Annotated in this window: 40 protein-coding genes and 1 pseudogene; 19 read left to right on the top strand and 22 right to left on the bottom strand. The window is 68.7% G+C overall.

What is annotated here, in order from left to right; translation table 11 throughout:
* Positions 1 to 97, bottom strand: a pseudogene (locus Q8Q88_RS15050) (PadR family transcriptional regulator); the annotation flags it as partial.
* A 124-nt stretch (positions 98 to 221) separates the two neighbouring features.
* Between Q8Q88_RS15050 and Q8Q88_RS15045 the strand changes: the two are divergent.
* Complete coding sequence (locus Q8Q88_RS15045) at positions 222 to 1,019, top strand: peptidylprolyl isomerase (RefSeq protein ID WP_305676004.1); 798 nt, start codon at positions 222 to 224, stop codon at positions 1,017 to 1,019.
* Positions 1,020 to 1,108: 89 nt separating this feature from the next.
* Positions 1,109 to 1,741 (top strand): LysE family translocator, encoded by a 633-nt coding sequence (locus Q8Q88_RS15040; RefSeq protein ID WP_305676003.1) that lies wholly within the window; start codon positions 1,109 to 1,111, stop codon positions 1,739 to 1,741.
* Here Q8Q88_RS15040 and Q8Q88_RS15035 read toward each other — a convergent pair.
* Positions 1,738 to 3,006 carry an MFS transporter gene (locus Q8Q88_RS15035; RefSeq protein ID WP_305676002.1) on the bottom strand — a complete coding sequence of 423 codons (1,269 nt, stop codon included), beginning with the start codon at positions 3,004 to 3,006 and terminating at the stop codon, positions 1,738 to 1,740. The two genes, Q8Q88_RS15040 and Q8Q88_RS15035, sit on opposite strands and share 4 nt — an antisense overlap.
* A gap of 77 nt (positions 3,007 to 3,083) precedes the next feature.
* Positions 3,084 to 5,180, bottom strand: coding sequence for a winged helix-turn-helix domain-containing protein (locus tag Q8Q88_RS15030; RefSeq protein ID WP_305676001.1), 2,097 nt, complete (start codon positions 5,178 to 5,180; stop codon positions 3,084 to 3,086).
* Between the two features lie 105 nt (positions 5,181 to 5,285).
* On the opposite strand from Q8Q88_RS15030, the gene Q8Q88_RS15025 reads away from it, so the two are divergent.
* Entirely contained in the window at positions 5,286 to 7,190 is a 1,905-nt protein-coding gene (locus Q8Q88_RS15025) for a TonB-dependent siderophore receptor (RefSeq protein WP_305676000.1), read from the top strand.
* Here Q8Q88_RS15025 and Q8Q88_RS15020 read toward each other — a convergent pair.
* Positions 7,187 to 8,833, bottom strand: coding sequence for an amidohydrolase (locus tag Q8Q88_RS15020; RefSeq protein ID WP_305675999.1), 1,647 nt, complete (start codon positions 8,831 to 8,833; stop codon positions 7,187 to 7,189). The two genes, Q8Q88_RS15025 and Q8Q88_RS15020, sit on opposite strands and share 4 nt — an antisense overlap.
* Positions 8,834 to 8,937: 104 nt before the next feature.
* Between Q8Q88_RS15020 and Q8Q88_RS15015 the strand changes: the two genes are divergently transcribed.
* The 4 genes from Q8Q88_RS15015 to Q8Q88_RS15000 are packed head-to-tail and all read left to right on the top strand — an operon-like array spanning position 8,938 to position 13,616.
* Entirely contained in the window at positions 8,938 to 10,713 is a 1,776-nt protein-coding gene (locus Q8Q88_RS15015) for a hypothetical protein (RefSeq protein ID WP_305675998.1), read from the top strand.
* Between the two features lie 57 nt (positions 10,714 to 10,770).
* The gene (locus Q8Q88_RS15010; RefSeq protein WP_305675997.1) at positions 10,771 to 11,415 is read left to right on the top strand and encodes a DUF47 domain-containing protein; all 645 of its coding nucleotides are present in this window, start codon (positions 10,771 to 10,773) and stop codon (positions 11,413 to 11,415) included.
* Between the two features lie 10 nt (positions 11,416 to 11,425).
* Entirely contained in the window at positions 11,426 to 12,439 is a 1,014-nt protein-coding gene (locus Q8Q88_RS15005; RefSeq protein ID WP_305675996.1) for an inorganic phosphate transporter, read from the top strand.
* A gap of 4 nt (positions 12,440 to 12,443) precedes the next feature.
* Complete coding sequence (locus Q8Q88_RS15000) at positions 12,444 to 13,616, top strand: glycosyltransferase (RefSeq protein ID WP_305675995.1); 1,173 nt, start codon at positions 12,444 to 12,446, stop codon at positions 13,614 to 13,616.
* Here the strand turns inward: Q8Q88_RS15000 and Q8Q88_RS14995 are convergent.
* The 8 genes from Q8Q88_RS14995 to Q8Q88_RS14960 form a co-directional block, all read right to left on the bottom strand.
* Positions 13,600 to 14,307 (bottom strand): NTP transferase domain-containing protein, encoded by a 708-nt coding sequence (locus tag Q8Q88_RS14995; protein WP_305675994.1) that lies wholly within the window; start codon positions 14,305 to 14,307, stop codon positions 13,600 to 13,602. The two genes, Q8Q88_RS15000 and Q8Q88_RS14995, sit on opposite strands and share 17 nt — an antisense overlap.
* Entirely contained in the window at positions 14,304 to 15,902 is a 1,599-nt protein-coding gene (locus tag Q8Q88_RS14990) for a hypothetical protein (protein WP_305675993.1), read from the bottom strand. The genes Q8Q88_RS14995 and Q8Q88_RS14990 overlap by 4 nt, the downstream gene beginning before the upstream one ends.
* The gene (locus tag Q8Q88_RS14985; protein WP_305675992.1) at positions 15,899 to 16,273 is read right to left on the bottom strand and encodes a capsular biosynthesis protein; all 375 of its coding nucleotides are present in this window, start codon (positions 16,271 to 16,273) and stop codon (positions 15,899 to 15,901) included. The genes Q8Q88_RS14990 and Q8Q88_RS14985 overlap by 4 nt, the downstream gene beginning before the upstream one ends.
* 112 nt (positions 16,274 to 16,385) lie before the next feature.
* A complete protein-coding gene (locus Q8Q88_RS14980) occupies positions 16,386 to 17,507 on the bottom strand; it encodes a dipeptidase (protein ID WP_305675991.1) in 1,122 nt (373 codons plus the stop codon).
* Positions 17,504 to 18,844, bottom strand: a complete 1,341-nt coding sequence (locus Q8Q88_RS14975) for an amidohydrolase family protein (RefSeq protein ID WP_305675990.1) — start codon at positions 18,842 to 18,844, stop codon at positions 17,504 to 17,506. The genes Q8Q88_RS14980 and Q8Q88_RS14975 overlap by 4 nt, the downstream gene beginning before the upstream one ends.
* A 65-nt stretch (positions 18,845 to 18,909) precedes the next feature.
* Complete coding sequence (locus tag Q8Q88_RS14970) at positions 18,910 to 20,361, bottom strand: glutamate synthase subunit beta (protein WP_305675989.1); 1,452 nt, start codon at positions 20,359 to 20,361, stop codon at positions 18,910 to 18,912.
* Positions 20,362 to 20,386: 25 nt separating this feature from the next.
* Positions 20,387 to 25,018 (bottom strand): glutamate synthase large subunit, encoded by a 4,632-nt coding sequence (gene gltB / locus Q8Q88_RS14965; protein WP_305675988.1) that lies wholly within the window; start codon positions 25,016 to 25,018, stop codon positions 20,387 to 20,389.
* Between the two features lie 140 nt (positions 25,019 to 25,158).
* Complete coding sequence (locus tag Q8Q88_RS14960) at positions 25,159 to 26,304, bottom strand: L-lactate dehydrogenase (protein ID WP_305675987.1); 1,146 nt, start codon at positions 26,302 to 26,304, stop codon at positions 25,159 to 25,161.
* Between the two features lie 86 nt (positions 26,305 to 26,390).
* Here Q8Q88_RS14960 and nth point away from each other — a divergent pair, with 86 nt between their 5' ends.
* Positions 26,391 to 27,146: an endonuclease III gene (gene nth / locus Q8Q88_RS14955; protein WP_305675986.1), complete on the top strand. Its 756-nt coding sequence runs from the start codon at positions 26,391 to 26,393 to the stop codon at positions 27,144 to 27,146.
* Positions 27,147 to 27,212: 66 nt separating this feature from the next.
* Positions 27,213 to 27,545 carry a hypothetical protein gene (locus Q8Q88_RS14950; protein WP_305675985.1) on the top strand — a complete coding sequence of 111 codons (333 nt, stop codon included), beginning with the start codon at positions 27,213 to 27,215 and terminating at the stop codon, positions 27,543 to 27,545.
* Here the strand turns inward: Q8Q88_RS14950 and Q8Q88_RS14945 are convergent.
* From Q8Q88_RS14945 to Q8Q88_RS14920, 6 genes are all read right to left on the bottom strand, one after another.
* Entirely contained in the window at positions 27,542 to 28,216 is a 675-nt protein-coding gene (locus tag Q8Q88_RS14945) for a cytochrome b/b6 domain-containing protein (RefSeq protein WP_305675984.1), read from the bottom strand. The genes Q8Q88_RS14950 and Q8Q88_RS14945 overlap by 4 nt on opposite strands.
* On the bottom strand, positions 28,213 to 28,677 hold the full coding sequence (locus Q8Q88_RS14940) for a cytochrome c (RefSeq protein WP_305675983.1): 465 nt from the start codon (positions 28,675 to 28,677) through the stop codon (positions 28,213 to 28,215). Before Q8Q88_RS14940 ends, Q8Q88_RS14945 begins: the two co-directional genes overlap by 4 nt.
* A 71-nt stretch (positions 28,678 to 28,748) precedes the next feature.
* Complete coding sequence (locus Q8Q88_RS14935) at positions 28,749 to 30,758, bottom strand: AsmA family protein (protein WP_305675982.1); 2,010 nt, start codon at positions 30,756 to 30,758, stop codon at positions 28,749 to 28,751.
* Between the two features lie 54 nt (positions 30,759 to 30,812).
* On the bottom strand, positions 30,813 to 31,376 hold the full coding sequence (locus Q8Q88_RS14930; RefSeq protein ID WP_305675981.1) for a sugar transferase: 564 nt from the start codon (positions 31,374 to 31,376) through the stop codon (positions 30,813 to 30,815).
* A 65-nt stretch (positions 31,377 to 31,441) separates the two neighbouring features.
* Entirely contained in the window at positions 31,442 to 31,891 is a 450-nt protein-coding gene (locus tag Q8Q88_RS14925) for a hypothetical protein (RefSeq protein ID WP_305675980.1), read from the bottom strand.
* A gap of 76 nt (positions 31,892 to 31,967) precedes the next feature.
* Positions 31,968 to 32,783 carry a 23S rRNA (adenine(2030)-N(6))-methyltransferase RlmJ gene (locus Q8Q88_RS14920; RefSeq protein WP_305675979.1) on the bottom strand — a complete coding sequence of 272 codons (816 nt, stop codon included), beginning with the start codon at positions 32,781 to 32,783 and terminating at the stop codon, positions 31,968 to 31,970.
* A 189-nt stretch (positions 32,784 to 32,972) separates the two neighbouring features.
* Here Q8Q88_RS14920 and Q8Q88_RS14915 point away from each other — a divergent pair, with 189 nt between their 5' ends.
* The 5 genes from Q8Q88_RS14915 (at position 32,973) to Q8Q88_RS14895 (ending at position 37,241) form a co-directional block, all read left to right on the top strand.
* Entirely contained in the window at positions 32,973 to 34,187 is a 1,215-nt protein-coding gene (locus Q8Q88_RS14915; RefSeq protein WP_305675978.1) for an LLM class flavin-dependent oxidoreductase, read from the top strand.
* 257 nt (positions 34,188 to 34,444) lie between these two features.
* Positions 34,445 to 35,758, top strand: coding sequence for a S8 family serine peptidase (locus Q8Q88_RS14910; RefSeq protein ID WP_305675977.1), 1,314 nt, complete (start codon positions 34,445 to 34,447; stop codon positions 35,756 to 35,758).
* Between the two features lie 58 nt (positions 35,759 to 35,816).
* Positions 35,817 to 36,056, top strand: a complete 240-nt coding sequence (locus Q8Q88_RS14905) for a hypothetical protein (RefSeq protein ID WP_305675976.1) — start codon at positions 35,817 to 35,819, stop codon at positions 36,054 to 36,056.
* Positions 36,057 to 36,115: 59 nt separating this feature from the next.
* A complete protein-coding gene (locus Q8Q88_RS14900) occupies positions 36,116 to 36,931 on the top strand; it encodes an arylamine N-acetyltransferase (RefSeq protein WP_305675975.1) in 816 nt (271 codons plus the stop codon).
* Between the two features lie 100 nt (positions 36,932 to 37,031).
* Entirely contained in the window at positions 37,032 to 37,241 is a 210-nt protein-coding gene (locus Q8Q88_RS14895; RefSeq protein ID WP_305675974.1) for a hypothetical protein, read from the top strand.
* Here Q8Q88_RS14895 and Q8Q88_RS14890 read toward each other — a convergent pair.
* On the bottom strand, positions 37,238 to 38,218 hold the full coding sequence (locus Q8Q88_RS14890) for an aldo/keto reductase (protein WP_305675973.1): 981 nt from the start codon (positions 38,216 to 38,218) through the stop codon (positions 37,238 to 37,240). The genes Q8Q88_RS14895 and Q8Q88_RS14890 overlap by 4 nt on opposite strands.
* Positions 38,219 to 38,286: 68 nt before the next feature.
* Complete coding sequence (locus tag Q8Q88_RS14885) at positions 38,287 to 38,568, bottom strand: hypothetical protein (protein WP_305675972.1); 282 nt, start codon at positions 38,566 to 38,568, stop codon at positions 38,287 to 38,289.
* Positions 38,569 to 38,881: 313 nt separating this feature from the next.
* Between Q8Q88_RS14885 and Q8Q88_RS14880 the strand changes: the two genes are divergently transcribed.
* The 3 genes from Q8Q88_RS14880 (at position 38,882) to Q8Q88_RS14870 (ending at position 40,915) form a co-directional block, all read left to right on the top strand.
* A complete protein-coding gene (locus Q8Q88_RS14880) occupies positions 38,882 to 39,163 on the top strand; it encodes a hypothetical protein (protein ID WP_305675971.1) in 282 nt (93 codons plus the stop codon).
* A 586-nt stretch (positions 39,164 to 39,749) separates the two neighbouring features.
* Positions 39,750 to 40,454, top strand: coding sequence for an esterase family protein (locus Q8Q88_RS14875; protein WP_305675970.1), 705 nt, complete (start codon positions 39,750 to 39,752; stop codon positions 40,452 to 40,454).
* Positions 40,451 to 40,915 (top strand): hypothetical protein, encoded by a 465-nt coding sequence (locus Q8Q88_RS14870; protein WP_305675969.1) that lies wholly within the window; start codon positions 40,451 to 40,453, stop codon positions 40,913 to 40,915. Before Q8Q88_RS14875 ends, Q8Q88_RS14870 begins: the two co-directional genes overlap by 4 nt.
* Here the strand turns inward: Q8Q88_RS14870 and Q8Q88_RS14865 are convergent.
* Both Q8Q88_RS14865 and Q8Q88_RS14860 read right to left on the bottom strand, forming a co-directional pair.
* Positions 40,912 to 41,727, bottom strand: a complete 816-nt coding sequence (locus Q8Q88_RS14865) for an acyl-CoA thioesterase II (RefSeq protein ID WP_305675968.1) — start codon at positions 41,725 to 41,727, stop codon at positions 40,912 to 40,914. The genes Q8Q88_RS14870 and Q8Q88_RS14865 overlap by 4 nt on opposite strands.
* Positions 41,728 to 41,729: 2 nt before the next feature.
* The gene (locus Q8Q88_RS14860) at positions 41,730 to 42,200 is read right to left on the bottom strand and encodes a hypothetical protein (RefSeq protein WP_305675967.1); all 471 of its coding nucleotides are present in this window, start codon (positions 42,198 to 42,200) and stop codon (positions 41,730 to 41,732) included.
* 152 nt (positions 42,201 to 42,352) lie between these two features.
* On the opposite strand from Q8Q88_RS14860, the gene Q8Q88_RS14855 reads away from it, so the two are divergent.
* Both Q8Q88_RS14855 and Q8Q88_RS14850 read left to right on the top strand, forming a co-directional pair.
* Positions 42,353 to 43,756 (top strand): aldehyde dehydrogenase family protein, encoded by a 1,404-nt coding sequence (locus Q8Q88_RS14855; RefSeq protein ID WP_305675966.1) that lies wholly within the window; start codon positions 42,353 to 42,355, stop codon positions 43,754 to 43,756.
* 19 nt (positions 43,757 to 43,775) lie between these two features.
* Positions 43,776 to 44,549 (top strand): alpha/beta fold hydrolase, encoded by a 774-nt coding sequence (locus Q8Q88_RS14850; protein ID WP_305675965.1) that lies wholly within the window; start codon positions 43,776 to 43,778, stop codon positions 44,547 to 44,549.
* Positions 44,550 to 45,105 lie beyond the last annotated feature (556 nt).

Here is a 45,105-nt window from a genome sequence, read left to right as displayed (position 1 = left end):
CGATCTCATAGGCGTAGCTGTCCTGTCGGGAGAGCAGCGCGAGCACGCAGAGCTCGAGCACCCCCTTCTTCAGCTGGACTTGAACGGCTTCCGCCACGACGCGCACCTCCACTTCGAGCTAACGTGTATCGCACGGTAGTGGTCAGTGCAAGGTAGCATGCATTACAAGTTAGTAAGCTCGGCCCGTTGCGAAAGGCGACGGTTTGTCGATAGTCGAAAACATGCTCCGTCTATTCACTTTCTGCATGGCCGCCCTGTCGATTTCGGCGCCCGCCCAGGCCGCCGACTGGCGGGCCCTGGACCCCGAGCAGACCCTGGTCATCGAGACCTCCAATGGAACGATCCTCGTGGAAATGCGACCCGACCTGGCGCCCAGGGCGGTGGAGCGGATCAAGCTGCTAGCCCGAGAGGGGGTCTATGACGGCCTGCTGTTCCACCGGGTCATCGAGAACTTCGTCGACCAGACCGGCAACCCGAACAACGAGGACGGCGGGGTCTCCAAGCACCCCGACCTGGCGCCGGAGTTCACCTTCCGCCTGAAGCCCGACCAGCCCCATGTCATCGTCCGCAACACCAGCGACGCGGTGGAGGGCTTCGTCGGATCGACGCCATTCATCGGCGCCCAGGACCTGCTGGACACCAACCCGCTGGGCCGCCGCGCGAGCGGCGCCTACTGCCCCGGCGTCGCCGGCATGGGGCGGCAGGAGGCCATCACCACCGCCAACAGCGAGATCTTCTTCATGCGCGAAGCCAGCCGCCGGCTGGACGGCGACTACACGGTCTGGGGGCGGGCGGTGAAGGGCCTCGAGGTGATCCGCGCCATGGCGGTCGGCGAGCCGCCAGCCAAGCCCGACCGGATGATCAAGCTCCGCGTCGCCGCAGACATCCCGGCCGCCGAACGGCCCAGGGTCGAGGTGCTGGACGAGCGAGGGCCGGCCTTCAAGGCCCTGGTCGACAAGGTCCGCGCCGCCAAGGGCGCCGACTTCACCGTCTGCGACATCGAGATTCCCGCCCGTTGAGAGGCCGCCTAACGATCCGCGCGGGATTTCTGGCGCGCGGGACTCAGAGGCTGCCGCTATAGCCGGGCTCCAAGCAGAGGAGCCGACGCATGGTCGCCTGGACGGACTGGATCGCTTTCGGACTGATCGCGCTGGGCATGGCCATGACGCCCGGCCCCAACATGATCTACCTGATCTCGCGCTCCATCAGCCAGGGTCGCCGCGCGGGATTCATGTCCCTGGCCGGGGTGGCGGCGGGCTTCATCTTCTACATGGTCTCGGCGGTGATCGGCCTGACCGCGATCGTCATGGCCGTGCCGATCGCCTACGACGTCCTGCGGATCACCGGCGCCTGTTACCTGGCGTGGCTGGCCTGGCAAGCGCTGAAGCCCGGCGCCGCCTCCCCCTTTGCGGTGCGCGAGCTGGAGCCGCACGGCGACGCCCGGCTCTTCGCCATGGGCCTGTTCACCAACCTGCTGAACCCCAAGGCCGCGGTGCTCTACCTGTCCCTGCTGCCGCAATTCATGCATCCGGAGCGCGGCGACATCCTGGCCCAGGGCATGATCCTGGGCGCCACCCAGATCGCCGCCAGCGTCGCCTGCAACAGCGTGATGATCCTGGCCGCCGGCTCGGTGGCCACGTTCCTGGCCACCCGGCCGACCTGGGCCATGGTCCAGCGCTGGCTGATGGGCACGGTGCTGGGCGCCCTGGCCGTGCGGATGGCGCTCGACTCGCGCCGCTAGGCGAGCGCCGGCTTCACCTGCCGGCGGATCATGATCGAGGCGACCGCCGCCACTAGGGCCGCGACGCCGGCCAGGACGAAGGCTTCCAGATAGCGGCCCTGCGACGCGCGCAGCACCCCCGCCATCACCGCCGCTGTGGCCGCGCCCGCCTGGTGCCCAGCGGCGATCCAGCCGAACACGATGGGCCCGTCCCGATCGCCGAACGCCTCGGTGGCCAGGCGCACGGTGGGCGGCACGGTGGCGATCCAGTCCAGGCCGTAGAACACCGCGAAGATCCCGAGGGCGACGATGGAGAAATCCGTATAGGGCAGGACCATCAGGGAGAGCCCGCGCAGGCCGTAATAGACGAACAGCAGCTTGCGCGGGTCATAGCGGTCGGTGAGCCAGCCCGAGAGGGTCGTGCCCACTAGGTCGAACAGCCCCATCAGGGCCAGCAGGGTCGCCGCTCGGGTTTCCGGCAGGCCCTGGTCGGCGCACATGGCGATCATGTGGACGCCCACCAGGCCGTTGGTGGTCAGGCCACAGACGAAGAAGCCGGCGAACAGCAGCCAGAAGGTCCGGGTCCGCGCCGCGCGGAACAGGGCGCCGAAGGCCACGGCCAGGGCTCCACCCGCCGCAGGCGGCGGGATGGGGACATAGTCGTCGGAGGCGCCGTAGGGCTTCTGGCCGATCGCCTGCGGGCTCTCGGGCAGGAGAAGCCAGACGACAGGCGCCAGCAGCGCCATGACCCCGGCGATGATCAGCACCACCGGCCGCCAGCCGCCCTGCTCGGCCACCATCGCCATGCCCGGCAGGAAGATCAGCGAGCCGGTCGCCGTGGACGCCGTCAGCAGGCCCATCATCAGCCCGCGCCGCGCCACGAACCAGCGGTTCACCACCGTGGCTCCCAGCACCATGGCCACCGCCCCGGAACCCAGGCCCGCCATCACACCCCAGGTCGCCACATACTGCCAGGGCTCGGTCATCAGGGACGAGAGGCCGGTCGAGACCGCCATCAGCAGCAAGGCCAGGGCCACCGTGCGCCGGATCCCGAACGACTGCATCAGGGCCGCGGCGAAGGGGCCGGTCAGGCCGTAGAGGAAGATGCCCACCGCCGCGGCGGCCGACACCGTGCCGCGGTCCCAGCCGAAGGCGCGCTCCAGCGGCAGCATCAGCACGCCGGGCGCGGCCCGCAGGCCAGCGGCGGCCATGAGGGCGATGAACACGGCGCCGGCGGCGACGAAGGCATAGTTTCGCCCGAACGGGCGCGGAATCGGGCGGGTCATGCCGGTGAACCTAGTCGGGGCCGCACGATCCGTTCAACCAGACTTCCTGAAACCGGCCGCAGTTTGCCTCGCCGCGCCTAATTCGCCGCCAGGTCCACCAGGCCCAGATCGACCTGGTCGTCCTGGCTCTGCGAGAACAGCACGGCGCCGGTGGACGACACGCCCACCGAGCCGCAGCAGTTGGGGATGTCCACCAGCTTGCGGGGGGCGCCCGTCCACGGGTGCAGCCAGACGGTCGAGGGCGAGGCGCGATAGCCGCGCATCACCACCAGGCCATCGGGGCCGACGGCCCACTCGTCGTAGCCGCCGAGCTCGACCGGGGGGACCGGGCGCCCGGGAGACAGGGCGCGCAACCTCGTCTCGCCCACGCGCATGCCGTAGAGACGCCCGTCTTCGCCGCCGCGCAGCACGCGCCAGCCCTCGCCGCCGGGCAGGGGCCGGGGCTCGGCGCCGGGGGTGAGCGCGATCCGCATGACCCGGTAGCCGGCCGCCGTGCGTTCCACATAGCTCAGGCTGCGCCCGTCGGCGGCGTAGACGGGGTCCAGCTTGTCGAGACCGTCGTGGGTCACCGGCCGCAGCCGCGAGCCGTCGCGGGCCACGGTGTAGATCTCCGCCCGGCGTCCCTTCACGGCTATGAAAGCGATGGTCTGGCCGTCAGGCGACCAGGCCGGCTGGTGGACATAGCTGCCCACGATGGAGGTCAGGCGCACCGAACGGCCGTCCTGCGTGGTGATCCAGAGCTCCGAGGAGCCGCTGCGGTCGGAGGTGTAGGCCACGGTCCCGTCAGCCGCGCCATCCGGGTCCCAGTCATTGCCGTCGTCGGTGGTGAGCGGTCGCACCCGTCCATCGGGCGCGACGACGGCCAGGTTGTTGCGGCCGCTCGGCAGTTCCACCGCCACGCGGTTCCGGCGATCGGCGGACATGCGGCTGAAGCTGATCTGGCCCAGGCCCAGGCTCACCTGCCGCGGCGGACCGTCGATCTTGGTGTCGACCGTCCACAGGCCAAAGGCCCCGCCGCGGTTCGAGGCGAAGAACACATGGCGGCCGTCGGCGGACCAGACATAGCCCGGCGCCTTCCAGCCGTCGGTGGTCAGGGCCCGCTCCCGGCCGGTCTTCACGTCCAGCAGGAACAGGTCGTCGGCCCCGTGCATCAGGGTCCGGCGGAAGAGGACATGGCGGCCGTCCGGCGACGCCATCGGATCACCGTCGCCCAGGGTCGAGGCCGGCGGATCGGTCAGGTCGCGCACCGCGCCAGTCTCGATGTTCACCGCCCGGATGCGCCAGATCGAGGCGGCGTCCCGCCGGTCGCCGAACACCAGGGTGTTCTCGTCCAGCCAACTCACCCGCGCGTAGGTCGCGGACTGGCAGCGGGCGACGATGCGTTCGGGACCGAGCGGGATCGGCGTCACTACGATGCTGCATTCGCCGGTCGCCGGGGTTCGCACGAAGGCTATCCGGTCGCCCTTCGGAGACCAGGCGGCGCTGTGGTCGTCGGCCGGGTCGGTGGTGATCCGCACCGGCGTCCCCTGCCCCACGCTGCGCAGGTAGAGATCGCGGCGCGAAAGCAGGTCGGCGCGCTGGGCGTAGACCAGCTGACCGCCATCTGGCGACAGGGCCGGATGGGTCTCCAGGCCGCGCTCCGAGGTGAGGGGTTGGAAGGCCCGCGCCGTCCAGTTGACCGGGCGCGGCAGGGTGATCAGCAGTACGGCGACGGCCGCCACCGCGACGCCGATGAAACCGGCGGCCATCACGAGGGTCTGGCGCGAGACCTTGGGCCGCACGCGCTCCGCCGTCGCCGGCTCGGTCGCCGGGGCCACGCGATGGACGTCGGCGCTGGCCTGCAGGCGATAGCCCACCGTGGCGATGGTATCGACGCTGATGCGCGGATTGTCGCCGAGCGCCTTGCGAAGCTGGGCCACGCAACGGTTTAGCGCGCCCTCGGTGACGATGCGCCCGCCCCAGCAGAGGTCGATCAGCTCGTCGCGGCTCACCGGCTGGCCGCGAGAGCGGTGCAGGGCCACCAGCACCTTCATCACCCGTGGCTCCAGTGTGACGACCTTGCCGTCGTGCTCGAGCTCCAGGGCGGCGGGACGCACCTGGGTCCCCGCCAGGCTGAACGGGAGTTCCCGCGCCAGGTTGAGCTCAGGCCATCGGATGGCCACGTGTTCGTTCATCGCGAAACCATCACGAATTAATCACGCCCACAGCCACGCCGTCCCGGCCGCACTGTCCGACAAACCCCGGTCTCTGAACAGTCCAGTTCACCCGGGATTACAATAATGAAATGTTCGGCCGCGCCCTTCGTGCTCGTGCTCTTCGCCTCGACCTCCGCCCTCGCCCAGGAAAGCGCGGTGAAATCGGCCGCCGACGCTTTCGGTGAGCGCGTGGGCATCGAACAACTCGGCCTCTACGGGGAGGGGCAGGTCCGCGGCTTCGACCTGCAGGCCAGCGGCAACTACCGCGTCGAGGACGCCTATTTCGCGCGGATGGCGCCACTGAACGATCCGGTGGTCGGCGGCGTCAGCGTGAAGGTGGGGGTGAACGCCTCGCGCCTCGCCTATCCCGCGCCCTCGGGCGTGGTGAACTATCGCCTGCGCTCGCCCAGTCCAACCAACCGGCTGACGGTCGGCGGCGGCCGCCGCGACTTCGGGACCACGGTGGCGCAGGCCGAGGGATCCTGGACCGCGCCCTCCAAGGAGGTCTGGATCGCCGGAGCCACCTTCTACCGCCCGAATGTCACCTGGGGGTCAGGCGGCAACGGCGAGGCCTTCGACATCGGCGCGGTCGCCGGCTGGAACCCCGCCGAGAACCACAGCCTCCGGGTCTTCGCCTCTTGGTACGCCCGCGAGTATGACGGCGATTGGTCCGTGCTGGCGCAGGACAGCGCCCTGCCTCCGTCGGCGAAGGCGTTGCGCCAGTTCTCGCCCACCTGGGCCAATGTCCGCGCGCAGAACACCAATCTCGGCGCCCTCTACAAGGGCGAGGCCGGCGGCTGGACGCTCGACGCCTCAGCGTTCCGATCGATCTACAGCAACGACGCATCCGACTTCACGGTTCTCGCCACCCTCCGCGACGGGAGCGCGACGTCGACCACCTTCGTGGGGCCCGGCCGCACCAACCTGTCGGACTCCTATGAAGCCAGGGTCTCGCGGGTGATCGACGGCGGGGCGATCGACCACCTGGTCAGCGCCTCCCTGCGCTATCGGCGCGCCGAGGTGGACCTTTCCTCGTCGGTAAGCGTCGCCAACGGCGCGTTCAACCTGCGCGACCCCGCCCCCTCCGCCCCTGCCCGCCCGGCCTGGAGCGGGTCGCGCGGCGAGGACCGGACCGACCAGCTCACTGCGAGCCTGATCTACGGCCTGGTCTGGGAGGACCGGCTGCAGGTCCGGCTCGGCGCCCATCGCAGCCGCTACGAGAAGGAAGTTCTGGCCTATGACGGCTCGACCGCGCGGGGCGAGGACCAGGCCTGGTACTACAACGCCTCGGCCGTCTGGAGCCTGACCCCCTCGACCAGCCTGTTCGGGAGCTATGTCACCGGCCTGGAGGAGTCTGGCTTCGCGCCGCAGAACGCCACCAACAGCAACCAGGTGCTGCCACCGGTGAAGGCCAAGCAGAAGGAGATCGGCGTGCGCCACGCGCTCACCGACAATCTGACCCTGCTGGCGGCCGCCTTCGAGGTGTCCAAGCCGACCACCGGCTTCCGCGCCGACGGCTCCTATGGCCTGGTCGGCCAGGTGTCGCACAAGGGGTTGGAGGCATCCCTGGCCGGGCAGCTGGACGAGAAGACCAGCATCGTCGTGGGCGCGGTCTCCTACGAGGCCGAGATCACTGGGCCCCTGGTGACGTCCGGGGTCGTGGGCGCCCACCCGGCCGGCATCTCGGAGCTGATCGCCAACGCCAGCGTCGAACGCCAGATCACCCCCGTCTGGTCGCTCGACGCCCAGGTGAACTATCTGGGCGAGGCCTATGCCGACAGCCGCAACACCTTCAAGGCGCCAGCGCTGACGACCTTCGGCCTTGGCGCCCGCGCCCGCTTCAACGTCGCCGAGCGTCCGGCTCAGCTCCGCCTGCTGGTGTCCAACCTGACCGACGAGCGCGGTTGGTACGCCTCCACCAGCGACCTCCTCTGGCCCATCGCCCCGCGCACCGCCCGCGCCATCTTCACGATGACGTTCGGGGGTTAGCGCCCGTCGTAGACGATCCGACCGGCCACCACGGTCATCACAGCGCGGGCCTTGGCGATCTCGGGGAACGGCGCGGTCATCAGGTCGACGGAGAAGACCGAGATGTCGGCCAGGGCGCCGACCTTCAGCAGGCCGAGTTCGGTCTCGCGGCCGGCGGCGTAGGCCGGGCCCCGAGTGAGCAGGGCCAAGGCCTGCTGGCGGGTCAGGGCCTCGTCGAGGCCCCAGTCCGGCCCGGCGAAGCCCTTCAGGTCGTGGCGATAGGCGGCGGCGTAGAACTCCACCAGCGGATCACCCTTCTCCACCGGGGCGTCAGAGCCGCCGGCCACCACCGCCCCGCTCCTGACCAGGCTCTCCCAGGCATAGGCGCCCTTCAGCCGTTCGGGGCCCAGGCGGGCGGGGGCGAAATAGAGGTCGCCGATGGCGTGCGAGGCCTGCATCGAGGCGATCACCCCAAGCTCGGAGAAGCGCGGCAGGTCCTCCGGCGACAGCACCTGGGCATGCTCCACCCGCCAGCGGGCCTTGCGCAGGGCGGCCGGGTCGTCGGCGAAGGCCTGCTGGAAGGCGTCCAAGGCCAGGCGGTTGCCGCGATCGCCGATGGCGTGGATGGCGATCTGGGCGCCCGACGCGCGGCCCCGCTTGAGGAAGGTGTCGATGGTCTCGCGCGGAGTGAGGATCAGACCCGTCCCCTCCGCGTCGGCATAGGGCGCCAGCAGGGCCGCGCCCCGCGAGCCCAGGGCGCCGTCCATGTAGAGCTTCACCCCGCGCACCCGCACCAGGCCGCTCGGGTCCCGCGTGGGGCCAGAAGCCAGGACGGCGTCGGCGTCCTGCGGCGACATGTAATTGTCGAGGCGGATCGGCATCTCGCCCCTGGCGGCCAGGGCCTGCTGGTAGCCCACCTCCTCGCTCGAGGCGCCCATGTCGTGCAGGCCGGTCCAGCCGCGCGAGGCGTAGAGGTCGACCCCGCGCTTCACCGCCTCAGCCTTGGCCGCGGCGCTGGGCGGCGGGATCTTGCCGCGCACCAGGGCCATGGCGTTGTCGATCAGCATGCCGGTGGGCTCACCCGCCGCGTCCTTGAGGATCTGGCCACCTGCCGGGGTCGCCGTGTCGCGGGTGACACTCGCCAGGGCCAGCATGGCGCTGTTGGCGACGATGGCGTGGCCGTCGGCGCGGCCCAGCACCACCGGACGGTCCGGGATCGCCCGATCCAGATCCTGGCGGCTGGGGAAGCGCTTCTCGGGCCAATGGGTCTCGATCCAGCCCCGGCCGGAGACGGCGCCGGCCCCCGGATTTGCCACATTCCAGGCTTTCAACCGGGCCACCAGGTCCTCGACCGACTCCGTCCCCTCCAGGCTCAGCGTCATCTCGCGGAAGCCGATCCCCGACAGGTGGGCGTGGGCGTCGACGAAACCCGGAAAGGCCGCCGCGCCCTTCAGGTCGATGTCCCTGGCGCCTGGGACCGCCCGGCGCGCCCGGGCCAGGGGACCCGCGAAGGCCACCTTGCCGTCCTTGACCGCCAGGGCCTCGACCGAGGCCTCCCCCGTGTTGATCGGCCCGCCATGGATCAGCAGATCCTGGGCCCGGGCGGCAGGCGCGACGGCCAGCATCGTGGCGGCGATCGCCAATCGGAGAAGTTCGATGCGCATGGGGCCTCCCGCGGACTCGTTGGGGCCACAGCTAGGCGGGCCTCGAATTCGAAAGCAAGGCTCCGGGCCTAGTCACGCTCGCCGCGAACCGCCAGATTGCCGGCATGAGTTCGGGGGACGATGGTTCGGAGGACGGGTTCGGCGCGCGCCTGGGCATGGGGCTGCTCGTGCTGGCGGGTCTGGCCGTGGTGCTGGCCTATGTCGACCGCATCTTCCTCGACCTGCCGCTCTATCCCGGCGACGAGGGCGCCTACCTGATCCACGGACTCTACGGCAAGGCGGTGGCCGCCGATCCGAAGCTGAGTCCCGATCTGCAAGGCCTGAACAACACCGCGTTCCTGCTGATCATCCGCGCCGTCACCTACGGCACGCACAACCTGATCGAATGGCTGCGGGCCTTGGGAGCGACCGCCTATTTCGCGGGGATCCTGCTGGTCTGGCTGGGCGTGCGTGGACGGCTCAGCAGCCGAGAGGCGCTGGGTTTCCTGCTACTGGCCGCGGCCTTCCCCTATTACCGCTTCGTCTTCGCCATCATGCCGGAGGGATGGTATGTCGGGTTGTTGGGCCTGATCATCCTGGCGACGATCAAGCTCTACCTGTCGCACCCCGTCACCCATGCCCTGGTCGCCGGGGCGCTGGCCGGGGTGCTGGTGCTATTGAAGCCGCACGGCCTGGCGGTGATCGCCGCCTTCCCGATTCTGGCCCTGCTCGATCTCGCCTGGGGGCGGCGCGAACTCACGTCCTTCGTCGCGCGCGTCGTGATCTTCGCCCTGGCCTTCGTCGCGGCGGGAAACCTTGTCGCCCTGCTCGCCGGAGAGCCGATAACACGGCCGTTCACATTTTTTGTCGGCGACCACTATGCGAAGGCCCTCACCAGCGAGACCACGCCCGCCTCCCTGATAGTCGCCCTGCGCGCCCTGGCGCTGCTGGTCGCATCGAGCCTGCTCCTGGCCGGCGTCCCGATCCTGACCGGACTTCTCAGGCTCGGAATGCGGTGGAATTGGAGTCGGGGCCGTGGGCGCTTCGACCTCGAGCCGCAGGAGATCGCCTTCCTCCTCGTCCTGCTCTCGTTCGGCGCGACCCTGGCCATGACCGCGATCTTCACGATGAAGGCGCTTGTTTACGGTCCCACCGAGGCCAACCGCCTCTGGGGTCGCTATTTCGAATTCTTCATTCCGATGATCTGGCTGACCGCCGCCCCCTTCGTCCTGGAGTTCGAGCGGGGTGGCGGTCGCTGGTGGCGGATCGTGGCGGGCGTGGTTCCCCTGGCCGGCCTCGCGGGGCTGATCGTCTTCGTGCGCGGCGGGATATTTCTATTCCCGTGGGACGCGACGGCGCTCACCGCCTTCTTCCGCCCGGACCCGGCGAAGTTCGGCATGATCCCGCTGGTTCCATACTTCGCCATCGCGGTCGGCGCGACCCTGGCGGCCTGCGCCGCCACAGGCTCGACGAACTGGCGGGCGCACAGGATCTGGCTCGCCTATTTCGTGCTGCTGGGCGTGCTCTCGACAGCCCTGGACCGGGCCTGGGAACGTGATGGTTGGCCTGCTCGCGAGGCCTTGAACACGGAATTGCATGTCGCCGAATTGCTCGTGAGCCAGGAATCCGGCCTCTTGGCGGCCATCGTCGACGATCTCAACGCCGGCCACACCACCTTCTGGCGGTTGCAGGCCAGGCCGCACATGATCCTCGTCGCGCCAGACGCCGATGTGGCCGATCAGGCCCTGGCCGCCTACGACACCGTGATCGTCGTCGGCCCCCACGATCTGGTCGGCGACGGATGGAAACCGCTGTTCCTGGGACAGCGACTCGCGGTCTTCCGGCGCGAGGCGGCCCTCGCCACTAGGGCGCGCCTTGGGCTTGAGACCGGAACACGCTAAGAGCCGCCCCGGGGGGCCAGCTCGAAGCGCGGCCGACAATCTGAAGACGGATCGAAGATGCTGAGCTGGTTCCAGGCGATGATGCCGAAGGAGGAGAAGTTCTTCCATCTGTTCCGGGCCCATGCGGAAACCCTGGTCGAGGGCGCCGTCGCCCTGCGCGACGTCCTGAAGGGCGGCGACGGGGTACCCGCCGCCTGCGCCCGGGTGTTCGCCCATGAGACCGCCGCCGACGACATCACCCGCGAGGTGCTGACCGCCGTCCGCCGCACCTTCATCACCCCCTTCGACCGCAGCGACATCAAGGACCTGACCACCTCGCTCGACGACGCCATCGACCAGATGCAGAAGACCGCCAAGGTCATCACCCTGTTCGAGCTGCGCGAGTTCGAAGACCCCATGCGCGAGATGGCCGACATCATCGTCGAAGCCGCGCTGCTGACCCGCGAGGCGGTGGGCCTGCTGGACAAGATGCGCCAGAACGCCCACCGGCTGAACGAGCTGACCGAGCACATCACCCAGATCGAGGACCGCTCCGACGCGATCTACGACGCCGGGCGCAAGGCGCTGTTCCTCGCTCACCGCAAGGACGACCCCATGGCCTTCGTGGTCGGCGTCGACATCTACAGTCACCTGGAGAAGGTGATGGACCGCTTCGAGGATGTGGCGAACCGCATCAGCGGCATCGTGATCGAGCAGGTCTAGGGAACGCCACGTGGACCTTTTCGGCTTCACGCCGCTCCTGATCTTTCTGATCATCGTCGCCTTGGCGTTCGACTTCCTGAACGGCCTGCACGACGCGGCCAACTCCATCGCCACCATCGTGGCCACCCGCGTGCTGCCGCCCTTCGCGGCGGTGGCCTGGGCGGCCTTCTTCAACTTCATCGCCTTCCTGTTCTTCGGCCTGCACGTGGCCAAGACGGTAGGCGCGGGGCTCGTCGAGCCCAACCTGATCACAGACGGCCTGATCTTCTCGGCCCTGATGGGCGCCATCGGGTGGAACCTGCTCACCTGGTGGGCGGCGATTCCGTCGTCGTCCTCCCACGCCCTGATCGGCGGGCTGGTGGGCGCGGGCCTGGCCAAGGCGGGCGCCGACGCGGTGATCTGGACCGGCCTCAACAAGACCTTGGCGGCCATCGTGCTGTCGCCGGGTACGGGCTTCGTCCTGGCCCTGCTGCTGACCCTGATCGTCTCGTGGGCCTTCATCCGCTTTACGCCGTTCGCGGTGGACGGTGTGTTCCGCAAGCTGCAGTTCGTCTCGGCCTCGCTCTATTCGCTGGGCCATGGCGGCAACGACGCTCAGAAGACCATGGGAATCATCGCCGCCCTGCTGATGGCCCACGGCATGGGCCCGGCGTCCGGCGAGTTCCATGTACCGCTGTGGGTGGTGCTGTCCTGTCAGGCGGCCATGGGCCTGGGGACGCTGTTTGGCGGCTGGCGGATCGTGCACACCATGGGTTCGAAGATCACCAGGCTGACCCCCATGCAGGGCTTCTGCGCCGAGACCGGCGGGGCCATCACCCTGTTCGCGGCCACCAGCCTTGGGGTGCCGGTCTCCACCACCCACACCATCACCGGCGCGATCGTCGGCGTCGGCGCGGCGCGGCGGGTCTCGGCGGTGCGTTGGGGCGTGGCGCGGCGGATCGTGGTCGCCTGGGTGATCACCATCCCGGCGGCCGCGGCGATCGCGGCGGTGACCTACTGGCTGGCCGGGCGGTTGATGGGGTAGACCGATGCGGTTCGTTCTCTTCAAAGGTCAGTCGCAATACGGTTCGCTGCGCCTGCATATCGATCAGATCGCCGTGGCCTTGGGCGGCCTGGGCCACGAGGCCGAGATCGTCGACCTGGCCACGCCCGACGCGTGGACCCGGCTGGCCGAGAGCCTGGAGGCCCAGGCCGACTGCTATCTGGGCGTTGGCGGAGTGGGTTCGGAGGTCCAGCCCGACGGAATCTCGATCTTCGACAGCATCGGCGCGGCCTATGTGGCGATCCATGTCGACCACCCCGTGCACATGCTGCAGCGGGTGACCCTGCCGATCAAGCGCGGGGCCTTCTTCTTCCTCGACCGGACCCACGTGCAGTTCGTGGAAGCCTGGCCCCAGTCCCGCGGGATCGGCAAGCTGGGCTTCCTGCCGCCCGGCGCCAACGAACTGCCCGAGCAGCCCGACACCTCCGACGAGGCCTTCGCCCGGCGTGACATCCCGCTGCTGTTCACCGGCACCTATCGCGGCGAACCGCAGACTCCGTGGCGCGACGAGCCGGAGAGCCCCGCCCGCACCATACTGGAGGATGTAGCCCGGCGCATGGCCGCCGACGCCACCCTCCCCGTCGTCAAGGCGCTGCGCGCGGCCCTCGCCCAGGCGTTCAAGGCCGAGCTCACACCGGAGCTGTTCAACGACTTCGCCCCCTTGCTCCAGGCCCCCCAGGCCTATGCCGAGACCGTTCACCGCGACGCCGTCCTCAGGACCCTGGGCGAGGCCGGCGCCCCGCTTCATGTCTACGGCCTGGGCTGGGAGCCGCTGATCGAACGCTATCCCAGCTTCCGCTACGGCGGGGTCGGCAGTTTCGAGGAGACGCTCACCCTGCTGCGCCGAGCCAAGCTGGTGCTCAACATCAACAACGGTTTCGTTGAGGGCGGTCATGAGCGCGTGTTCACAGCCATGGCCGGCGGCGCGGCCGTGATCAGCGACGAGAGCCGCTACTATGTCGAGGCCTTCCGCGAGACCGAGCTGGCCACCTACTACTGGAAGGCGTTGAAGGGCCTGCCCCGCAAGATCGAGGCCCTGCTGGCCGACGATCGCAAGCTGGCCGCCCAGGCCCGCGCCGGCGCCGCGCGCGTGGCCGCCGACCACACCTGGCAAACCCGGGTGAAGACCATCGTCGAGGCCGTCAGCGCCCTGCCTTGAGGGCGGCGTATTCGGCCGGCGTCCCGCAGAAGATCACCTCCGCCGGTTCGATCAGGCTATAGCCGATCCGCGCGCCCTTCCCGATCAGGTGGTTGTAGATCGGCGCCACATAAAGCTCGGCGGCCTGCGGCGCGCGACGCTCGGCGTCCAGGGCCATCCGGAAGTCCCCGGCGCGGGCGAAGTGGTAAAGCCCGGTGCAGCAGAGGTCCGAGATCGGCCGCTTCTCCGCCGTCTCCAGCGCCCGCGGCTCAGGACCATCGGCAGGCCTGACGTAGGACCAGTTGGCGCCCTCACCGCGGAACACCTCCAACCAGCCGTCCAGGTCGTCGAACCAGCCCCCGGGAAAGGTGAAGCCCGGCCGGAAGGTGTCGATGTTGAAGATGGTCAGCGGCGTCGCATCCGCAACGTCCACCAGCCCCTGCTCCACCGTCTCGGCCTGGCCGGCGGTTGGTCGGTCCAGGACGCGGACGTCGAACGTCGCGATCCCCAGCCGCTCGGCCTCGGCGGCCACGAACGCCTCGGCGCCCGACGCCACCACGAAGCGGAAGGCCATGGTGTCGAACAGGGCGCTGAAGCTTCCCACCGCATGGGCGAACACGCTTTGGCCGGCCAGTGGCAGACGATACTTCGGCTCTTCGTATCCCGCCTCGAAGAAACGCCGTGACGCGCCCGCCATGGGAATGACGATCATGCCGCCTCCAGCTCCCGGTAGAGCCGCAGGGCGTTGGCGATGAAGGCCGCCTGTCGGTCGGGCCGATCGGCGTGCAGCGGCAGCATCGACAGGAATAGCCCGGTGGTCACGGCGCGCACCTCGCTCGACAGCCCGCCGACCCCGTCGACCTCCAGGTCGCCCAGGGCGGCCTCGAGCCAGGGTTGGGCGGCGATCGGCTCGAAGGCGATGGCGTAGTCGTCGCCGTCCACCCGTGGCCGGCAACGGCCGGCGACGATCTGGTCGTAGCGGCCCACCACCGAATGGCCCAGCTTGGCCAGGTCGTAGCGCAGGTCGCCATAGATGGTCGGCTTGTCGCCCACCAGGCCGCGCGGATCGATGGCCTTGATCCGACGCACGCGGGAATCATAGAGGATGTTCGAGAAGCAGAAGTCGCCGTGGACCACGGTGTCCCCCCGCCCCGCGTCCAGGCCGTAGGCGGGCGTCAACCGTTCGGCGATCCCCACCAGGGAGGGACAGGGTCGGCCCTCGAAGCGCAACGGACGGTCGATTGGAAACCCGGTGGACCGCCCGAAGTCCTGCAGCCGCGCCAAGGTCTTGTCGGCGGCAATGGAGCGCAGCGCCGCATCGCCCGATCCGCCGCCGCGATGGGCCGCGCACGCCCGTAGGAAATCCTCGCACGAGGCCAGGATGCGCAGCCACGGCTTGCGCCCCAGGGCGCCATGCACGAACAGCTCCGACAGCACGGGCAGGTACTCGTATTCCGTCTCGTAGAATACCTTGCCGTCCTCGGCGCCGAAGCCCAGCAGCCGTCCGCAATAGACCTGCACCGAGGGCGGCGCCTCCTGCAGCCAGTGGGTCTCGGCCCAGATCTTGGCCTCGTCCAGGCTGGACTTGCGCGCCGTCAGCCCGTCGATCCGCACGGTGTTGAAGGCCCGCGCCGTGGTCGCCGCCAGGCGGGAGCGGAAAAAGGTCTGCAGGTGGCCGAAATCGAGCCAGGCCTGGGCCGGGACCACCTGCGCGGCGTGGCCCTGAAGATAGTGGTTCACCCCACCCACGAAGTCGCCACGCATCCGGGTCAAGGAGCGCAACAGGTCCAGCGCCGAGGTGAAGGCGAAATAGCCCGCCGCCACCGGCCAGCCCTCGTGGCCATCTTCCCCGGCCGGCGTGTCGACAAGCCGCGCGATCCGGCCGTCGCGCCCGACCTCCATCTCGGCCCAGGCGTATTCGCTGCTGCGCTGGCCGCCCACCACGACGTCCAACCGATCCAACGGCGGGTCGAGGATCAGGGTGTCGCCGTGCAGCAGGCGCACCGGCCCCTCCCCGGCCCCGATGGCGTTGAGCGCGTAGACCACCGCCTCGCCCAGCCTCAAGCCCTCCGGGATCGGGATGATCTCGACATTCAGAGCCGCCAGCCGCTCGCTGTCGAAATCGGAGACGGCATAGGTCTCGGGCAGCACCAGGTGGTGGCGCTCGGCCGAGCCTAGGGCCTCGATCTGCAGTTCGTAGAGCTTGCGCACGCCCACCGGCAGCATCGACGGCGGCAAGGGCCCGAACTCGGCGGCCAGTTCCTGGCCGACCACCGCACCGGACATGATCAGCCGCACGCCGTTCATGGCTCCAGCCCCAGCAGGGCGCGGACTTCCTCCAGGCTCAGGGCGACGAATTCGCTCGGCCGGATCGCCTTGTCGTCGACATAGAAGCCCTCGGTCCCGCACCAGGGCTTGCCCACGTGCAGCTCGTCAAATGGCACGTCGTGGCGCTTCAGCCATTCGACGATGACCGGCAGGGTGTTGGCGTTGATCTTGCCGATATCGCCGGCATAGGTGCGCATGTTGCGCGCCGAGGCCACCACGATCGTGAAGCCCTGCGCCCTGTATTCCCGAAGCCGCCCGATCAACGGCAGGTTCGGCTCGCGGTCGGCATAGGCGCGTGCCGGATCGTCCAACGCGATGGTGCCGTCGAGATCGAAGACAAGCCGCTTCATGGTCGCAGGCTCCGGCGGGCTCACCCCGTCGTCTTAAACGATTCTGGGCCGCCGACCTCGGCAGCTTGCCGACGCTCATCAGATTGGCGTCGGCGGCCAGGCGACTGAAGGGCTAGCCCCAGACGCGCTCGGCGTAGCTGATGAAATTCCGGCCCAGCACCTTGTCGATCACCCGTTGGCTGTGGCCCCGGGCCGCGAGCAGCCCCGCCAGCTTGTGGAACTGGTCGGGCCCCCGCAGATCCAGGACGAAGGGCTGGGTGTCGGCCCGTTCCCCCTTGGCGGCGATGCCGGCGGCCTTGCGCTCGGCGTGTTCCTGGGCGAGCGCGGCCTTGTAGGTCTCCATGTCGTCGATGGTGGCCACCGAGCCGTCGGTGCCGATCCCCACATGGTCCTCGCCGCAGACCTTCAGGGCGTGCTCGATATGGGCCACCACGTCGGCGGCGCTGGCCTGGCTGGTCGGGTTCAGGAACGGCATGAAGTAGATGCCGACGAAGCCGCCTTTCTCCGCCACCCCGCGCAGCTCGGCGTCGGTCTTGTTGCGCGGCAGGTCGGTGAGCGCCCGGCAGCCGGTGTGGTTGATCGAGATGGGCGCCTTGGACACGGCGATGGCGTCCAGGCAGGTCCGCTCGCCCGAGTGCGACAGTTCGACCATCAGCCGGGCGCGGTTCAGGCCGGCCACCAGCTCACGCCCCAGCGGGGTCAGGCCGCGGTTCTCCGGCGCCATGGAGCCGTCGCCCATCATGGTCGGGAGGTTGTACGTGACCTGGACGATCCGCACCCCGCGCGCGGCGAACTCGTCGATGCGCTCCAGGTTCTCGCCGATCTGCACAGAGTTCTGGAAGCCGTAGATCACCCCGATCTTGCCGTCGGCCCCGGCCTTGGCGATGTCGGCCGCCCTGCGCACCAGCGTCAGGTCGGCGGCGATGTCGGCGATGATCCTGTCCCAGACGTCGAGGGTCTTCAGCGTATAGGCGTAAGGCTCCTGGGGCCCGGCCACATAGCCGAGCGTGATGTTCACCGCCGTCAGGCCGGACGCCTTGGCCTCTCGCAGGCCCCGCGCGTCGAAGTCGACGGAGGCGGCGTCGGCCGCCGGTCCCGCCGGCCGTCCGATCTGCAGGTTTGGATTCGAAAGTCCGCCCAAGGCGTTGACGATGATCGCTTTTTCGGTGCGGGCGAAGGCCGGGCCCGCGGCGAGGGCGGCGGCGAAGCCCAGGGTCTCGCGGCGGGAGATCATGGCTGGCTCCTTCGTGCGGCCAGGTCGGCTTGGGGATCGTAGTCGGCGCGGGAATAGGCCACGCCCCGCTTCACGGTGGTGACCACCGTGCGCAGGTTGCGGATGTCGGCGGTGGGGTCCTTGGCGACGAACACCAGGTTGGCCAGCTTCCCGGCCTCGATGGTCCCGAAGTCCGGGTCCTTGCGCACCGAGAGCGCGCCATTGCGGGTGGCGGCCACGATGGCCTGCATGGCGGTGAAGCCCGCCTTGTCGACCAGCAGCTCCAACTCCTCGTGCAGCGACGGATAGGCGGCCTCCGGCGCCGAGGCGCCATCGGTGCCGGCGGAGATGGTGACGCCCGCCTCCAGCGCCTCGTGGGTGAGTCGCGCGGCCAACTCCGTCGAACAGTAGGGCTTGGTCGGCCGGCCCTTCATGGCCTCATAGATGCTCACGGTGGCGTCCAGAACGACGCCATCGGCCTTCATCCTGGCGTAGAGCCCGGCCATTGCGGGATGGACGTCCTTGCCGAACCGGCCTTCCTCGACGGCGGCGCGATTGTGGTACTGGCCGGGGACCGGGTCTGACACCTGGTAGGCCAGCATGCAGACATGGCTGACCACGTCGGCCTTGGCGTCCAGCACCTGCTCGGGGGTGGCGGGAAACACCGCCGCGTGGGCCCAGATCGGCACGCCCTGGCGGTGGGCCTCGGCGGCGATCGCGGCCACCGTTTCGCCTGGCAGGTTCGCATAGACCTTGATCGCCGAGGCCCCAAGACCGCGCGCCTGGGCCACGGCCAGGGGCAGATCGGTCCGCGGCCCGATGGCCTGCATCCAGCCGACCTCGCCGGCCTTGGCGCCACGGGAGGCCGCATGCACCCGCTTGTCCTCGAAGAAGGAGGGGCCAGCCATCAGGGCGGCGTAGTAGATATCGGGCCCGGCGATCTCGCCGATCCGCTCGGCGCGGGACAGGTCGGCCACGTTACGCAGGTCGTCGGCCATGTCGCGGATCGAGGTGATCCCGCCATAGAGGCTGCGCTTCAGCTCCGCCTCGGCCCAGGCCCGAGCGGGCGGCGTGGCCAGGTGCTGGTGGCTGTCGGTGAGGCCCGGCAAGACATACTGGCCGGCGACGTCCACCACCTTGGTTTGCGGCGGCAGCTTGAAGGCGACCTCGCCGTCGCGCCAGACCCGCTCGATCCGCTCACCCTTGACCAGGATCGACATGCCGGGCTTGGGCGGCGCGCCGGTCCCGTCGATCAGGGTCGCGCCCTTATAGACGGTGAGCGATTCGGGCTGCGCGCTGGCGAGGCTGGGAACCAGGACGATGACGGCGGCGAACACCGCGGCGCGGAAAGCGATCATACCTCCGGTTTAGCGCGGCTCATCGCGTCCCCGAAAGGCCAAGCTCACCTACCGGTGGTCGGCGACTATCTCGGCAGCTTGCTGACGCCCATCAGGTAGGCGTCGACGGCCTGGGCGCACTGGCGGCCCTCGCGGATCGCCCAGACCACCAGGGACTGGCCGCGCCGCATGTCGCCGCAGGAGAAGATGTTCGGCGTCGAGGTCTTGTAGTCCGTGACCGGGGCCTTGACGGCGCCGCGCGGGTCCAACTCGACGCCGGCCTGCTCCACGAACGCATTGTGGCGCGGGCCCACGAAGCCCATGGCCAGCAGGACCAGGTCGGCTGGCAGCTTGAACGCGCTGCCCGGGACTTCCTGCGGACTCAGACGACCGTCCGCGCCCGCCACCCATTCGATGCGCGCGCACTCGATGGCCTCGACCTTGCCGTTGGAGCCCAGCACCTGCTTGGTGGTCACGGCGAAGTCGCGCTCGCATCCCTCTTCCTGGCTGGACGACGTGCGCAGCTTCAGCGGCCAGTCCGGCCAGGTCATGAACTTGTTCTCGCGGGCCGGCGGCTGCGGCATGATCTCGAGCTGGGCGACCGAGGCCGCGCCATGGCGGTTCGAGGTGCCGATGCAGTCGCTGCCGGTGTCGCCGCCACCGATCACGATCACATGCTTTCCGGTGGCCGAGATCGCCCCGGTCGGCGCGGCGCGCAGTTCGTCGTCGCCGGCGTTGCGCTTGTTCTGCTGGGTGAGGAAGTCCATGGCGTAGTGGACACCCTGAAGCTCGCGGCCCGGAATCTCCAGGTCGCGCGGGTTCTCCGCCCCACCGGCCATGACCAGCACGTCGTAGTCGTCCAGCAGGCGCTGGACCGAGACCGTGACCCCGACTTCGAAATTGGTGCGGAAGATCACGCCTTCCTGCTCCATCTGGGCGATCCGGCGATCGATCAGATGCTTCTCCATCTTGAAGTCCGGGATGCCGTAGCGCAGCAGGCCACCAATCCGGTCGCTCTTCTCGAACACGGTGGGCGCATGGCCGGCGCGGGCCAGTTGCTGCGCGCAGGCCAGGCCTGCCGGGCCCGAACCCACCACCGCGACTCGCTTCCCGGTGCCGCGCGGCGAGCCCTGCGGCTTGATCCAGCCCTCGTCCCAACCGCGATCGACGATCTGGCATTCGATGGTCTTGATGGTCACGGGGCTGTCGACGATGTTCAGCGTGCAGGCGGCCTCGCACGGCGCGGGGCAGACCCGGCCGGTGAACTCCGGGAAGTTGTTGGTCGACTGCAGGTTCTCCAGCGCCGCCATCCACTGGTCGCGATAGACCAGATTGTTGAAGTCGGGGATCTGGTTATTGACCGGACAGCCGGTGTGGCAGAACGGAATCCCGCAATCCATGCAGCGCGCGGCCTGACCGGCCACGGCCGGCGGCGCCAGCGGCTGGGTGAATTCCTTCCAGGTCTTCAGGCGCTCGGACGGCGCATCATAGACGCGATCCTGGCGCTCGATCTCAAGAAAGCCGGTGGGCTTGCCCATGCTCTTAACTCCCCGACTTTGAAAGCTATTCGGCCGCGACGGCCGCGGCCGCCTGGCGTTCGGCGGCCATGTCGACCAGGGCGCGCCGATAGTCCTTGGGCATGACCTTGACGAAGGCCCCCAGCGAGCTCTCCCAGGATTCCAGGATCTCACGGGCGCGCCGCGACCCCGTATAGAGGTGGTGGCGCTCGATCAGGATGCGCAGGCGCTCAGCGTCGAAGGACAGCATGTCGCCCATGCCGCTGTTCTCGACCGACACGGCTTTCTGGCTGGGCGCGTTGTCGTGGCCCGGGCCGGTCACGCTCACGCGGTCCAGGTCGACCATGGCCTTGTTGCACAGGGCGTCGAACCGGCCCTTCGGGTCGTAGACATAGGCCACGCCGCCCGACATCCCGGCGGCGAAGTTCCGTCCCGTGTCGCCCAGCACCACCACCACGCCACCAGTCATGTATTCGCAGCCGTGGTCGCCCAGGCCTTCCACCACCGTCACCGCGCCGGAGTTGCGCACGGCGAAGCGTTCACCGGCCACGCCCTCGAAATAGGCCTCCCCGGCGATGGCGCCATAAAGGACCGTATTGCCGACAATGATGTTCTCGGTCGGGTCACGGTTGGCCTCGGGCGGCTGGCGCACGACCACACGGCCGCCGGACAGGCCCTTGCCCACATAGTCATTGCCGTCGCCGGTCAGCTCCAGGCTGATCCCACGCGCGGCGAAGGCGCCGAAGCTCTGGCCGGCCTGGCCGCGGAACTTCAAGCTGATGGTGTCGTCCGGGAGGCCGGCATGGCCGTAGCGGCGCGCAACCTCGCCCGACAGCATGGCGCCGACGGTGCGGTTGATGTTCTTGATCGGGTATTCGCGCAGGACAGGCTTGCCCTCCTCCAGCGCCGCCTGGGCGTCGGCGATCAGGGTGTTGTCCAGCGCCTTCTCCAGGCCGTGGTCCTGGCGGTCCATGTTCCAGAGGCCGGTCGGGCTCTCGGACGGGATAGCGTAGAGGAGCTTGGAGAGATCGACGCCGCCGGCCTTCCAGTGGTCCACCGCGTGGCGCATCTCCAGCCGGTCGACCCGGCCGATCATCTCGTTGACCGTGGCGAAACCCAGCTCCGCCATGATCTCGCGCAGCTCTTCGGCGACGAAGAAGAAGTAGTTGATCACGTGCTCTGGCTGGCCGGTGAAGCGAGCGCGCAGCACGGGGTCCTGGGTGGCCACGCCCACCGGGCAGGTGTTGAGGTGGCACTTCCTCATCATGATGCAGCCGGCCGCGATCAGCGGCGCGGTGGCGAAGCCGAACTCATCGGCCCCCAGCAGGGCGGCCACCGCCACGTCGCGCCCAGTGCGCAGGCCGCCGTCGGCCTGGACCGCCACGCGGGTGCGGAGTCCGTTGAGCAGCAGGGTCTGCTGGGTCTCGGCCAGGCCGATTTCCCAGGGCGAGCCCGCATGGGTCAGGGAGGTCAACGGCGAGGCGCCGGTGCCGCCCTCGTAGCCCGAGATGGTGATGTGGTCGGCGCGGGCCTTGGCCACGCCAGCCGCGACCGTCCCCACGCCGACTTCCGAGACCAGCTTCACCGAGATGCGGGCCTTGGAGTTCACGTTCTTCAGGTCGTGGATGAGCTGGGCCAGGTCCTCGATCGAATAGATGTCGTGGTGCGGCGGCGGGCTGATCAGGCCCACGCCCGGCGTCGAGTGCCGGACCCGGGCGATATTCTTGTCCACCTTGTGGCCGGGCAGCTGACCGCCCTCCCCGGGCTTGGCGCCCTGGGCCATCTTGATCTGGATGTCGTCGGCGTTGACCAGGTATTCGGCGGTGACGCCGAACCGGCCAGAGGCCACCTGCTTGATCGCCGAGCGCATGGAGTCGCCGTTCGGCAGCGGAACGAAGCGATCCGCCTCCTCCCCGCCCTCGCCGGTGTTCGACCGGCCGCCGATGCGGTTCATGGCCATGGCCAGGGTGGTGTGGGCCTCGCGACTGATCGAGCCGAAGCTCATCGCTCCGGTGGCGAAACGCTTGACGATCTCGGCCGCGGGTTCGACCTCGTCGAGAACGATCGGGGTCTCGGCGGTCTTGAAGCGCATCAGGCCGCGGATGGTCAGCAGGCGCTCAGACTGTTCATTAATCCCCGCCGCGAAGACCTTGTATTCATCCGGCAAATTGCCGCGCACCGCGTGTTGAAGTTTGCTGACCGTCTCGGGTGTCCAGGCGTGCTCCTCGCCGCGCAGGCGGAAGGCGTACGTCCCACCGACGTCCAGCATCGAGGCGTAGATCGGGTTGTCGCCAAAGGCGTCGCGGTGACGGCGCACCGTTTCCTCGGCGATCTCGCGCAGGCCGACACCCTCGATGGTGGTGGCGGTGCCGGTGAAGTACTGCTCGATAAGCTCGCTCGACAGGCCGACGCCGTCGAAGATCTGCGCGCCGCAATAGGACTGGTAGGTGGAGATGCCCATCTTGGACATCACCTTCAGGACGCCCTTGCCGACGGCCTTGATGTAGTTCTTGCGCACGTCGTAGGCGGACAAGGTCGAACCGGTGGAGACGCGGATCTGCTCCAGGGTCTCGAAGGCCAGGTAGGGGTTCACGGCTTCCGCGCCATATCCCGCCAGCACGCAGAAATGGTGCACCTCGCGAGCTTCGCCGGTCTCGATCACCAGGCCGGTCTGCATGCGCAGGCCCTGGCGGATCAGGTGGTGGTGCACGGCCGCGGTGGCCAGCGCCGCCGGGATCGGGATGCGGTCGGACGAGACCTCCCGGTCCGACAGGATCAGGATGTTCTTGTCGGCCAGGACATTGTCGGTGGCCTCGCGGCAGACGCGGTCCAGGGCGCGTTCGAGCCCCGCCACGCCCTCCTCGGCCGCCCAGGTGGCGTCGATGGTGGCGGTGCGGAACGAGCCGTCCACCAGCTCGCTGATCGAGCGGATCTTCGACAGGTCCTCATTGGTGAGGATCGGTTGCGAGACTTCCAGCCGCTTGTGGGTGCCGGCGTGGCGACCGAGCAGGTTCGGCCGCGGCCCGATCATCGAGACCAGGCTCATGACCAGCTCCTCGCGGATCGGGTCGATGGGCGGATTGGTGACCTGGGCGAAGTTCTGCTTGAAATACTCGTAGAGCAGCTTCGGGCGCTTTGAGAGCACGGCGATGGGGGTGTCGGCGCCCATGGAACCGATCGGGTCCTCCCCCGTCCGGGCCATCGGCTCGAGGAAGAACTGGACGTCCTCCTGGGTGTAGCCGAACGCCTGCTGGCGATCGAGGAGCTGGGCGCCGTCGTTGGCGTGGGCCTCGTTGAAGGCGATCTCGGGCAGCTCTTCCAGCTTGAACTGGGTCTGGGAGAGCCATTCGGCGTAGGGCTCGGCCTGGGAGAGGGTCGCCTTGATCTCCTCGTCCTCGATGATCCGACCTTCCTCCATGTCGATCAGCAGCATCTTGCCGGGTTGCAACCGCCACTTGCGGACGATCCGCTCCTCCGGAACGGTCAGGACCCCGATCTCCGAGGCCATGATCACATGGTCCTGGTCGGTGACCACGAAGCGGGCCGGACGCAGGCCATTGCGGTCCAGGGTCGCGCCGATCTGGCGGCCGTCGGTGAAGGCCACGGCGGCCGGGCCGTCCCACGGCTCCATCAGGGCGGCGTGGTACTCGTAGAACGCCTTGCGCTCGGCGTTCATCAGCGGATTGCCGGCCCAGGCCTCCGGGATCAGCATCATCACCGCGTGCGCCAGCGGGTAGCCGCCGGCCAGCAGCAGCTCGAGCGCATTGTCCAGACAGGCGGTGTCCGACTGGCCGTGCGGGATCAGCGGCCACATCTTGTTGAGGTCGGGCCCCAGCAGGTCGCTCTCGAGCGTGCGCCGGCGGGCGTTCATCCAGTTCACGTTGCCGCGCACCGTGTTGATCTCGCCGTTGTGGGCGATGAACCGGTAGGGGTGGGCGAGCTTCCAGGACGGGAAGGTGTTGGTCGAGAACCGCTGGTGGACCAGGGCCAGGGCCGATTCCGTGATCGGGTTGGCGAGATCCTCGTAGAAGGTTCCCACCTGGCCGGCCAGCAGCAAGCCCTTATAGACCACCGTCCGGGTCGAGAAGGACGGCAGGTAGAGCTGGGTCAGGCCCGGCAGGTTCATCCGCGTGGCCATCTCGGCCAGGGGGTTCTGGAGCTGCTTGCGCACGGTCAGCAGCTTCCGCTCGAAGGCGTCCTGGTCCTTGGTGTTGGGGCCGCGGCCGACGATGGCCTGGCGGATCACCGGCATCTGGGCCAGCACCGCCGCGCCCAGGCCCTCGGTGTTGATGGGCACGTCGCGCCAGGCGATGAAGGTCTGGCCTTCCTCCTTCAGGAAGTGCTCGGACTGGTGGACGGCCACCTCGCGGGCGGCGGCGTCCTGCGGCAGGAAGCACATGGCCACGGCGTAGTCGCCGGGCGGGGGCAGATCGACGCCCTCCTTGCCGGCCCAGTCGCGCAGCAGGCCGTCCGGAATCTGGATCAGAATCCCGGCGCCATCGCCCACCAGCGGATCGGCGCCCACGGCGCCGCGATGGTCCAGATTGACCAGGATCTCCAGGCCGCAGGCCACGACCTCATGCGATTTGCGGCCCTTGATATTGGCCACAAACCCCACGCCGCACGCATCGTGTTCGTTGCGCGGGTCGTACAGACCTTGACGTTCCGGAGCTCCCATCGGCGTCCCTCACTCGTAAGCTCGCAGGCGTGCACGGACGCGGCCAAACCCGACCGTTCCGCACGCCAATTCGGCGCGCATCTACACGGCAAGATCAACCCTTGTCGATGGGTCAGAACCTGCGGAATTGAAAAGATTTTCTAAGGTGCGACGTCTAGTAGCGATTTATCGGCGCTTCGCGCGGCGTTGCATCCGGTGAGGATCATGGCCGTAGCGAGCTCGCTGCGCAGGGTCCCCAGCATCTTCTCGACCATCGGCTGGCCCCCGGCGCCCAGGGCGTAGGCCCAGGCCCGGCCGACGAAACAGGCCCGGGCGCCCAAGGCCAGCGCCTTCAGCACGTCCAGCCCGGAGCGCACCCCGCCATCCATGAAGATCTCCAAATCGCCGCCGACCGCGTCCACCACCGCCGGCAGCGCCGAGATCGAGGACCGCACTCCGTCCAGCTGCCGCCCGCCGTGGTTGGAGACCACCAGGCCCTGCGCGCCCGCCTTGACCGCCTCGCGGGCGTCTTCCGGATCCAGCACCCCCTTGATGACGATGGGCCCGTCCCAGGTCTTCCGCACCCAGTCGATGTCGGACCAAGTGACGGTGCGGTCGAAGTTCCTGGCGATCCAGCTGAGGAAATCGGTGACCCGCCGGCCTTCGGTGACGGCGCTCTGCACGCAGCCCAGGGTGTGCGGCCGGCCATGCAGCCAGACGTCCCACAGCCACTCCGGATGGGTCGCCCCCTGCCAGGCGGTGTTCAGCGCCCCCGACAGGCCGTTCGCCCCGGTGAACCCCGAGCGGATGTCGCGATAGCGCGAACCCGGCAGCGGCAGGTCGACCGTGAAGACCAGGACCTTGCAGCCGGCCGCCTTGGCGCGCGCCAGCAGCTCGGCCATGTAGCCGCGGTCCTTCAGCATGTAGAGCTGGAACCAGGGCGCCGCGCCGGAGGCCGCCACCTCCTCGACGGAACAGACCCCCACCGTCGAGAGGCAGAACGGCACGCCCGCCGAAGCCGCGGCCCTGGCCGCCTGAACCTCGCCGCGGCGGGCGTACATGCCCGCCATCCCCACCGGCGACAGGCCCACCGGAAAGCTCATGGTCTGGCCGAACACTTCGACGCTCATGTCCAGCTGGCTCATGTCGCGCATGACCCGCTGGCGGAGCGCAATGGCCTCGAGGTCGGCCACGTTGCGACCCAAGGTCACCTCGGCGTAGCTGCCGCCATCGATATATTCGAAGAACATCTTCGGCAGCCTGCGCCGCGCCAGTTCGCGATAGTCGGACACCGACGCCGGCTTCATCTTGGCTCTTCCCGTTTCCGACCGGCCTCCTTGGTAGGGTCAAGCCGGGCCGTTGACAAATGTTCCGTGTTTGTTCTTATCGGCTCATGCAAATCCGACTCGCCCTCCCCTCCGACCTGCCGGCCGTCCGCGACCGGCTCCGCGCGGTCTTCGGGCCGCAGAGGGCCGAGCATCGGATGGATCCGGTCTCTCAGCTCATCAAGGCGGTGATCAGCGCGCGCACCTATGACGAGGTGGCCTGGGCCGCCTTCATCCGCCTGCGCGCGGCCTTCCCGAACTGGGCGACCTTGACCCTGGCCGATCCGACCCAGATCGAGCCGGTGATCGATCCAGTGACTTTCGCCGAGGACAAGGCGCGGCGGCTTCCGATCCTGATCCGGGTGATCATCCTCAAGCGCGGCGAACTCAACCTCGACTTCCTGAAGGACGAGCCGCTGGACGAGGCCATGGAGTGGTTGACCCGACTGCCGGGAGTCGGCGTCAAGGCTGCGGCGGCGACGCTGAACTTCAGCACCTTGGCGCGGCCGGTCCTGACCGTCGACACGCATGTCCACCGGGTCAGCGCCCGGCTCGGCCTCACCCCGCGCGGCGGCGACCGGACCCTGGCCTTTGACGGCCTGATGGAACAGGCCCCCGCCGAATGGGACGCCGACCGGTTCTTCGAGCTGCACTGGTTGCTCAAAGCCCACGGCCAGTCGATCTGCAGCCACTTCGACCCGGCCTGTGACCTGTGCGCTCTGCGCGACGCCTGTCCGCGCATCGGGGTCGGCCGCGACCAGGGGGGCGATGTGGTCGCGTTCCACGATCCTCGGACGCTCCCCGGCGAAGGAGCCGGAATCTGACGCCTACGGCGTTGGAGTGCGCCGCTGACCGCGCTAGTTTGCGGCCACGGATTCTAGGAGCGATCGATGACCGACCGGATTGAACGGCCCTGGGCCCTGATGCGTCACCATGCGGGCTGGGCGGACGTCTTCCACATCGAGAGCGAAACCGCGGACTCCATCACCGGCTTCTATCCCGACCGCGAGACCGTGGGTCCGCCGGTCAACTACAGCGTCCGCGCCGTCCTCGCCCGCTTCCCGACCATGGAAGCCGCCCGCGCCGCCCGCGAGGGCGCTGTGCTGGAATGGCGCAAGCACGACGAAGGGGTCCGCGAGGCCGAGACCAAGCTGCGCGAAGCCGAGAAGGCGCGCGAGGAAGCCTGGCTGGGCTGCCTGCGCGACGCGGCCAACGGGGGCTAGAGCCGCAGCCCCTTGGCCGCCGCCCACGCGACGCCCACCGCCAGGATCAGTCCCACCAGCAGGCTCCATAGTCTTCCCCGCCGCAGCGGCTCGGCGGCGAAGGCGCTCTTGCCGGTGATCATGGCCCCGATCAGGTTCTGGCGCTTCCAGGCCCAATAATAGGCCACGGCCAGCAGGTGCAGGACGACCAGCCCTTGCAGGACGCGGAACAGCAGCTCGTGCCACTCGGCGCAGAGCCGGCTGGTGTCGAAGTCCACCATGTACGACAGGGGCCCGGACTCGACGCCGTCGATGTCGCCGGCGAACAGACCCAGCACGGTCAGAGCCAGCATCACGGCGATCATCGCCACAACGCTCCAGGCGCCCACGGGATTGTGCCCGGCGGCATGGCTGGGGCTGCGTTCGCCCACGGTCTTCAGATAGGCCAGGGTCGCACTGGGGCCGGTGAGGAAGCTCGCGAACCGCGCGGTCGAGCCGCCGGCCACGCCCCACCAAAGCCGGAAGACCAGCAGGCCCAGCACCCCATAGCCTGACCACCTGTGGAGCAGCATGTTCTCCTCAGCCGAGAACCAGGCGACCAGGATCAGCACCACCAGCGCCCAGTGGAAGATCCGGGTGGGCAGATCCCATAGCGCCACCCCGGGCACGCGAGGGGTTGTCGGCTGGCTCATTTTTCCTCGGCGCGGAACGGCTTGTGGCAGCCGCCGCAGGCGCCGCCGGTGGCCTTGAACTGCACCTTGACGGCCTCGATATCGCCCTTGCCGGCCGCGACGCGCAGTTTCTGGCTCTCGACCTGCAACGCCTTGGTGGCGTCGGCGAACTTGGCGGGCTCGGCCCAGATGTCGGCCTTGGCGCGCATCTTGATCCCGGTCTCGGGACCGGAGTCCTTGGGGAACCACTTGGGGATGGCCAGGGAGAAGCCGTGGACTTTCTTGGCCTCCGCGGCAATCAGCTTGGTGTCCGGCGCGTCCTTCTTGAGCTCGTCATTGATCGCCTTGAACGACTTGCCCATTTCCTTGTAGCCGGCCTGGCGCAGGGCGACGGCCTTTTCCACCGAGGTCGCAGCGACGGCGGCGCCGGCGGTCAGGGCCAGCACGAGGGCGATACCGGCTACACTGGTTTTTTCGGGCATGGACGACGTCTCCGTTGGGATGTGGGCTACAGCGGAGTTTGAGACGAGCCCGCTCGAGGCGTCAATCGAACCTAGCGCCGGGTGACCTTGACGGGAACACCTTCACGGGCGGCGTCCGCGATGAGGGCGCCGCACGCCGCGTCCTTGGCCAGGCCCAGGTCGACGAACGGCAGGACCACGGCCAGTGGCGCGGCGACGGTCGCCAACAGGGCGGCGAACCCGCCCTGGGCGATGGCGCGACCGCTCTCCACCCCGATCTTGGGTTCGGTGAGCGGTCCCTTGATGGTGATGGGGGCGGTCAGGCGCACCAGGCGCGCCTCCTTCGGGTGGCCCTGGATGCGGAAGTTCATCCGTTCGCTCCCCAGGTCGACGCTGCCCTTGCCGGTCCCCAGCACCGGCCCGGTGTCGAAGACGATGCGGTTGGCGGTCATCACCCCGTCCTTGACCTGGAAGTGGGCCACGGCGCAGCGCACCGGGACCTTGCCCTTGTCCTTGGCGAGCAGCAGGCCCAGGCCCTTGGTCACATTGATCCCCAGCAGTTCGGCGAAGGCCTCGCGGATCTCCCCGCCCGGGACCACGGCCAGCACCTCGCCATTGGCGTTGGCGGCGGCCCGGTGAACCGAGGCGCCCGCCCCCGTCAGCTTGATCCGGCCGACGAAGGAGCCGGTGAGCGGCGTGCCACCGGTCTTCATCGGGAAGAGCTGCTCCAGCCGGGCGTTGGTCAGTCTCAGATCGACGCTGGTGACGGGCGTGTCCTTCCGCGCGTCAAGCCGCACAACGCCGCCGATCCGGCCCTTGGATAGGTCGAAGCTCACCGGGTCGGCAGTGAGCACGCCGGCGTCCAGCCGCACATGGGCCGAGGCCGAACGCAGCGGCGCCATGGCGTCGCGCACGCTGGCGGCGTTGTATTTCACGTCGGCGTCCATGGCCCGGACCCGGTCGACCTTCAGGGTGGCGTCCGGCAGCAACCGCTTCTGGGCCTGCATCTGGCGGGCGACCGCGGCCTGCTCGGGCGAAACGGTTTCGCCTCTGCCGACCGCCGGCGCGCCGCCGAAAACCGCGGCCAGATCGTCGAAGTCCAGCTGCTTCGAGCGCAGGTCGGCCCTCAGGAACGGCCGCTCGCGCGCCGTCTCGACCGTGAGTTCCCCCGCCAGGTCGGTGTCGCCCACCCGGCCGCCGATGCGGACGATCTTCCAGACATTCACATGCCGGGTCATCCGCCCGGTCAGCCGGTACGGCGGGGTGTTGGGCAGGGTCACGCCGGTCAGGTCGTAGAGGTCGGCCAGGTCGGGGCCCCTTGCCGTCACGTTCATGGCGAACCGGCCAAGGTCGAAGGGCTCCAGGATCGCGCCCTTGGCCAGCACCCGCGTAGCGCCGGCGCGGATGTCGGCGTCGAAGGGATAGGGCTTGTCCGGGTCGATGTTCAGCAGCGGGCCGCCGGTGACCTCTAGCAGGAAGGGGGCTGCGTTGATCGAGCCCTTCCCCACCATCAGGAACCCGCGATTGGCCGCGCCCTGGGTCTCCGAGGCATTGAGCGTGGCGTCGAGGACGATCTTGCGCTTGGCGTCGGTGAACTTCAGCCGGCCGTCGTCGATCACGAACCGGCGGATCGGCGGTAGCCGCAGCGGCTCATCGGTCTTGCGCCCGTTCGAGAAGTCCCAGGTCGTCCGCCCCTGCAGGTCGCGCAACAGCAGCAGGTTGGGCCTGGCCGCCTCCAACTTTAGGAGCACCACCCGCCCCCGCAGCAGCGGCAGGGCCTCGATCTGCACATGCAGGCGCTCGATCCGGGCCGTCTGGCCGGGGCCGGCCCATTTTGGGTTGCCGATGCGAATCTTGCCCACCGTGGCGCTGGGCTTCAGCGACAACAGCATGACCTGGAGGTCACCCTCGATGGCCACCTCGCGGCCGGTGCGCATGGAGGCGTAGCGGGCGATCGGGCCGCGCAGGTGGTTCCAGTCGAACAGGATTAGGAAGAGGGCCAGGGCGATCGCCACGACGCCCGCGAATCCGCCCGTCCAGGCCAGCGCCTTGTGGCGTCGGGACATCTTGCGCAGGGGTTGCGGTGGCGGGTCGTCGGTCAAGCTGGCGCTCCGGAGACTCCCCAAAACGCGCGAACCGCCGGTTAGGTTACCGCCTCAATGGCGCACGCCGTGGCCGGAAACCGCGGCCAGACCGGTCAGGGCGATGATCTTGAGATCCAGCAGGAAGCTGCGCCGCGCCAGGTAGTCGGCGTCCAGCCGCGCCTTGTCGGCGATGGGCAGGGTGTCGCGGCCGTTGATCTGCGCCCAGCCGGTGAGGCCGGGCCGCAGGACCTCCACCCCGGCCGCAGTTCGCAGGGCCACCAGGTCGTCCTGATTGAACAGGGCCGGCCTGGGCCCCACCAGGCTCATATCGCCGGTCAGGACGCTCCAGAGCTGGGGCAGCTCGTCCAGGCTGGAGCGCCGCAGGAAGCCGCCCAGCGGCGTAACCCAATCGGTGGCGTCGGCCAGGAGATGGGTCGCCACGTCAGGCGCGCCGATCCGCATGGTGCGGAACTTCGGCATGGCGAACAGGTCGTTGCCCCGCCCGACCCGCCGCGACCAGTGCAGGGCCGGGCCTGGGCTCTCCAGGCGCACGGCGATCGCCACGGCGGCGAGCACCGGCGAAAGCAGGACCAACCCCGCCAGGGCCGTCACGATGTCGAACGCCCGCTTGACCACTGCTCCTCCCACCGTCCCTCGGGTGCGGGGAGAGCCTTAGCGCGGCAGGCGCCCGCCCGCCAAGCTTAGGCGGGGTCGTCGAGGGCGGAACGGGTGGCGCGAGGCGCCTTCGGCTTGGGCGCCGCCAGCTCGGGTTCGGGCGCGGGTGCGGCCTCGACCAACGGTTCAGGGTCGGCCAGGAGTTCTGCGACCGCGACGAAGGCTGGCTCAGGTTCGGGCTCGGCCGCCACGACCGGTTGCGGGATCTCGACCTCGGGCTCAGCGACCAGAGCGGCCTCGAGGACCGGTTCCTGGGGCGCCTCGAGCGCGGCTACGGCGGGCGCCGTCGCAAACAGGGCCTCGAGGTTCGTCGCCTCCCGCCAGCGGCTGAGCCACCAATAGGCGACGCCGGCCGAGGCCGCGCCAGCATAGAGGAACCAGAACGGCGAGGCCGCACCCAGTGGCACATAGATCGCGCTCTTGGGATCGAACTTAAGCTCCGAGGGGGACTCGGGAAGGGTTTGCGACGGGATCAATGGACGCCTCCAAACGGCTAAGGTTTGTGCGATGCAGCAAATCCTAGTCGATCTCTTCGCAAGCGCAAAATGAACCTTAGGTGGCGGTCCAGATTCGCGCCGTCCCGCCCTGCCCCAGGGCGCCCACTGTCCAGTCGCAGATCGATTGCAGGGTCTGGGCCATGCCGTCAGGCGCATTGGCCACGACCAGGGCGCAGCCGTTCATCTTCATGGGATCGCTCAGGGGCCGCATCCGCGCCTCGGCGATCAGCAGCGGTCCGACCCCAGCGTCCTCGGCGTCGCGCACGAAGCTGTCGAAGGTCTCCAGATCCTTGAGCGGCAGCCAGACCAGGGTCACGGCCCGGGGGTTCCGGGCCGTGACGGCGCCAAGGGTCTCTACGCACCGGTGGTAGTCGTCGGCCTTCTCGAACGGCGGATCGATCAGCACCAGGGCCTCGCCGTCGCGCGGCAGTCTGGCCACCACTTCGGCATAGCCGTCGGCGCAGACCGCCCGCGCCGCCGGCCAGGGGGTCAGGGCCTGGGTCAGGGCCGCATGCTCCTCGGGCCGCAGTTCGCAGGCGAGGTGGCTGTCGCCCTTGCGCAGGGCGCCGGCGATCAGCAGAGGCGAGCCCGGATAGAGCCGCGCCGGCCCGCCGCCGTTCAGCTGGCCGACCGCGTCGCGCAGGGGCTGGAGCGCCGCCGGCAGATCCTTGGCCTTCATCAGCTGGCCGATCCCCGCCCGGGCCTCGCCGGAGCGCTGCGCCTCGTCGCCGGACAGGTCGTAGAGCCCGCGGCCGGCATGGGTGTCGATCACGGTCAACGGCCGAGGCATCCGGGAGAGCAGATCCAGCAGGGCAGCATGCTTGACCAGGTCGGCGAAGTTCCCGGCATGGAAGGCGTGGCGGTAGTTCATCGGCGTCGGAACCCTGCGGCGCCGCTCATGTTGAGCGCCTGCGAGGGGCGTTCCTGCCACGGCTCGTGGAATTTCCAAAGGCGCGAGATGCCCCGCTACACCGCGGACCGGCCGCCTAAAGCATTCCCCTAGGCGTCCCTCGCGTAATCGGCGTTAAGGTCGGCCAAAACACATCCAGGGAGGGCTCACATGCTCGGAGACAAGCTGCGTTTCGGCGCCTTCATCGCGCCGTTCCATCCCATTGAGGAGAACCCGACGCTGGCCATCCAGCGCGACCTCGAACTCGTCCAGTGGATGGACCAGCTCGGCTATGACGAGGCCTGGATCGGCGAGCACCACTCCGCCGCCTATGAGCTTATCGCCTCGCCCGAGGTGTTCATCGCCGCCGCGGCGGAGCGCACCAAGCACATCCGCCTGGGCACTGGGGTCTCGTCCCTGCCCTATCACCACCCCCTGATGCTGGCCGACCGTATCAACCAGCTCGACCACATGACCCGTGGCCGGGTGATGTTCGGCGTCGGTCCCGGCGCCCTGGTCTCCGACGCCTTCATGATGGGCATTCCGCCCTCCAAGCAGCGCGATCGCATGGACGAGGCCCTGGACGTCCTTGTTCCCCTGCTGCGCGGCGAAACGGTCACCCACAAATCCGACTGGTTCGAACTCGCCAACGCCTGCCTGCAGATGACCCCCTATTCGCGGCCCAGCGTCGAGATCGCGGTGGCCAGCCAGGTCTCCCCGACCGGCGCGCGGGCGGCGGGCAAGCATGGTGCGGGCCTGCTGTCCCTGGGCGCGACCTCGACGGGCGGCTTCAACGCCCTGGCCTCCAACTGGGCGGTGGCCGAGGAGCAGGCCAGGGACCACGGTCAGACCATGGACCGCCGCGCCTGGCGGCTGGTCGGCCCCATGCACATCGCCGAGACCCGCGAGCAGGCCATGGCCGACGTCCGCTTCGGCCTGGAGAAGTGGATCTACTACTTCCGCGAGATCGCCAACCTGCCGATCGTGCCGGCGGACGCCGAGAACCCCGTCGAGGCCCTGATAGAGTCCGGAATGGCGGTGATCGGCACGCCCGACGACGCGGCGGCCAAGATCCAGCAGCTCCTGGACGAAAGCAAAGGCTTCGGCGCCTTCCTGTTCATGGCCCACAACTGGGCCGACTGGACAGCGACGAAGAAGTCCTACGAGCTGTTCGCGCGCTATGTGGCGCCCCGCTTCCAGGATCTGAACCTCAACCGCCAGGCCTCCATGGACTGGGTGAAGTCCAACAAGGCCGAGTTCACCGGCCAGATGCAGGCCGCCGTCGGCGCGCGGATCGTCCAGCACATGATGGAGAAGGGCTCCGAGAACATCCGGCCCGAGATCGTCGAGATGATCACCGGCGGAGCGAAACCCCCCGCCGAATGAGGGGGCGGCGCCCATCATCACGCAGGCGTGAACGCCATGCGTGTCTGGCTTAATCTTGCAACTGACCCGCGATTCGCGTAGTCTGTAAAGCGTCAGAAGCCGCTATTGCGACTTCAAGTTCACGAAAATCGATTGTCGTTCACCTGGACCCTGTGCGTACGGGGGCGGCGCCGCTGTGTGTGGGATATGGCATAGACGAAGGCTAGGCCTGAGCAGCGACATCAAGGTCCGTTCACCCATCTTGGAAGGGAAGCAACGTGGCTAAGAATCCTACCAACGGCGGCGATCACGCCGCGAACGGCGCTGGCGCCAACGGCGCCGGTATCGACAACATGCGCATGGCGGCCCTGCAGGACAGCGGTGGCGAAGAGCTTCAGACCGGCCGTTATGTGATCACCTACAAGGAAGGGGCGCTGGAGAGCGGAACCTCCTCCCTACAGGCCGACGGCCTGCGAATGGCGGACGCACGCGACTTCGCCGACCAGGACATCAGCATCGCCGATCTCGGGGACGCCGACGCCTTCGTCCTGCCGGAAATCGGCGTGGCGGTGGTCAGCGCCGCGGCGCTCCAGCAGTCGCGCGTCAGCGCCGTCGAGGCCCTGGCCGCGGACAGCCCGATCGAGGCGGTGGAACCGGAATATTTCGCCTTCGCCGATAATGTGGCCACCGAATATTTGCGCGGGTTCCGGCGCGCGGTCGACGTCATCGTCATGGACTTCGAGCAGTTGGAAGACATCGAGCCCGACTCCGATGTCGAGGCCGAGGTGCTGGGCGCGACCTGGGGTCTGGCCCGCTGCAAGGTTCCGCCCAGTTCCCGCAGCGGCGCGGGGATCCGGGTAGCAGTGCTCGACACCGGCATGGACCTGGGCCATCCCGACTTCACGGGCCGGCAGTTCTTCGCCCAGACCTTCGTCGGCCAACCGGTGCAGGACCTCCATAGCCACGGCACCCATTGCATCGGCACGGCGGCGGGTCCGCTCGCCCCGCCCGGCGTCACGCCGCGCTACGGCATCGCCTACAAGGCGCCGATCTATCCCGGCAAGGTCCTGACCAATTCCGGCTCCGGCACCACGGGCAGCGTGCTCGCCGGCATGAACTGGGCGATCGCCAACCAGTGCGCGGTGATCTCGATGTCGCTGGGTTCGGCCTCGCCGGTCCAGGCCGCCTACACGGCCGCGGGCCGCGCCGCGCTCCTGCGGGGCTGCCTGATCGTCGCCGCCGCCGGCAACCATGCCGGACCGACCGGATCGCCGGCCAATTCGCCGACCATCATGGCGGTGGCCTCGCTCGACCCGAACCTGGCCCCTTCGAGCTTCTCCTGCTTCGGGAAGATCGAAATCGCCGCCCCTGGCCGGGATGTCTATTCCTCCGTGCCGCGGCCGACCCGTTACGGCGTCAAGAGCGGCACCAGCATGGCCACACCGCATGTGGCGGGCTGCGCGGCCCTCTGGGCGCAGACCCACCCCAACCTGCGCGGCCAGGCGCTGTGGAACAAGCTGATCGCCACCGCCCGTCCGCTGCCCTATCCCCGTACGCGGGTGGGCGCTGGATTGGTCCAGGCGCCGGCCTGATTGAGGTCACGCCCGCAGCCCCCCGGGGCGGCGGGCGTCCTTTCGGTAGGAGGTAAGCATGGCCGACGCCAAGCGCTGGGTGGTGACCGCCGCCCCCGAGCGGTCGCTGCCCGAGATCGCCAAGACCCTGTCTGACCAAGGCTTCTCCATCGATCAGCAGCTCGACGACATCGGCGTCCTGATGGGCAGCGCCGACGAGGCCCTGGCCGAGCGCATTCGCGGATTGCCGGGCGTCGCCGACGTCTCCCCCGACGAGGACGTCGACATCGGCCCGCCGGATTCGCCCGAGACCTGGTGATCGGCTGGCTTGGCGTGGCGTTCCCCTCTAGCCTGGGCCCGTGAGCTCAGGGGATCGCCGTGGACGTCCAGGCCTATTTCGACCGCATCGGCTTCTCGGGCCGCGCCAGGCCGGACCTGGCGACCCTGACCGCTCTGCACCGCGGTCACCTGCGGGCGATCCCCTATGAGAATCTCGACGTCCAGTTCGGACGGCCGATGACGCTCGATCCGGCGGCGGCCTTCGACAAGCTGGTCACCCGGCGGCGCGGCGGCTGGTGCTACGAGATGAACGGCCTGCTGGGCGCGGTGCTGCAGGAGATCGGCTTCTCGATCACGCGGATGTCGGGCTCCGTGGCCCGTGGGGAGCGCGACGACCGTCCGCTGGGCAACCACCTGGTCCTGCGGGTCGAACTCGACCAGCCCTATATCGCCGATGTGGGCTTCGGCGACGGCATCCTCGAGCCCTTCCCGATGACCTTCCGGGCGCATGAGTGCGCCGGCTACCGGTTCCGGCTGGAGAACCTGGACGGCGAATGGCTGCGATTCCACAACCACGCCAACGGCGGGGCGCCCTATTTCGACTTTACCCAGGCGCCGGCCTCACCCGACCAACTGAACGCCACCTGCCGGTGGCTCTCGACCTCGCAGGAGTCGATCTTCGTCCAAACCGCGCTCGCCTTCCGCCATACCCCGGACGGCATCGTCAGCCTGCTGGGCCGCGCCCATCGCCGCATCCGACCGGACGGCAAGGAAACCCGACTGCTCAATTCGGCCGAGGAGTTCGTCGGCGTGCTGAAGCGCGACTTCGACCTCGACGTGCCGGAGGCCGCCGACCTCTGGCCCGCCATCCACGCCAAGCACGAAGAGTTGTTCGGCGAGGACGCCCAGGCCTGAGCCCTAATAGGTTCCTACCCGCCAAGTCATAAAAGCGTGCCTGGACATCCTGGGCGTGCGGTCCCACATCCTCAGGCGTTGGGGAAATGGAGACGCAGACATGCTCGACCTTTCGCTTCCGCCGTCCGTCACCGTCAGTCCGACCGTCGTGGGCGTCTCCGTCCTGACCGACGACGGGATCATCGTCCAGATCAGCCTGCCGCGCCCCCGCGGCCTGCACGATCTGCCCGCCGAGGAGGTCGCCGACCGCGCGATGACCCTGGCCAAGGCGGCGCTGAAGACCGCCTCGGAGACCCTGGAAGCCGCCTAGCCCTCGGTGTCGATCGAGGCCTGCATGGCGGGTGCGTAACGGGGACCGGTGACGGTCTTTTCGTTCACCAGGGCCTCGACCCTGGCGATGGTTTCCACTGACAGCGTCACCTCGGCGGCCTTGGCGTTCTCGGCCATGTGGGTCGGCGAGGTGGTGCCCGGGATCGGCACGATGATCGGATCCTTCGCCAGCAGCCAGGCCAGGCAGAGCTGGGCCGGGGTGCAGCCGGCCTCGGCGGCGAGCGCCGCGAAAGCCTTGTAGAGCTTCAGGTTGGCGGCGAAGGCCTCGCCCTGGAAGCGCGGCATGTCCTTGCGGAAGTCCCCCTCGCTGAGCACGCTCGGATCGGGGACGCCGCCCGCCAGGAAGCCGCGGCCCACCGGGCTGAACGCCACGAATGCCACGCCCAGCTCGCGGCAGGCGTCCAGCACCGCGATCTCCGGATTGCGGGTCCAGGGCGAATATTCGGTCTGCAGCGCCGTGACGGGATGGACGGCGTGCGCCCGGCGCAAGGTGTCGGCGGAAACCTCCGACAGGCCGATCGTCTTGATCTTGCCCTCGGCGACCAGTTCGGAGAGCGCGCCGACGCTCTCCTCGATCGGCACGCGCTTGTCCCAGCGGTGCAGGTAGTAGAGGTCGATGACGTCGGTCCCCAGCCGCTTCAGGCTACCTTCGCAGGTGGCCTTCAGGATCTCGGGCCGGCCGTTCAGCTCGCGCTTGTCGCCATTGGTCAGGCCGCATTTCGAAGCCAGGACGAAGTCCTTGCGGTGCGGGCCCAGGACCTCGCCCACCAGGGTCTCGTTGTGACCGATCCCATAGACCGCTGCGGTGTCGAAGAAGGTATAGCCGGCGTCCAGCGCCCCCTTCAGCACCTGATGAGCCTGTTCGCGCGGCGGCGGCGGGCCGTAGGCGTGGGACAGGCTCATGCAGCCCAGCCCGATGGCCGAGACTTCGAAGGGACCGATCTGACGTCTATCCATGCCCGCGCTCCATGCCTCTGGTGACGCTGGCGAAAAGCGTCGAGGCGGGGCGTCAGGTCAAGTACAGCTTAGGGGTTGACCGTCATCTTGATGACGATCCGGCCCGGATTGGCCAGCGCGAAGCTCTCCGGAACCTCGACCTGGGCCGCCAGCTTCACGGCCGCATCGGCCGTGGCGCCCTGGGCGTCGAGCGCCTTGCAATCCTTCAGGCCGGTTTCCGACACCTGGCAGTCCAGCAGCACGGCGGTGGCGATCGCCTCGACCATGGGGGCTGGGGCGGTGGCCGAGGCCGGCTGAGCGGCGGAAGACGCCGAGAGCGCGGCGGCGGCGGCAAGTACGGAAAGCAGCATGGGGCCTCGGCGTTTACGAAGATTAGTCAATGGTGAAGCCGGGCGGAACGCAAGTGTTTCATTCCGGCGCCTTCGGAAATCCTCGTCGCAACGGACGCGCCAACTCCAGCGCGGACGCCTGGATCGAAGGCAGGCGCCTAGCTTTTTCGCAGCGCAGCAAATATTTCATCGCACTGCGAATTTGGCCTTGAAGCTGTGCGGGAGCCTGCGGTATCCGAGTCGTGGGCGAAGCGGTCGCGACAGATTTGGCCGCCGTCCAAAGGGAAACGTCGGGAGGTGGTTGGTCTTCAACCCCCTTTCGGGACTTCAAATTATGATCCGTTCTTTCGCGCTTTCGACCCTGGCCGTTCTGGCCGTCTCCGCCCCTGCCCAAGCCGCCGCCTCGTCCGTGACGGTCGCCCTGGTCGGCAAATCGTCCGCCCAGATCGAGGCTGACATCACCAAGGCCGCCAAGAAGGTGTGCTTCTACGAGACCCGCAGCGAGACCCTGGCGCTCGACGCCTATGGCCGTTGCGTGAAGGCCACCACCAAGGTGGCGATGGAACAACTGGCCACCGCCCAGGCCCAGGCCGGCACGACCCTGGCCGCCCGCTAGGCCCGACAGAATCCAAGTAGGCAAGGGCCGGCGGCGACGCCGGCCCTTGTCGTGTCGCAAGCTTGGTCATTCTCGCGAAGCAGCCCTATGGTGATGAGAGCAACCGTAGGGTGCGTAGATGTCGCGACTAGCCGCATTGTTTGGGTTCTGGCTCGCGGTCTACGCAGCGCCTGTGTTTGCGCAGACGCCTCAGATCAACGCCGCGCCAACCTGTCTGGAAGAGCCACACGGGGTTTGCCGTACCGGTCGCGAGTTCACAGTCGACGACACTGCGGCCCGCTTAAAGGCTGCGGACCTCGCGTGGTGGATCGAGGGCGACACCCTCAACGTCGTCGCGCGTCGTCCGGGCGATTGCGCCGTGCTTTGCTGTGCGGTTCAGACACCGATGGAACGGGTCGAGGGAGACGTTGATCTCTGGGCCATGTCCGTGCGGATTCCCGATCTGCAAGGCGCACAACTCACCATCAACGTGCTTCCCTCCAGCCAGCCGATGGCGCATTGGCGCGGGCCGCGGGCGGCGAAGCCAGCTATTCGCGCAACTGTACCGGACGCTTGGATCCGCGACCTGACGGCGCCGTCTAGGGCCATGGGGGAGCCTCGAAAGCTGACCATCTACGCTCCGCCGAACCCGCCGCCGGGCCGCCGCTATCCCGTCATCTACGCGGCGGACGGCGGCAGCGTGCGCCAATGGGCCGGGATCGTCCATGCGCTGGTCGAGGCCGGGAAGCTCCCTCAGGTCATCCTGGTTGGCCTCTGGCCGGCGCCTGCCGACGCCGTTCGTGGCGCGGCTTTAGGCGTCCAGTTTCGCCATCAAGAGTATCTGATCGGCTTTGAGGGCGGTGACGCCCGGTTCACGGCGCACGAACGCTTCCTACTCGAAGAGGTCGCGCCGCTGGCCGAGCGGCAGTTCGCCGCCGCGACCGACCCACGCGAGCGGGCCGTGGCGGGCTACTCGAACGGCGGCGCCTGGGCGCTGCAAATGGGCGCGCGGCATCCAGGCGTCTTTGGAAAGGTGATTTCACTGTCACCGGCCGGCGCATCGGGCATCGGCATATTGCAGGGCGCCAAGTTCGGCGACGTCTTCCTTGGGGGCGGAACGCTCGAGCCGACCTTCGCGACCAACGCCCGCACAGCGGCGGCCCTGGTGGCGCCCCGAGCGGATCGCCTATGGTTGGAGGTTCGCACCGCCGGCCATAGCCACGACCTGTGGGAGGACCTGTTCGCCGAGGCCGTGGTCTGGATGCTGGGCGACGCCGATCTCTCAGCGACTTCGGAGGCCCCCGCCCAATGATCGACATCGCGCCTGACCTCGCCGCGACCCTGGACACGGTTCGCGCCGTCGCGGGCCAGATGGAGGACGACTGGTGGGTGTTTGGCAGCGCCGGAATGGCGATGGTGGGAGTTCGCGGGCTGTCACCGCCCGATCTCGACCTCATCGTCAGCGAGCGCGACGCCCGTCGGCTGATCATGCTCTGGAAGGGCGAGCTTGAGGAGAACCGACCGAGCGCCCTCTTCCGCTCCCGCCTGTTCGCCAAGGCCCGGGTCGCGCCACTGCCGATCGAGATCATGGCGCACCTGGAAGTCCAGACGGGCGAGGGCTGGCAGGTGGTTCAGCCCCGGACCCGCCATGCCCATCCCTGGCGCGACGGCGTCATCTATACTCCCACCGCCGCCGAGCAGGCCGAGATCTGCCGGTTGTTCGGCCGGCCCAAGGACCTAGCGCGGATCGGCGCCCTGGAGGCCCTGGCCTAGCGCCGGTCCTCGTGGACGCGGACGATCAGCGACTGGCTGGCCGTGGCCATCAGCTCGCCGTCCTGGGCGAACAGGTACATGGCCCCGTGCCCGAATCCGCCGTGGACGCCCAGGATGCGGATGTCGCACAGCGCCCAGTCGGTGGGCACGATCGCGCGCACGCGGATGGTGTTGTCCAAGCTGTTGCCGCCGGCGTTGAGCCCCAGCGCGTTGCCCACCGCGCCAGGGACGAAGTCGGCCATGATCGCCAGCATGGTGGCGTCGATGGCGATGGCCTCCCTGGGCCGGATCCACAGCAGCAGGCGGCCGTCAGCCTCGCCGTCGCCGGCGTCGGTGCCGCCATAGCGGCCCTTGGCCACCCGCACTTCGATGCGGCTGTGCAGGTCCTCCCCGCCCCCGCGCCAATGGGCGGCCGGCGGGCAGTTCTCTGGCGGGTCGCAGTCGGGCATCGTCAGCCACTGGCGCGACAGGTCGCTCGGCCGCGCGCCCAGAGCGGCGTTGACCGTGAAGATCTCCTTGTCGCCCACATGGCCGATCACCCGGGCCTGGCTGTTGTACTTGCCGGCCGCCGGAACCCAGACATCCAGGTCCACGACGCTGGGCGGCCGGGCATAGGACAGGTACTGCGCCGTGGCCCAGATCACCGGCCGCTCGCAGGTCCGCTGCAGGGCGGCGATGGACGAGCCCAGCCCCACCCCGCCGAACATGAACAGGTTCCCGGGCGGCCCGACGCAAACGCCCGGGGTCAGCGGCAGGTACCAGCGGTGCGGATTGTGCGTCGCCTGGATGTCGAAGAAGAGCGGTGCTGTCATGGTCAGCGCGACGCCGCGGCCGCTTCGGCCTCGTTCCGCAGGCGCTTCTCGGCCTCCCTCATCAAAGCGTCGGTGGAGAGGTTCTTGGCCTCCCGAGCCTTGATCTCGTCGACCAGACGCTGGTCGGAATTCTGCACGTGCAGGGCGTAGAGGAAGGCGCCGAAGCCGCCCAGGGCCGCCACGGTCAGCACCAGGGCCGCGATGGCCGCCATGCTGGTCCAGGCCTTGGTCTGCTGGCCGGGGGGCGCGGGCTTCAGATAGGCCGCCCCGATGAACACCACCCCCGCCAGGAAGGTCGCGCACCCGGCCTGGTGGATCATCGCCCGCTGGCCGACCAAGTCGGCATTGGCCACCACGCTGGGCGCCAGGCCGATCAGCCGATTGCCCTCGGTGAGCTGCGAGACCTCGATGGTCCCGGCAAACACCACCTGGGCCAGTCCCAGCAGGGCGAGAATCCATCCGGCGATGATCATCAGGGCTCTCCGCGCCGCGCGCCTGGCGGACTCAGTTCAGGGAGTTTCTAGTTATCACGCCGCACCGCGCTTTCGACTTCCGCTCGCGCAGTCTTGACCGCCGCTGCGGCAGGTGGGCGAGATTTCGCCAATCTCAAAGGGAAGGAAACGCCATGGCCCAGTTCAAGCTGCTCATCGACGGTCGTCTGGAGGACGGCGACTCCACGATGGAGGTGATCAACCCGGCCACGGAAGAGTCGGTCGCCACCTGCCCGCGCGCCTCCAAGGCCCAGCTCGACAAGGCCGTGGCCGCGGCCAAGGCCGCCTTCCCCGCCTGGCGCGACACCCCGATCGCCGAGCGCCGCGCCGCGCTGGTCGCCATGGCCGACGTCATCCAGGCCAATGCGCCGGAGTTGGCCCGCCTGCTGACCCAGGAACAGGGCAAGCCCATCGAAGCTGCCACCGGCGAGGTCTATGGCGCTGCGGCCTTCTTCCGCTACTTCTCGACCCTGGACCTGCCGATCAAGGTCCTGGACGACGGTCCGGGCCGCAAGGTCGAGGTGCGCCGCCGGGCGCTGGGCGTGGTGGGGGCCATTGTCCCCTGGAACTTCCCGATGATCCTGATGGCCTTCAAGGTCCCCGCCGCCCTGCTGGCCGGCAACACCGTGGTGCTGAAACCCGCGGCCACCACTCCGCTCTCCACCCTGCGTTTCGCCGAGCTGGTGAAGGACATGGTCCCGCCCGGCGTGCTCAATGTCATCGCCGACGCCAACGACCTGGGCGGGGCGCTGACCGCCCATCCCGACGTGAACAAGATCTCCTTCACCGGCTCCACCGAGACCGGCAAGAAGGTGATGGCCGGCGCGGCCGATGCGCTGAAGCGCATCACCCTCGAGCTCGGCGGCAACGACGCGGCCATCGTGCTGGGCGACGTCAATCCCGAGGCCACGGCCGGCAAGATCTTCAGCGCCGCTTTCCAGAACTCCGGCCAGGTCTGCATCGCCGTCAAGCGCGCCTATGTGCATGAGAGCATCTATGACGCCGTCTGCGATGAGCTGGCCAGGCTCGCCGACGCCGCCGTGGTGGGCGAAGGCCTGCAGCAGGGGGTCCAGATGGGGCCGCTGCAGAACAAGATGCAGTACGAGAAGGTGCTGGGCGTCATCGAGGACGCCCGCAAGACCGGCAAGATCATCGCCGGCGGCCTGGCCCCCGAGGGCAAGGGCTACTTCATCCGCCCGACCATCGTGCGCGACATCACCGACGGCACGCGGCTGGTGGACGAGGAACAGTTCGGCCCGGTCCTGCCAGTGATCAAGATCCGCGACGGCGAGGATGCGCTGGCCCGCGCCAACGCCTCGGTCTACGGCCTGGGCGGCTCGATCTGGTCCAACGACCTGGACGTCGCCTACGACCTGGCCGGGCGAATGGAGAGCGGCACGGTCTGGATCAACAAGCACGCCGAACTCGATCCCGGCATCCCGTTCGGCGGGGCCAAGACCTCGGGCATCGGATCGGAACTCGGCGAGGCGGGCCTGGCGGAATTCACCCAGATGCAGGTCATCAACATGGCGCGCTAGGCGCCCGAGAGGTCGGCCCATGGCCAAGCTCAATCGCGACGGGGTCGAGATTTATTACGAGGTGCATGGGGAGGGCCCGCCCCTCCTCCTGACCCACGGCTTCTCCGCCACCGCCCAGATGTGGAAGGGCCAGATCGACTCCCTGGCCCCGCATTTCCAGCTCATCACCTGGGACATGCGCGGCCACGGCCAGTCGGACTATCCGGTCGACCCGGCGGCCTATTCGGAGGAAGCCACGGTCGCCGACATGGCCGCGATCCTCGACGCTGTCGGCGCCAAGGACGCGATCATCGGCGGCCTCTCGCTCGGCGGCTATATGAGCCTGGCCTTCCATCTCGCCCATCCGGAGCGCACGCGGGCCCTGCTGATCATCGACACCGGGCCGGGCTACAAGAAGGACGAGGCCCGCGAGGGCTGGAACGCTAACGCCCTGAAGCGCGCCGACCGCTACGACACCGACGGCCTCGGCCTCCTGGAAAAAGGCAGCGCGGAAACCCGAACCGCCCGCCACCGCGACGCCACGGGCCTGGCTCACGCCGCGCGCGGCATGCTCACCCAGCGCGACGCCCGGGTGATCGAGAGCCTGCCCCACATCGCCGTGCCGGCCCTGGTGGTCGTGGGCGCCGACGACACCCCCTTCCTGGCCGCCAGCGACTATATGGCCGGCAAGATCCCGAACGCCCGCAAAGTAGTGATCGAAGGCGCCGGACATGCGGCCAACATCGACCAGCCGGCGGCGTTCAATGCGGCGCTGCTGAATTTCCTGGAAAAATCTGGGTTGATGGAGGCTTGAGAGCCTTCGGCGCCGGTCGGACGTGGTCTCCTCATCCGACCTGGAATGCGCCAAGACGAGCGCAGGCCGAACTAGGACGCGAAGCGCGCCCGCCGGGTTGTTCCCTTTTTGTTCTTACTTTTAAGAACAACCTGAGCTATAGTTTGGCTGCGCTGGAGGCGTGTGCTTGGGCCCGCCCATACCCATCGCTTGAACAGAAAAGCCGGAGAGGTGATTGGCATGGCTGGCATTCAGCTGGCGCGCGTTGGCGTGGGCGAAACAATTGAAGAATTTATGGAGCGGCGACGCCGGGAGGCGGCGCGGCTCCAGGCGGCCGAAGCTGCTGGTCGAGACACCTGGGCGGCTTCAACGGGAGCCGGTCAGAGCTTGGCCGCGCCTAGGACTGCCGACATCGTGACCTTGGCAGTCTCTACGGCCTGGATCTGACGCCGGGCGTCGAGGCGCCAGCCGTATATTTCTTCGATCACTCTGACGATTACGAGCAGCCGCATTGGGCGGCTGGATCGTCGCTAGGCGTCTTCTTGCTGCTCTTGGCGGACCATGACCGGGCTCACGC

This window comes from Phenylobacterium sp., assembly GCF_030697925.1.
Classification (GTDB): Bacteria; Pseudomonadota; Alphaproteobacteria; order Caulobacterales; family Caulobacteraceae; genus Phenylobacterium.
The sequence above is the reverse complement of the archived record's forward strand: the minus strand, read 5'-3'. Positions and strand labels throughout refer to the sequence as shown.

What these genes read in the sequence shown, in the direction of transcription:
- Q8Q88_RS15045 (WP_305676004.1), top strand. Translation starts at nt 222, where the DNA reads ATGCTCCGTCTATTCACTTTCTGCATGGCCGCCCTGTCGATTTCGGCG.
- Q8Q88_RS15040 (WP_305676003.1), top strand. Translation starts at nt 1,109, where the DNA reads ATGGTCGCCTGGACGGACTGGATCGCTTTCGGACTGATCGCGCTGGGC.
- Q8Q88_RS15035 (WP_305676002.1), bottom strand. Translation starts at nt 3,006, where the DNA reads ATGACCCGCCCGATTCCGCGCCCGTTCGGGCGAAACTATGCCTTCGTC.
- Q8Q88_RS15030 (WP_305676001.1), bottom strand. Translation starts at nt 5,180, where the DNA reads ATGAACGAACACGTGGCCATCCGATGGCCTGAGCTCAACCTGGCGCGG.
- Q8Q88_RS15025 (WP_305676000.1), top strand. Translation starts at nt 5,286, where the DNA reads ATGAAATGTTCGGCCGCGCCCTTCGTGCTCGTGCTCTTCGCCTCGACC.
- Q8Q88_RS15020 (WP_305675999.1), bottom strand. Translation starts at nt 8,833, where the DNA reads ATGCGCATCGAACTTCTCCGATTGGCGATCGCCGCCACGATGCTGGCC.
- Q8Q88_RS15015 (WP_305675998.1), top strand. Translation starts at nt 8,938, where the DNA reads ATGAGTTCGGGGGACGATGGTTCGGAGGACGGGTTCGGCGCGCGCCTG.
- Q8Q88_RS15010 (WP_305675997.1), top strand. Translation starts at nt 10,771, where the DNA reads ATGCTGAGCTGGTTCCAGGCGATGATGCCGAAGGAGGAGAAGTTCTTC.
- Q8Q88_RS15000 (WP_305675995.1), top strand. Translation starts at nt 12,444, where the DNA reads ATGCGGTTCGTTCTCTTCAAAGGTCAGTCGCAATACGGTTCGCTGCGC.
- Q8Q88_RS14995 (WP_305675994.1), bottom strand. Translation starts at nt 14,307, where the DNA reads ATGATCGTCATTCCCATGGCGGGCGCGTCACGGCGTTTCTTCGAGGCG.
- Q8Q88_RS14990 (WP_305675993.1), bottom strand. Translation starts at nt 15,902, where the DNA reads ATGAACGGCGTGCGGCTGATCATGTCCGGTGCGGTGGTCGGCCAGGAA.
- Q8Q88_RS14985 (WP_305675992.1), bottom strand. Translation starts at nt 16,273, where the DNA reads ATGAAGCGGCTTGTCTTCGATCTCGACGGCACCATCGCGTTGGACGAT.
- Q8Q88_RS14980 (WP_305675991.1), bottom strand. Translation starts at nt 17,507, where the DNA reads ATGATCTCCCGCCGCGAGACCCTGGGCTTCGCCGCCGCCCTCGCCGCG.
- Q8Q88_RS14975 (WP_305675990.1), bottom strand. Translation starts at nt 18,844, where the DNA reads ATGATCGCTTTCCGCGCCGCGGTGTTCGCCGCCGTCATCGTCCTGGTT.
- Q8Q88_RS14970 (WP_305675989.1), bottom strand. Translation starts at nt 20,361, where the DNA reads ATGGGCAAGCCCACCGGCTTTCTTGAGATCGAGCGCCAGGATCGCGTC.
- gltB (WP_305675988.1), bottom strand. Translation starts at nt 25,018, where the DNA reads ATGGGAGCTCCGGAACGTCAAGGTCTGTACGACCCGCGCAACGAACAC.
- Q8Q88_RS14960 (WP_305675987.1), bottom strand. Translation starts at nt 26,304, where the DNA reads ATGAAGCCGGCGTCGGTGTCCGACTATCGCGAACTGGCGCGGCGCAGG.
- nth (WP_305675986.1), top strand. Translation starts at nt 26,391, where the DNA reads ATGCAAATCCGACTCGCCCTCCCCTCCGACCTGCCGGCCGTCCGCGAC.
- Q8Q88_RS14950 (WP_305675985.1), top strand. Translation starts at nt 27,213, where the DNA reads ATGACCGACCGGATTGAACGGCCCTGGGCCCTGATGCGTCACCATGCG.
- Q8Q88_RS14945 (WP_305675984.1), bottom strand. Translation starts at nt 28,216, where the DNA reads ATGAGCCAGCCGACAACCCCTCGCGTGCCCGGGGTGGCGCTATGGGAT.
- Q8Q88_RS14940 (WP_305675983.1), bottom strand. Translation starts at nt 28,677, where the DNA reads ATGCCCGAAAAAACCAGTGTAGCCGGTATCGCCCTCGTGCTGGCCCTG.
- Q8Q88_RS14920 (WP_305675979.1), bottom strand. Translation starts at nt 32,783, where the DNA reads ATGAACTACCGCCACGCCTTCCATGCCGGGAACTTCGCCGACCTGGTC.
- Q8Q88_RS14915 (WP_305675978.1), top strand. Translation starts at nt 32,973, where the DNA reads ATGCTCGGAGACAAGCTGCGTTTCGGCGCCTTCATCGCGCCGTTCCAT.
- Q8Q88_RS14905 (WP_305675976.1), top strand. Translation starts at nt 35,817, where the DNA reads ATGGCCGACGCCAAGCGCTGGGTGGTGACCGCCGCCCCCGAGCGGTCG.
- Q8Q88_RS14895 (WP_305675974.1), top strand. Translation starts at nt 37,032, where the DNA reads ATGCTCGACCTTTCGCTTCCGCCGTCCGTCACCGTCAGTCCGACCGTC.
- Q8Q88_RS14890 (WP_305675973.1), bottom strand. Translation starts at nt 38,218, where the DNA reads ATGGATAGACGTCAGATCGGTCCCTTCGAAGTCTCGGCCATCGGGCTG.
- Q8Q88_RS14885 (WP_305675972.1), bottom strand. Translation starts at nt 38,568, where the DNA reads ATGCTGCTTTCCGTACTTGCCGCCGCCGCCGCGCTCTCGGCGTCTTCC.
- Q8Q88_RS14880 (WP_305675971.1), top strand. Translation starts at nt 38,882, where the DNA reads ATGATCCGTTCTTTCGCGCTTTCGACCCTGGCCGTTCTGGCCGTCTCC.
- Q8Q88_RS14875 (WP_305675970.1), top strand. Translation starts at nt 39,750, where the DNA reads ATGGGGGAGCCTCGAAAGCTGACCATCTACGCTCCGCCGAACCCGCCG.
- Q8Q88_RS14870 (WP_305675969.1), top strand. Translation starts at nt 40,451, where the DNA reads ATGATCGACATCGCGCCTGACCTCGCCGCGACCCTGGACACGGTTCGC.
- Q8Q88_RS14865 (WP_305675968.1), bottom strand. Translation starts at nt 41,727, where the DNA reads ATGACAGCACCGCTCTTCTTCGACATCCAGGCGACGCACAATCCGCAC.
- Q8Q88_RS14860 (WP_305675967.1), bottom strand. Translation starts at nt 42,200, where the DNA reads ATGATCATCGCCGGATGGATTCTCGCCCTGCTGGGACTGGCCCAGGTG.
- Q8Q88_RS14855 (WP_305675966.1), top strand. Translation starts at nt 42,353, where the DNA reads ATGGCCCAGTTCAAGCTGCTCATCGACGGTCGTCTGGAGGACGGCGAC.
- Q8Q88_RS14850 (WP_305675965.1), top strand. Translation starts at nt 43,776, where the DNA reads ATGGCCAAGCTCAATCGCGACGGGGTCGAGATTTATTACGAGGTGCAT.